The sequence below is a fragment of the Kitasatospora humi genome (assembly GCF_020907985.1).
Classification (GTDB): domain Bacteria; phylum Actinomycetota; class Actinomycetes; order Streptomycetales; family Streptomycetaceae; genus Kitasatospora; species Kitasatospora humi.
On the sequence record NZ_JAJJPA010000043.1, the window covers coordinates 1 to 54,716 of the forward strand.

51 protein-coding genes and 2 pseudogenes are annotated in these 54,716 nt (G+C 74.2%); 28 read left to right on the forward strand and 25 right to left on the reverse strand.

The window, feature by feature from the left end:
* Positions 1–89 precede the first annotated feature (89 nt).
* The 8 genes and pseudogenes from LN042_RS28790 to LN042_RS28825 form a co-directional block, all read left to right on the forward strand.
* Positions 90–1,235 (forward strand): annotated as a pseudogene (locus tag LN042_RS28790) (glycosyltransferase family 4 protein); the annotation flags it as partial.
* 188 nt (positions 1,236–1,423) lie between these two features.
* Complete coding sequence (locus LN042_RS28795; protein WP_230054334.1) at positions 1,424–2,575, forward strand: glycosyltransferase; 1,152 nt, start codon at positions 1,424–1,426, stop codon at positions 2,573–2,575.
* Positions 2,572–3,519, forward strand: coding sequence for an SGNH/GDSL hydrolase family protein (locus tag LN042_RS28800; protein ID WP_230054335.1), 948 nt, complete (start codon positions 2,572–2,574; stop codon positions 3,517–3,519). The genes LN042_RS28795 and LN042_RS28800 overlap by 4 nt, the downstream gene beginning before the upstream one ends.
* Positions 3,520–3,610: 91 nt before the next feature.
* Entirely contained in the window at positions 3,611–4,222 is a 612-nt protein-coding gene (locus tag LN042_RS28805) for a hypothetical protein (RefSeq protein ID WP_230054336.1), read from the forward strand.
* A gap of 178 nt (positions 4,223–4,400) precedes the next feature.
* Positions 4,401–5,393, forward strand: a complete 993-nt coding sequence (locus LN042_RS28810; protein WP_230054337.1) for an NAD-dependent epimerase/dehydratase family protein — start codon at positions 4,401–4,403, stop codon at positions 5,391–5,393.
* Positions 5,394–5,752: 359 nt separating this feature from the next.
* Entirely contained in the window at positions 5,753–6,196 is a 444-nt protein-coding gene (locus LN042_RS28815) for a hypothetical protein (RefSeq protein ID WP_230054338.1), read from the forward strand.
* A 108-nt stretch (positions 6,197–6,304) separates the two neighbouring features.
* Positions 6,305–7,270 (forward strand): zinc-binding dehydrogenase, encoded by a 966-nt coding sequence (locus LN042_RS28820; protein ID WP_230054339.1) that lies wholly within the window; start codon positions 6,305–6,307, stop codon positions 7,268–7,270.
* A gap of 21 nt (positions 7,271–7,291) precedes the next feature.
* The gene (locus LN042_RS28825; RefSeq protein ID WP_230054340.1) at positions 7,292–7,927 is read left to right on the forward strand and encodes a nucleoside/nucleotide kinase family protein; all 636 of its coding nucleotides are present in this window, start codon (positions 7,292–7,294) and stop codon (positions 7,925–7,927) included.
* Here the strand turns inward: LN042_RS28825 and LN042_RS28830 are convergent.
* Positions 7,920–8,708: an inositol monophosphatase family protein gene (locus tag LN042_RS28830; RefSeq protein WP_230054341.1), complete on the reverse strand. Its 789-nt coding sequence runs from the start codon at positions 8,706–8,708 to the stop codon at positions 7,920–7,922. The two genes, LN042_RS28825 and LN042_RS28830, sit on opposite strands and share 8 nt — an antisense overlap.
* A 110-nt stretch (positions 8,709–8,818) precedes the next feature.
* Here LN042_RS28830 and LN042_RS28835 point away from each other — a divergent pair, with 110 nt between their 5' ends.
* A complete protein-coding gene (locus LN042_RS28835; protein ID WP_230054342.1) occupies positions 8,819–9,802 on the forward strand; it encodes an Lrp/AsnC family transcriptional regulator in 984 nt (327 codons plus the stop codon).
* Positions 9,803–9,904: 102 nt separating this feature from the next.
* Here LN042_RS28835 and LN042_RS28840 read toward each other — a convergent pair whose 3' ends face one another.
* On the reverse strand, positions 9,905–10,384 hold the full coding sequence (locus LN042_RS28840) for a DUF2269 family protein (RefSeq protein WP_230054343.1): 480 nt from the start codon (positions 10,382–10,384) through the stop codon (positions 9,905–9,907).
* A 243-nt stretch (positions 10,385–10,627) separates the two neighbouring features.
* On the opposite strand from LN042_RS28840, the gene LN042_RS28845 reads away from it, so the two are divergent.
* Positions 10,628–12,016, forward strand: coding sequence for a choice-of-anchor A family protein (locus LN042_RS28845; RefSeq protein WP_230054344.1), 1,389 nt, complete (start codon positions 10,628–10,630; stop codon positions 12,014–12,016).
* Positions 12,017–12,149: 133 nt separating this feature from the next.
* Here the strand turns inward: LN042_RS28845 and kynU are convergent, their stop codons facing one another.
* Entirely contained in the window at positions 12,150–13,394 is a 1,245-nt protein-coding gene (kynU, locus tag LN042_RS28850; RefSeq protein WP_230054345.1) for a kynureninase, read from the reverse strand.
* A complete protein-coding gene (locus LN042_RS28855; RefSeq protein WP_230054346.1) occupies positions 13,391–14,230 on the reverse strand; it encodes a tryptophan 2,3-dioxygenase in 840 nt (279 codons plus the stop codon). The genes kynU and LN042_RS28855 overlap by 4 nt, the downstream gene beginning before the upstream one ends.
* A 166-nt stretch (positions 14,231–14,396) precedes the next feature.
* Between LN042_RS28855 and LN042_RS28860 the strand changes: the two genes are divergently transcribed.
* Positions 14,397–14,837 (forward strand): Lrp/AsnC family transcriptional regulator, encoded by a 441-nt coding sequence (locus LN042_RS28860; RefSeq protein WP_230054347.1) that lies wholly within the window; start codon positions 14,397–14,399, stop codon positions 14,835–14,837.
* 7 nt (positions 14,838–14,844) lie between these two features.
* On the opposite strand, the gene LN042_RS28865 is transcribed toward LN042_RS28860, so the two are convergent.
* Positions 14,845–15,483 carry a MarC family protein gene (locus LN042_RS28865; RefSeq protein ID WP_230054348.1) on the reverse strand — a complete coding sequence of 213 codons (639 nt, stop codon included), beginning with the start codon at positions 15,481–15,483 and terminating at the stop codon, positions 14,845–14,847.
* A gap of 197 nt (positions 15,484–15,680) precedes the next feature.
* On the opposite strand from LN042_RS28865, the gene LN042_RS28870 reads away from it, so the two are divergent.
* The 3 genes from LN042_RS28870 to LN042_RS28880 all read left to right on the forward strand — a co-directional run bounded on the left by LN042_RS28870 (position 15,681) and on the right by LN042_RS28880 (position 18,044).
* Positions 15,681–16,223, forward strand: a complete 543-nt coding sequence (locus LN042_RS28870; RefSeq protein ID WP_230054349.1) for a DoxX family protein — start codon at positions 15,681–15,683, stop codon at positions 16,221–16,223.
* Between the two features lie 212 nt (positions 16,224–16,435).
* A complete protein-coding gene (locus tag LN042_RS28875; RefSeq protein WP_230054350.1) occupies positions 16,436–17,353 on the forward strand; it encodes an undecaprenyl-diphosphate phosphatase in 918 nt (305 codons plus the stop codon).
* 64 nt (positions 17,354–17,417) lie between these two features.
* The gene (locus LN042_RS28880) at positions 17,418–18,044 is read left to right on the forward strand and encodes a hypothetical protein (RefSeq protein WP_230054351.1); all 627 of its coding nucleotides are present in this window, start codon (positions 17,418–17,420) and stop codon (positions 18,042–18,044) included.
* Between the two features lie 6 nt (positions 18,045–18,050).
* Here LN042_RS28880 and LN042_RS28885 read toward each other — a convergent pair whose 3' ends face one another.
* The 6 genes from LN042_RS28885 to LN042_RS28910 form a co-directional block, all read right to left on the reverse strand.
* Positions 18,051–18,716, reverse strand: a complete 666-nt coding sequence (locus tag LN042_RS28885) for a response regulator (RefSeq protein WP_230054352.1) — start codon at positions 18,714–18,716, stop codon at positions 18,051–18,053.
* Positions 18,713–20,005 carry a sensor histidine kinase gene (locus LN042_RS28890; RefSeq protein ID WP_230054353.1) on the reverse strand — a complete coding sequence of 431 codons (1,293 nt, stop codon included), beginning with the start codon at positions 20,003–20,005 and terminating at the stop codon, positions 18,713–18,715. Before LN042_RS28890 ends, LN042_RS28885 begins: the two co-directional genes overlap by 4 nt.
* A 37-nt stretch (positions 20,006–20,042) precedes the next feature.
* Entirely contained in the window at positions 20,043–20,861 is an 819-nt protein-coding gene (locus tag LN042_RS28895; protein ID WP_230054354.1) for an ABC transporter permease, read from the reverse strand.
* Positions 20,858–21,802 carry an ABC transporter ATP-binding protein gene (locus tag LN042_RS28900; protein WP_230054355.1) on the reverse strand — a complete coding sequence of 315 codons (945 nt, stop codon included), beginning with the start codon at positions 21,800–21,802 and terminating at the stop codon, positions 20,858–20,860. Before LN042_RS28900 ends, LN042_RS28895 begins: the two co-directional genes overlap by 4 nt.
* 241 nt (positions 21,803–22,043) lie before the next feature.
* Entirely contained in the window at positions 22,044–22,841 is a 798-nt protein-coding gene (locus LN042_RS28905) for a VOC family protein (protein ID WP_230054356.1), read from the reverse strand.
* A 102-nt stretch (positions 22,842–22,943) separates the two neighbouring features.
* A complete protein-coding gene (locus LN042_RS28910) occupies positions 22,944–23,486 on the reverse strand; it encodes a MarR family winged helix-turn-helix transcriptional regulator (protein ID WP_230054357.1) in 543 nt (180 codons plus the stop codon).
* A 114-nt stretch (positions 23,487–23,600) separates the two neighbouring features.
* Between LN042_RS28910 and LN042_RS28915 the strand changes: the two genes are divergently transcribed.
* The 4 genes from LN042_RS28915 (at position 23,601) to LN042_RS28930 (ending at position 28,064) form a co-directional block, all read left to right on the forward strand.
* Complete coding sequence (locus tag LN042_RS28915; RefSeq protein ID WP_230054358.1) at positions 23,601–24,881, forward strand: MFS transporter; 1,281 nt, start codon at positions 23,601–23,603, stop codon at positions 24,879–24,881.
* A gap of 68 nt (positions 24,882–24,949) precedes the next feature.
* Complete coding sequence (locus tag LN042_RS28920; RefSeq protein WP_230054359.1) at positions 24,950–26,518, forward strand: dolichyl-phosphate-mannose--protein mannosyltransferase; 1,569 nt, start codon at positions 24,950–24,952, stop codon at positions 26,516–26,518.
* Positions 26,519–26,571: 53 nt separating this feature from the next.
* Entirely contained in the window at positions 26,572–27,291 is a 720-nt protein-coding gene (locus tag LN042_RS28925) for an ABC transporter permease (protein ID WP_230054387.1), read from the forward strand.
* Positions 27,292–27,482: 191 nt separating this feature from the next.
* Positions 27,483–28,064 carry a TMEM165/GDT1 family protein gene (locus tag LN042_RS28930; RefSeq protein WP_230054360.1) on the forward strand — a complete coding sequence of 194 codons (582 nt, stop codon included), beginning with the start codon at positions 27,483–27,485 and terminating at the stop codon, positions 28,062–28,064.
* 95 nt (positions 28,065–28,159) lie between these two features.
* Here LN042_RS28930 and LN042_RS28935 read toward each other — a convergent pair whose 3' ends face one another.
* Positions 28,160–29,209, reverse strand: a complete 1,050-nt coding sequence (locus tag LN042_RS28935; protein WP_230054361.1) for a peptidoglycan-binding protein — start codon at positions 29,207–29,209, stop codon at positions 28,160–28,162.
* Positions 29,210–29,409: 200 nt separating this feature from the next.
* On the opposite strand from LN042_RS28935, the gene LN042_RS28940 reads away from it, so the two are divergent.
* The gene (locus tag LN042_RS28940; RefSeq protein ID WP_230054362.1) at positions 29,410–31,464 is read left to right on the forward strand and encodes an MFS transporter; all 2,055 of its coding nucleotides are present in this window, start codon (positions 29,410–29,412) and stop codon (positions 31,462–31,464) included.
* Between the two features lie 123 nt (positions 31,465–31,587).
* Here LN042_RS28940 and LN042_RS28945 read toward each other — a convergent pair whose 3' ends face one another.
* Positions 31,588–32,202, reverse strand: coding sequence for an HAD family hydrolase (locus tag LN042_RS28945; RefSeq protein ID WP_230054363.1), 615 nt, complete (start codon positions 32,200–32,202; stop codon positions 31,588–31,590).
* 204 nt (positions 32,203–32,406) lie between these two features.
* On the opposite strand from LN042_RS28945, the gene LN042_RS28950 reads away from it, so the two are divergent.
* Positions 32,407–32,706 (forward strand): hypothetical protein, encoded by a 300-nt coding sequence (locus tag LN042_RS28950; RefSeq protein ID WP_230054364.1) that lies wholly within the window; start codon positions 32,407–32,409, stop codon positions 32,704–32,706.
* 84 nt (positions 32,707–32,790) lie between these two features.
* On the opposite strand, the gene LN042_RS28955 is transcribed toward LN042_RS28950, so the two are convergent.
* On the reverse strand, positions 32,791–33,039 hold the full coding sequence (locus LN042_RS28955; RefSeq protein ID WP_230054365.1) for an SCO4226 family nickel-binding protein: 249 nt from the start codon (positions 33,037–33,039) through the stop codon (positions 32,791–32,793).
* A 151-nt stretch (positions 33,040–33,190) separates the two neighbouring features.
* A complete protein-coding gene (locus tag LN042_RS28960) occupies positions 33,191–33,757 on the reverse strand; it encodes a hypothetical protein (protein WP_230054366.1) in 567 nt (188 codons plus the stop codon).
* Between the two features lie 516 nt (positions 33,758–34,273).
* On the opposite strand from LN042_RS28960, the gene LN042_RS28965 reads away from it, so the two are divergent.
* From LN042_RS28965 to LN042_RS28975, 3 genes are all read left to right on the forward strand, one after another.
* Positions 34,274–35,596 (forward strand): glycosyltransferase family 4 protein, encoded by a 1,323-nt coding sequence (locus LN042_RS28965; protein WP_230054367.1) that lies wholly within the window; start codon positions 34,274–34,276, stop codon positions 35,594–35,596.
* A gap of 98 nt (positions 35,597–35,694) precedes the next feature.
* Complete coding sequence (locus tag LN042_RS28970; protein WP_230054368.1) at positions 35,695–36,429, forward strand: class I SAM-dependent methyltransferase; 735 nt, start codon at positions 35,695–35,697, stop codon at positions 36,427–36,429.
* The gene (locus tag LN042_RS28975) at positions 36,426–37,505 is read left to right on the forward strand and encodes a prenyltransferase/squalene oxidase repeat-containing protein (protein WP_230054369.1); all 1,080 of its coding nucleotides are present in this window, start codon (positions 36,426–36,428) and stop codon (positions 37,503–37,505) included. Before LN042_RS28970 ends, LN042_RS28975 begins: the two co-directional genes overlap by 4 nt.
* 73 nt (positions 37,506–37,578) lie before the next feature.
* Here LN042_RS28975 and LN042_RS28980 read toward each other — a convergent pair whose 3' ends face one another.
* From LN042_RS28980 to LN042_RS29005, 6 genes and pseudogenes are all read right to left on the reverse strand, one after another.
* Positions 37,579–38,661, reverse strand: a complete 1,083-nt coding sequence (locus tag LN042_RS28980; RefSeq protein WP_230054370.1) for a hypothetical protein — start codon at positions 38,659–38,661, stop codon at positions 37,579–37,581.
* Positions 38,662–38,734: 73 nt separating this feature from the next.
* Positions 38,735–39,745, reverse strand: a complete 1,011-nt coding sequence (locus LN042_RS28985; RefSeq protein ID WP_230054371.1) for an N-acetylmuramoyl-L-alanine amidase — start codon at positions 39,743–39,745, stop codon at positions 38,735–38,737.
* 6 nt (positions 39,746–39,751) lie between these two features.
* Positions 39,752–41,113, reverse strand: coding sequence for a hypothetical protein (locus LN042_RS28990; RefSeq protein ID WP_230054372.1), 1,362 nt, complete (start codon positions 41,111–41,113; stop codon positions 39,752–39,754).
* Positions 41,114–41,324: 211 nt separating this feature from the next.
* A complete protein-coding gene (locus LN042_RS28995; protein ID WP_230054373.1) occupies positions 41,325–41,966 on the reverse strand; it encodes a class I SAM-dependent methyltransferase in 642 nt (213 codons plus the stop codon).
* A gap of 155 nt (positions 41,967–42,121) precedes the next feature.
* Positions 42,122–42,277 carry a hypothetical protein gene (locus tag LN042_RS29000; protein WP_230054374.1) on the reverse strand — a complete coding sequence of 52 codons (156 nt, stop codon included), beginning with the start codon at positions 42,275–42,277 and terminating at the stop codon, positions 42,122–42,124.
* Positions 42,278–42,641: 364 nt separating this feature from the next.
* A pseudogene (locus LN042_RS29005) lies at positions 42,642–42,803 on the reverse strand (hydrolase); the annotation flags it as partial.
* 86 nt (positions 42,804–42,889) lie between these two features.
* Between LN042_RS29005 and LN042_RS29010 the strand changes: the two are divergent.
* Positions 42,890–43,666: a class I SAM-dependent methyltransferase gene (locus LN042_RS29010; RefSeq protein ID WP_230054375.1), complete on the forward strand. Its 777-nt coding sequence runs from the start codon at positions 42,890–42,892 to the stop codon at positions 43,664–43,666.
* A 146-nt stretch (positions 43,667–43,812) separates the two neighbouring features.
* Here the strand turns inward: LN042_RS29010 and LN042_RS29015 are convergent, their stop codons facing one another.
* On the reverse strand, positions 43,813–44,433 hold the full coding sequence (locus tag LN042_RS29015; RefSeq protein WP_230054376.1) for a TetR/AcrR family transcriptional regulator: 621 nt from the start codon (positions 44,431–44,433) through the stop codon (positions 43,813–43,815).
* A 128-nt stretch (positions 44,434–44,561) separates the two neighbouring features.
* On the opposite strand from LN042_RS29015, the gene LN042_RS29020 reads away from it, so the two are divergent.
* Complete coding sequence (locus LN042_RS29020; protein WP_230054377.1) at positions 44,562–45,575, forward strand: zinc-dependent alcohol dehydrogenase family protein; 1,014 nt, start codon at positions 44,562–44,564, stop codon at positions 45,573–45,575.
* Between the two features lie 649 nt (positions 45,576–46,224).
* Here LN042_RS29020 and LN042_RS29030 read toward each other — a convergent pair.
* The 3 genes from LN042_RS29030 to lanL form a co-directional block, all read right to left on the reverse strand.
* Complete coding sequence (locus LN042_RS29030) at positions 46,225–46,362, reverse strand: VenA family class IV lanthipeptide (RefSeq protein WP_230054378.1); 138 nt, start codon at positions 46,360–46,362, stop codon at positions 46,225–46,227.
* Between the two features lie 158 nt (positions 46,363–46,520).
* Positions 46,521–48,563: a S9 family peptidase gene (locus LN042_RS29035; protein ID WP_230054379.1), complete on the reverse strand. Its 2,043-nt coding sequence runs from the start codon at positions 48,561–48,563 to the stop codon at positions 46,521–46,523.
* Positions 48,560–51,310, reverse strand: coding sequence for a class IV lanthionine synthetase LanL (gene lanL / locus LN042_RS29040; protein ID WP_230054380.1), 2,751 nt, complete (start codon positions 51,308–51,310; stop codon positions 48,560–48,562). The genes LN042_RS29035 and lanL overlap by 4 nt, the downstream gene beginning before the upstream one ends.
* Before the next feature lie 458 nt (positions 51,311–51,768).
* Here lanL and LN042_RS29045 point away from each other — a divergent pair, with 458 nt between their 5' ends.
* The 3 genes from LN042_RS29045 to LN042_RS29055 are packed head-to-tail and all read left to right on the forward strand — an operon-like array spanning position 51,769 to position 54,555.
* On the forward strand, positions 51,769–52,611 hold the full coding sequence (locus tag LN042_RS29045) for a Nif3-like dinuclear metal center hexameric protein (RefSeq protein ID WP_230054381.1): 843 nt from the start codon (positions 51,769–51,771) through the stop codon (positions 52,609–52,611).
* Positions 52,612–52,660: 49 nt separating this feature from the next.
* Positions 52,661–53,404, forward strand: a complete 744-nt coding sequence (locus LN042_RS29050) for a zinc ribbon domain-containing protein (protein ID WP_230054382.1) — start codon at positions 52,661–52,663, stop codon at positions 53,402–53,404.
* Positions 53,405–53,409: 5 nt separating this feature from the next.
* Positions 53,410–54,555 carry a bifunctional RNase H/acid phosphatase gene (locus tag LN042_RS29055; protein WP_230054383.1) on the forward strand — a complete coding sequence of 382 codons (1,146 nt, stop codon included), beginning with the start codon at positions 53,410–53,412 and terminating at the stop codon, positions 54,553–54,555.
* The last annotated feature ends 161 nt before the right edge of the window (positions 54,556–54,716 follow it).

Here is a 54,716-nt window from a genome sequence, read left to right on the forward strand (position 1 = left end):
GTAAGAGAGAGATAAAGCGCTGGCAGCAGTTCGTCTGTTCGACAGATCCCTTTGGCCCGGCGCACGCCCAGCACGGCAACAACCGAGGCATGCGAGTCGCCATCGTCACCGAGTCCTTTCCGCCGGAAGTCAACGGCGTCGCCCACAGCGTGCTGCGCACCGCCGAGCACCTGGTGCGGCGCGGCCACCAGCCCCTGGTCATCACCCCGGCCCCGGCCCGCGGCTCCAGCAGCCCGGAGCACACCTTCGGTCCGGAGGTCGCCGAACTGCCGGTGGTGCGGATCCCCTCCGTCCCGCTGCCCGGCTATCCGCAGGTGCGGCTCGCCCTGCCGAGCCCCCGACTGGGTGCGGCGCTGGCCGCCCACCGACCCGAGCTCGTCCACCTCGCCAGTCCCTTCGTCCTCGGCGCCAGAGGCGCGACGGAGGCCACCCGGCTCGGCCTGCCCAGCGTGGCCGTCTACCAGACCGACCTGGCCGGCTACGCCCAGGCGTACCGGATCGGTGGCGGCCTGGGCGCCGGAGTCGCCTGGCAGCGGATCCGGACCATCCACCGGGCTGCCACCCGCACCCTGGCACCGTCCACCCCCGCCGCCCAGGACCTCACCGCGCACGGCGTCCCGCGCGTCCACCTGTGGCCGCGCGGGGTCGATTCGCTGCGTTTCCACCCGCGCCATCGCGATCAGGCGCTGCACCGCGCGCTCGCCCCCGGCGGCGAGGTGCTGGTCGGCTTCGTCGGCCGGCTCGCCCCGGAGAAGCGGGTCGACCTGCTCGCCGGAGTGGCCGCACTGCCCGGCGTGCGGCTGGTGGTGATCGGCGACGGCCCGAGCGCCGGCGCGCTGCGCGAGCAACTGCCCGGTGCGGTCTTCCTGGGCCGGCGCACCGGCGAGGAACTGGCCCGCTGCTACGCCACCCTCGACCTGTTCGTGCACACCGGCCCGCTGGAGACCTTCTGCCAGACCATCCAGGAGGCGATGGCCAGCGGCGTCGCGGTGGTCGGCCCGGCCGCCGGCGGGCCGCTCGACCTGATCGGGCACCGCCGCACCGGCCTCCTGGTCGCCCCGCGCGACCAGCGCGCCGTCACCGGGGCGGTCGCCGAGCTCGCCGCCGATCCGCAGCGCCGCGCCGCCTACGGCCGGGCCGGCCGGGCCGACGTGACCGCGCGCACCTGGGAGGCGATGGGGGACCTGCTGTTGCGTCACTACGCGGAGGCGGTGGCGGAGCACCGCGGCACGGCGGTGCGCTACGACGCGGGGCTGCCGGCTTCCGTGCGGTCCGGTGCAGCCACGCCGCCCGTCACCGAGCCCGCCGGTGAGCCTGCGATCCGAGTCGCCCCGGTTGCCCCGGTCGTCCCGGTCGTCCCGGTCGTCCCGGTCGTCCCCGCGGGTCCGGTCGCTCCGGTGGCTCCGGTCGAGGAGCAGGCGGTATGAGCTCCGCGCTGCGCATCGTCCGGCTGGCCAACTTCGTCACCCCGGTGTCCGGCGGCCTGCGTACCGCGCTGCGCCACCTCGGCGCGGGCTATCTGGCCGCCGGACACGAACCGGTGCTGGTGGTGCCCGGCCGCGAGCATCGGGACGAACTCACCGAGCAGGGCCGAGTGGTGACCCTCCCCGGCCCGGTGCTGCCGACCAGTGGCGGCTACCGGCTGCTCACCGACCGGACCGCGGTCACCCGGCTGCTGCACCGGCTGGCCCCCGACCGGCTGGAGGTCTCCGACCGCACCACGCTTCGCTGGACCGGCAGTTGGGCCCGGCGCAACGGGGTGCCCGCAGCGATGGTCTCGCACGAGAGCGCCACCGGCCTGCTCCGCACCCGGGGACTGCCCCGGCCCGCCGCCCGGGTGCTCGCCGACCGGCTCAACCACCGCACCGCGCGGGCCTATGACACCGTGATCTGCACCACCGACTGGGCCGCCGAGGAGTTCCGCCGGCTCGGCGTCGAGCAGCTGGTGCAGGCGCCGCTCGGTGTGGACCTGGCCCAGCTGCACCCCTGGCGCCACGACCAGGCCGTCCGCGAGAGGTTCGTGACGGAACATCAAGTCATGCTGGTGCTCTGCTCGCGACTCTCGGCGGAGAAGCGCCCGGGGCGGGCCCTGGACGCACTGGCCGAGCTCCGCCGCACCGGACTGGACGCCGTCCTGGTGGTGGCCGGCACGGGTCCGTTGGCCGAGCGACTGCGCCGGCGCGCGGGACGGGAGCGGCTGCCGGTGCGGTTCCTCGGCCACATCGCCGAACGGGCCGAGTTGAGCGCCCTGTTGGCCTCGGCCGACGTGGCGCTGGCGCCCGGGCCGATCGAGACCTTCGGGCTCGCCGCGCTGGAGGCACTGGCCTGCGGCACCCCGGTGGCGGTCAGCCGTTCCTCGGCACTGCCCGGCATCGTGGCCGACGCGGGCGCGGTGGCCGCCGACACAGGAGCAGGATTCGCCGCAGCGGTCCGGGAGTTGCTGGCCCGCCCCGAGGACCGGCGGCGCGCCGCGGCCCGGGCACGGGCCGAGCGGTACAGCTGGGACGCGGCGGTCGCGGCGTTCCTGGCCGTTCATGAACGGAGCGGAGCGCACAGCGTCAGGAGTACGCCATGACCGCACCCACCCACTCCGCGCCCGCAGTCGCGGCCGCGCCGGTCGAGATCGTTCGCTTCGCCGCCCTCGGCGACTCGGTCACTGAGGGGGTCGGCGCCCCGGTCGGGTCCGGCTGGCGGGGCTGGCCGGCCCTGCTGGCCCCCGCGCTGGCGGCCGACCCGGCACAGGTGCTGCACCACAACCTGGCGGTCAGCGGTGCTCGCACCGCCGACCTGGTCAACCGGCAACTCCCGGCCGCACTGGCGATGCGGCCGCATCTGGTGGCGGTGGTGGCGGGCGGCAACGACACCCTGCGGGCCGACTTCGACATCGCGCGCACGGCGGCCGACCTGGACACCGTGCTGCGCGAACTCGCCGCCGTCGGAGCCGTGTTGCTCACCGCCTGCCTGCCCGATCCGGGCCTCATGCTCCGGCTGCCCGGGCCGTTGGCCCGCCCGCTCGCCCGGCGGATGGCAGCCGTCAACACCGTGGTGCACGAGCTCTCACGCCGATACCGCGCCATCCACCTGCACCTGGCCGAGCTGCCCTGGCTGCGCGACCGGCCGCTGCTCAGCGCCGACCGGTTGCACCCCAGCCCCAGCGGGCATCTGCTGATCGCCCGCGAGTTCCACGCCCGCCTCGCCGCCACCGGCCACCCGGTGGGCCCGCCGCCCGCCGCGGTGCTGGCCCCGCCGGCTCCCGGACGCTGGGCCGACCTGTGGTGGCTGGCCACCCGGGGCACGGCGTGGGTGGCGCGGCGCAGCATCGACCTGCTGCCAGGCCTGCTGGCGCTGGCGGCCACCGAGACCGTGCAGCAACTCAGGGGTCGGGGACCCGAGTTGGACGCCCGCGCAGAAGCGGCGGCCCAAGCAGCGGCCCAAGCGGCGGTACAAGCAGCGGCTCAAGCGGCGGCGCGGGCGGTTGCCGCGGGGGCGGGACCGGGAGACGAGACGCGGGCGGTGTGATCAGGACGTGGGCCAATGGTGGCCGGACGCCGGTGCCCCCTACGCTCTCGGTTGCCTGCCTGGCCGTGAACACTGAATGGGAGTCGCTGCTGTGAGATTGCTGATCGTCTCGGGTTACGCCGTCGTCCTTGCGTTGCTCGTCGTGGGGACCCTGGTGGGGAACGTCTTCGGACTGGGCGACGGCGGCCGGCTGCTGCTGACGCTCGTCGAGTTCGTCGCCGGCTTGCTGGTCCTGAGCACCGTGCTGGCGGTACTGCCGCGCCGGATGCAGCAGCGGGTGGCAGGCGCACAGCCCACCTCGGCGATGATGCGGCGGCGGGTGGACCGGCTGCTGGTCGCCCTCGGAGCCATCCCGGCGCGCTCGGCGCGGGCCGACATCGGCGCCCTGGCCGACGGAACGGTGCTGTGGGCGCGAGCGGTGCGGATCGACGGGCCGCGCCCGGCACTGGGCATTCTGCTGTTCGAGGCCCCGACCGGTGGGCAGCCCGTGTTGAGATGGCGTCAGGGTCGCGCGGTCCAGACGATCCCCGCGCCGTACGAGCTGACCGAGCCGGCGAACATCCCCCTCACGGCGACCGCCCGCTCGCTGAAGGCGACCAGCACCGTGTGGATCGGGCAGGCCGTCAACCTCCAGCTGACGGCGATGGACCTGGAGGTGCTGCGGCACGTGGTGACGGCGGCACAGCGGGACGTCGTCGAGTGACTGGGCGACGGCCCCGCGGTACGCTGCGCACCGACGTTCGTCGAGGGTGAGGTGAGGGTCATGGGTGCCGTGAACGAGCTTCGCCATGCCCTCATCCGGGTCGCCGGCTGAGCCGATCACAGCGGCTCCCAGCCGCCCGCGACCCGGGCCACGACCATCGACTCCGGAGTCGCACACCGTGTACGGCAACACCGATCGACCACTGAACCTGCTCATCCTCGGCGGCACCCGCTTCCTCGGCCGCGCCGTCGTCGAGGCCGCGCTCGCCGACGGCCACCAGGTGACCTTGTTCAACCGCGGCCGCACCAACCCCGGCCTCTTTCCCCGGGTGCGAACCGTCATCGGGGACCGCACCGAGGACCTCGCCGGTCTGGCCGACGGCCGCTGGGACGCCGTCGTGGACGTCGCCGGCTACGAACCCCGGGTGGTGGCACGCTCCGTCGACGCGCTCCACGGCCGGGTGGGGCGGTACGTCTTCGTCTCGTCCCTGTCCGTGCTGGCCGACCAGAGCACCCCGCAGGACGAGGACGGCGAGGTGCTCCGGCTGCGCGCGGACCTGCCGGCCCACCAGGTGTACGGAGCACGCAAAGCCGCCTGCGAGCAGCTCGTGCTGGACGCCTTCGAGCGGCAGGCCACGATCGTCCGCCCGGGCATGATCGTCGGCCCGCACGACCCCACGGACCGCTTCGCCTACTGGCCCCGCCGCTTCGCGCGCGGCGGCCGGATCCTGCTCCCCGGCGACCCCGCGGACGCCGCCCAGTTCATCGATGTCCGCGACCTCGCCGACTGGATCCTCGGCTGCGTTCGGTCCGGGCTCGGCGGCGTCTACAACACCACGGGCCGGTCCATGCCGTTCGGCGCGTTCTTCGAGGCCTGCCACGCCGTCACCCGGGCCGTGGCCGAGCCGGTGTGGATCCCGAGCGACCGGCTGCTCGCGGCAGGGCTCGACCCCTGGATGGGGGTCCCGATGTGGATCGCCGATCCGGCCTGCGCGGCCATCAACCGGGTGGACGTCTCGCGGGCCCTCGCCGCCGGACTGGCCCTGCGTCCGCTCGCACGGACCCTGGCCGACACCCTCGCCTGGGACACCGCCCGGGGCGGCCCGGCCGCCGGCACTGAGGGGCTCGCCGTTCAGGAGGAGCAGCGCCTGCTGAGCGAGCTGGCGGGCTGACGCACGAGGAGCCGGCCGGCCCGGGTCGGCCGGCTCCGTCCACGGACCACGCGGTGCGGGGCCGCTGCGGACCGGGCGGCCAACGGCCGTGCCCCTGCTGCCGGATCGGCCGTTGCCGCCACCTCATGGCCGCGCCGCCCGCGTCCTGGTAGAACGGGCCCGGGCCGAGCCGCGCAGCCTGCTCGCCCGGGACCGCAAGCACCGGTGCACCCGAGAAGGAGCGAACCCGATGACGGCAGCGCCGCGCACCCCCTGGTCGGTCACCCTGGACTACTCGCACGACCTGGCCCTCGCTCTCGCCGTGCGCGATGCCTTCGGCTACCCGGACCCGCTCGGCCTGCCCCCCCGTCGACCCGCCCGTGGCACTGGCACTCCTCCCGGAGGAGCGGGACGATCCGGTGATCGCCGGGCAGTGGCGGGCGTGGTGGGAACGCGTACCGGCGTCACCGACGCACGAGTCCCGCATCGCCCTCGACCTCGACGGCCCGCTCGGCACGGTCATCCACCGCAACTCGACCACGCTCCTGGCCTGGAGCTCGGCCCGGAAACGGGACCTCGCACAGCTGAGCAGGCCGACTGCCGGCCACCGGCGCCCGCTCCTGGCCGACGCCATCCGCGACCACAGTCGGCGAACCGGCTTCCGAGTCGCCGAGTTCCACCTGACGGTCACCGCCATCCCGGCTGGAGTGGCCTGGTTCCAGCCGATCGACGGCGACGTGATCGCGGCGAGCATCGAACTGATCCGCGACCGCAGTGCGCACACCGCCGCCATCGTCGACCACCTCGGGAGGCGGCAGGGTTGACCGCCGCAGCGGTGCTCGGGTCGCCATGCCCGGCGCGCCCTTGACCTCAAGTCTCCTTGAGGCACCAGGATGGGCCGCAGACGGCTGCCGATCAAGGAGTTGAGGCTGATGCGCGCGATCTGGCTGGAGCAGTTCGGTGACCCCTCCGTGCTGGTGCCCGGTGCGGCTCCCGATCCGGTGCCCGAGGCGGGCGAGGTGCTGGTGGCCGTGGAGTTCGCCGGCATCACGTTCGTGGAGACGCAGTTCCGGGCCACCGGGGCCGGGCCGTTCAAGGGCGAGCTGCCGATGGTCCCGGGCAACGGGGTGGCCGGGACGGTGACGGCCGTCGGGGCGGGGACGGACCCGGCGCTGCTCGGGCGACGGGTCGTCAGCAGTACGGGTGGCAGCGGCGGTTATGCCGAACGGGTCGCGGTACCGGCCACCGGGGTGTTCGAGGTGCCGGACGGCCTGGCCCTGGACGAGGCGATGGCGCTGCTGGCGGACGGGCGCACGGCGGTGCTCCAACTGCGAGCGGTGCGGCCGGCGGCGGGGGAGCGGGTGCTGGTGGAGGCCGCGGCCGGCGGGGTGGGCAGTCTGCTGGTGCAGTTGGCCAAGGCGGCGGGTGCCGAGGTGGTGGCGGCGGCCGGCGGGCCGCGCAAGCTGGCACTGGCCCGGGAGTTGGGCGCGGATGAAGTGGTCGACTACCGGGAGGCCGACTGGACGGGCCAAGTGGCCCCGGTGGACGCGGTGTTCGACGGCGTGGGCGGTGCGATCGGCCGGGCCGCCTTCGAACTGCTGGGCGCGGGCGGGCGGATGGTGAGTTACGGGCTGGCCAGTGGGGAGTGGGCGGCGATCCCGGCGCGGACCGCGGCGGCCCGGGGCGTGGCCCTGGTCACCGGTGAGCGCACCCCGGCTGCCCTGCGTGACGCCACCGAGTACGCGCTCGCCGAGGCGGCGGCCGGCCGGCTGCGCCCGGTGATCGGCCAGCGCTTCCCGTTGGCCGAGGCGGCCGCCGCGCACGCCGCGATCGAGTCCCGCGCCACCGTGGGAAAGACGCTGCTGGAGGTCGGCGCACCGCCGCGAGCCGAACGGTGAACGGCTAGCATGGGCCCCATCATGCGGCTGCACCCGATCTCCTGGACCCGGCTCACCGAGCAACTCGCCGACCGGGTCGAGCAGCTGACTCCGGCCGACGGCGGGCAGTGGCCGAGGGTCGCGGTGGACGGCGCGGGCGCGGCCGAACCGGCCCGGCTGGCCGGGGCGTTGGCCGAGGAGCTGCGGCTGCGCGGTCGGGCGGTGCAGCGGATCCGGGCGGCCGGGTTCCTGCGCCCCGCCTCGATCCGACTGGAGTACGGGCACCAGGACGCGGACGCCTACCTCGACCTGTGGCTGGACACCAACGCGCTGTTCCGTGAGGTGTTCACGCCGCTCGATCCGGGCGGCACCGGCAAGGTGCTGCCCGACCTGTGGGATCCGCGCACCGATCGCGCCACCCGCAGCCCCTACCGGCAGTTGGTCCCCGGCACCGTGGTGCTGCTGGACGGGCCGCTGCTGCTCGGCCGGTGGTTCCCGTTCGACCTGACGGTGCACCTGCTGATGTCCCCCCAGGCGCTGGCCCGCCGCACTCCTGAGGCCGAGCAGTGGACGTTGCCCGCCTTCGCCCGCTACCAGGATGAGGTCAGGCCGGCCGAGACCGCGGACGTCCTGGTCCGGGTTGACGACCCCAACCACCCTGCGACTGATCTCAGTTGAGCAGATCCAGCAGTGCCGGATGCAGCACGCGGCCGGCCGCGAGGAAGCCGGTCGAACAGGCGCGCCAGGGCGCCCCGTGCTCGTCGGTGACCAGGGCGCCGGCCTCGGCGGCGATCAGCGCGCCCGGCAGCAGGTTGGGCGCGTCCAGGCCGAACTCCCAGAAGGCGTCCAGGTGTCCGGAGCCCACCTGGGCCACCTGGAGCGCGGTCGGCCCCAGGTTGCGCACGGCGATCACGCCACCGCCCAGCACCGCGCTCAGCGAGGCGCCGGCCCGGTGCAGCGCCCGCGGGTCCGAACCGACCGCCGGCGGCTGGCTGGTGGCGACCACGGCGGCGGTCAGCTGCCGCGCGGACGGGGTGATCGGCCGGCCGTCCAGCCAGGCGCCGACCCCGCGCAACGCCGTGTAGCTGAAGCCCAGTCGGGGTGCGTGAACCACGGCCAGCACCGCCTCGCCGTCCCGCAGCAGGGTGGCGGTGACCGCCCACTGCGGCTGACCCAGCAGGTACTGCACCGCGCCATCGGTGGCATCGCACACCCACCACTCGCCACTCTCCGGCACCTCGCCCGTCAACTCGGCGTCCAGCCAGCCGGCTTCCGGGCGCAGTGCGGTCAGCCGCGCGCGCAGCAGGCCGGCCGCGGGCTCGTCGACCGCGGTGAAGGCGGCGAACGCCGCTGCGCGGTCGGCGGCCGGCGTCGGCTCGGCGCGGTGGCGCTCGACCAGCCAGTCACCGGTCTCGCGCACCGCCGCCAGCACGCCGTCCAACAACCCGTTCTGCTCCATCGTCCCGCTCCCGTCCCGCTCCCTGAGTTCTCCCGTGCGGCACAAGGAGTACCGTGATCGCGCTCGACCACGTCGTAGAGCACCCTGGAAGTGACGGAGATCGGACAGAGATGGCAGCAGAAACAGCGGATCCGGACACCTTGGACCTCCTGGACCGCCGACTGGTCTGTGCCCTGCAGCTCGACGGCCGGGCCGAGCCGGGCCGGATCGCCACCGCACTCGGCGTCTCGGTGCGCACCGTGACCAGGCGGCTGGTCCGGCTGCGGGAGACCGGCGTGGTCAAGGTGGTGCTGCAGCCGCGGGCCGTGGACGACGCGGTCGGGGCGCTGCTGCTGCGGGTCCGGGTGCTGCAGGGCCGGGTGGCCGCGGTGGCCGACGCGCTCGCGGCCCGCTCGGACGTGCCGTTCGTCGACGTGATGCTGGGCGGGCAGGAGGTCGGCGCGGTGCTGGTCAGCGACCAGGCCGGCCGTGACGGTCTGCTCTACCGCCGGCTTCCGGTCACCGGCGCGGTCATCGAGACCACGGTGTACGCGGTGCTGCACCTGTTCGCGGACGCCGCGCAGTGGCACGGCGGTCTGCTCACCCCCGAGGAGACGGCCGCCCTCACCCCGCCGCCGGTGCCGCCGGCCCCGGTCGCGCCCAAGGGGGACCCGCTGGACCGCGCACTGCTGGCCGCCCTGGCCGACGACGCCCGAGGCTCGGCCGCCGCCCTGGCCACCGCCGTCGGCGCGCCCGAGTCCACGGTGCGCCGGCGACTGCACCGGCTGGCCGCCGGCGGGCAGTTGCGCACCCATGTGACCGTCGACCCGCGGCTGCTCGGCATGGCCGTGGACGCCAACCTCTACCTCTCACTGCCGCCCGAGCGACTCGCGGCGGCCGGCAGGGCACTGGCCGCCCACCCGCAGGTGCACGGGGTGGCGGCGACCAGCGGCCCGCACAACCTGATGGCCGCCGTCTTCTGCCCGGACCACGCCGCGCTCTACCGCTTCACCACCGAGGTGCTCGGCCCGCTCGGCGTGGACCGGATGGAGACGGTGATCGTCGCGCGGGCCGTCAAACGCGCGGGTGCTCGGGTGGTGCTGCCCAGGCGCTGAGGCGCTCAGGCGCTGGGCGCGACAGGTGCGTCAGGCGCGCGGACGCGCGGGCGGTGGTGCTCCTCGGGCGCGCGGTGGTGTCACCCGGGCGCCCGGGGCGCGTCAGGCGTGCGTGGTGGAGCCCGGCCGGACCACCATCAGCACCGTGACCACCGCCCAGAGCAGCGAGAACAGCCCGGTGCTCATGGCCAGCATCTTGAGCCCGCCCAGCGCCTTGCCGGCGTCGGCCCGCGGATCCCCGGCCAGCGTGTCGATCACCGCCTGCTGCGGCGGCAGCACCAGCACCAGCAGCACCAGCGCCGCCACGATGGTGAGCACCAGGGAGGCGATCAGCCAGGGGCTGCTCATGACGCCCATCACCTGTGCGGTGCCGATGCCCAGCACCGGCACCAGCACGCCGCCCGCCGCGTAGACCTTGGTGATCCGGTTCAGGGTGCGCACCGCCGAGGCCTCCCCGGCCGCCTCGGGACCGTCGGCCAGTGCGGCGCGGGCCTTGCGCGGGAACATGGTGGCCGCGACCGTCACCGGTCCGATGGCGATCACGGCGGCCAGAACGTGCAGGCTCAACAGGAACTTGCCCATGGAAAGGGTCGCTTTCGTGCGGTGGGTGCGGCCGTCCGGGGGAAACGGCTCCGCCCGGCACGCTAACACCCGCCTCCGCCGTCCACGGGCCCGGCCCTGGCGTCACTCGTCCGGGTGACATTTGATCGTTTTTGCGGGCAAGTCCGGCATGGCTTCCAAGGCCGCGCCGCGCCCCGCGCGTTGGATGGTCCGGTGTGCCCTTTTCCTCTGCAGCCGGGGGCCGTCATGCGTGGAGGCGCGAGTATGAGGCATGCGAGCAGGTCCGCACTGCCGGCGGTGATCGCCGTCGCCGTGCTGGCCTTCCCGGCGCCCCGAGCGATGGGCGCGCCGTTCCCGCCGCCGCCCGTGCCGGCCGTGCCGTGCGCCGGACCGGACTGCCCGTCGACCTGGCCGCCGCTGGACAGCGGAGCCACCGGCCGGGACGCCGGCATCAACGTCTTCGTCGGCGGCGACTACGACGTGACCGGACGGGCAGCCGAGGTGGCGGGCCCGGTCGTCGCGCTGGGCAACCTCACGGTGGACAGGAACGGTGGCGGCGCCTTCAGCGTCTCCCCGGCCGGCGCAGGCAGCCGGCTGCCGCCACCGGGCGGCGGCGACCTCGTCTCGGTCGGCGGCGACGTGGTCTCCCGGCCGACCGACGACATCCTCATCGGCCCCGGCCCGGACTCCCCGGCCACCGGCATCGCCGGGGGCGACCTGCGCTACGGCGGCACCACGAGCGGCACCGTCGTCGTCGAGCCCACGGGCCAGGCGGTCCACGACACCGGGGTGCGCGAGCAGTACGCCCCGCTGCGCACCACCATCGAGTCCGTCTCCGACTGCGCGGCCCGGCAGCAGACCACCGGCGTGGTCACCGTCACCGACAGCGAGGTGACCTTCACCGGTGACGGGACCAGCGCGCGCCAGGTCTTCGACGTCGGCCGGAACCTGGCGAGTCCGACCGGCGACCGGATCGGCCTGGCGTTCACCGGCATCCCGGTCGGCGCGACGGTGATCGTCAACCTGCTGTCGGACGACGCGCTGATCAACACCTACAGCCGCACCGGCGACCAGAGCGCCCCGCTCACCCGCCTCCGGTCCAAACTGCTGTGGAACTTCCCGACCGCCAGCGTCGCCACCATCGGCGGCGCCCGGTTCCAGGGTTCGGTGCTGGCCGGCAACCCCAACGGCACCACCACGCTCTCCGCCGCCGGCGTCACCGGCTGGCTCCACCTCGCCGGGAGCCTCGACCAGACCAGCGGCGACGGCGGCTACGAGTGGTCCACCCAGCCGTTCGAGGGCGACCTGCCGGAGTGCGACGCGAACTCGGCGCTCGCGCCCGCGGCCGCGGCCACGTTCCCGCCGCCCCGCATCCGGACAGCGAGCGCCATGCCGACGCCCACGCCGCCCCCGAGCCCGCCGCCCACCGACACCCCGCCGGCCGGCGCCGCGGACACCGCGGCCGTCGCCCAGGAGCCCCCGGAACGCGGGGGCGCCGCCCCGACCACCAGCGCGCAGGGCGGCGGGCTCCCCGACACCGGCGCCGGCGGCGCCGGTCCACTGCTCGGCACCGCCGGCACCCTGCTGATCGGTGGCGCGTTGGCGCTGCTGCTCGGCCAGCGCCTGACCCGGCGCCGCGCCCGCCATCGCTGACGCGGAGCACCCGACCTGGGAGCCCCCGACGCGGGAGCACCTGGTGGCCCGCCACCGTCGACGCCGGTGCACCTGCCGCGCGCGCACCCGGTGGCCCGCCGACCGACGGCCCACCAGGTGCGAAGGACGGCCCTCAGGTCACCGCGCCCCGCCGGTGGAACCGCTCCGCACGCCACTCACCGCTCGCCAGCACCTCGCGCAGCGCCTCGGCCGCGTCCCAGGCGTCGGTGTACGAGGTGTAGAGCGGGGTGAAGCCGAAGCGCATCAGGTCGGGTGCCCGGAAGTCCCCGATCACCCCGCGCTCGATCAGCGCCTGCACCACCGGGAACCCGTCCGGGTGCCGGATCGCCACCTGGCTGCCGCGCCGCTCGGGCTCCCCCGGGGTGACGATCTCCAGGTCCGCGAGCCGCGCCATGAACAGCTCGGTCAGCGCCAGGCTCTTGGTCCGCACCTGCTCCAGGTCCACCTGGTCCCAGATCTCCAGGGTGGCCCGCAGCCCGGCCAGGGCCAGCAGCGGTGGGAAGCTGGTCATGAACCGGGTGATGCCCTCGGCCGGCTGGTACTCGGGCCGGAACGCGAACGGCTCGGAATGTCCGAACCAGCCGGTCAGCGGTTGCCGCACGGCGTCGTGGTGGCGGGTCGCCGCGTAGAGGAATCCGGGTGCGCACGGCCCGGCGTTGAGGTACTTGTAGGTGCAGCCGACCGCGAAGTCCACCCCGCAGGCGGTCAGGTCGATCGGCAGCGCCCCGGCCGAGTGGCACAGGTCCCAGATCATCAACGCCCCGGCGCGGTGCACCCGTTCGGTGATCCCGGCCATGTCGAGCAGCACGCCGGTGCGGTAGTCGACGTGCGAGAGCACCACCGCGGCCACGTCGTCGTCGAGCTGGGCGTCCAGGTCGTCCAGCGAGTCGAGCAGCACGCTGCGGGTGCCCTCGAAGAGTCCGGTGACGCCTTCGGCGATGTACAGGTCGGTCGGGAAGGTGTCCCGCTCGCCGAGCACCTTGTGCCGTCCGGGGCGCATCCGCAGCGCCGCGGTGAGGATCTTGAAGAGGTTGACCGAGACGCCGTCGCAGACCAGCACCTCTCCGTCGCCGGCCCCGATCAGCCGCGCGATCCCGGCGCCGAGGGTGTGCGGCAGCTCGGTCCAGCCGGCAGCGTTCCAACTGGTGATCAGGCCCCGGCCCCACTCCTGCTCGACGGTGCGGCGGACCGTCTCGGGGGTGCGCACCGGCAGCACGCCGAGCGAGTTGCCGTCCAGGTAGATGCCCTCGGCGGGCAGGGTGAACTCCTTGCGCAGCGGGCCCAACGGGTCGACGGCGTCCAGCGCCGCGCACTGCTCACGGGTGGTGGGGACTGCCAGGCTCTTCGGGTCGCTCACAGCTCTCCTCGCACGGTCCACAACTCCGGAAAGACGTCCTGCTCGGTGGCGGCCTTCAGCCAGGCCAGTCCGCTGGAGCCCGCGGTGCCCGACTTGTCCCCCATGGTGCGCTTGACCGAAGAGTAGTGGCGCTGCCGCCAGCGGGTGACCCGCTCGGCGGTGTCCAGCAGCGCCTCGGCCAGTTCGACCAGGTCGGCGTGGGCCGGGTCGGTGTAGACGGTGCGCCAGGCGGCCTGCACGTCCTCGGCCGGCCGGTAGCGCTCGGTGCCGGGGACCGGCGGCTCGGCCAGCAGGCCGCGGCGGGCCAGCAGCGCCAGCACCTCGTCGTAGAGGCTCGGCCCGTGCAGGGCGGCGGCGAGCTGCTCGTGGACCTCGGGCGCGCCGTTGTACATCGCCAGCAGCCGCTCGGACTTGTTGCCGAGCAGGAACTCCAGCAGGAGGTAGGCCGAGGACTGGAACCCGGAGGCCTCGCCGAGCAGCGGCCGGAAGGCGCTGAACTCCACGGGGGAGAGCGTGGCCAGCAGGTCCCAGGAGCTGTTCAGCACGTCCTGGGTGAGCGCGCCCCGGCGCAGCGCGGCGCGAGCGGCCGGCAGGTCGCCCGCGCGCAGCGCCTGCTGGGTCAGCGTCCACTCGTGGCGCACCAGGTCGAAGAGCAGCTCCATCACCTGGGTGGTGATGATGAACGACAGCTCGGCGTCGACGGTACTTCGCGGCTGCTGCAGGGTGTGCAGCACGTCCAGGCGGGCGTAGGCCTCGTAGGGCGTGGCGCCGCCGTGCGCCGCGGCCGGGTCGGCGTCGTAGGCCAGCTTCGGCTTCTGGACGGTGGACTGGGCCATGATTTCGCTCCCTCTCGTGGCAGGCGCGGACTATTGTGCGGCGGCTCCCGGCAGTCTTGAATGGGCGCTGGCTACCAGATCGCGCTCATCGCTTTGCGATCACAAGCTGTTTTCCCCGATGACTTGCCGATCACTCCGGTACCGGCTCACCGTCCTGGAGGGACCGATGGCGCTGGACGCGCTGGACCGCCGACTGCTCGCCGAATTGCAGGCCGACGCCCGGCTCTCCTACAACGAATTGTCCCGCCGGGTCAGCCTGTCGGCGCCGGCTGTCGCCGAACGGGTGCGGCGGCTGGAGGCCGACGGGGTGATCGCCGGCTACCACGCGCAGGTCGACCTCTCCCGGGCCGGACTGCCGGTGACGGCGCTGGTCCAGGTGCAGTGCTACGGCCCGCGCTGTCTGCTGCGCGACCCGGAGGTGGCCCAGTGGCCCGAGGTGCTGCAACTGCACCGGGTCACCGGCGGGGCCTGCTGCGTCCTGCTGGTGGCCGTCCCCGGGATGGCCGAGTTCGAGGCGCTGACCGACCGGTTCGCGCCCTACGGTCAGCCGACCAGCTCCATGATCCTCTCCACCCCGGTGCCCTGGCGGCCGGTCACCCCGCCCTGAGCCCGGCTCAGGACCTCCCGCCGGCGAGGTGGACGCCGAGCTCCTCCAGGCCGTTGAGGAAGAGCTCCACGCCGACCGCGGCCAGCAGCAGACCGAGCAGCCGGGAGAGCACCTCCAGCGAGGTCTGGTGGGCGCGGCGCAGCAGCGGGGCCAGCACCAGCACGCTGACCGCGTTGATCGCGACCACCATCAGGTAGGCGGCGGCCACCGTGAACCGCCAGTCCCAGGTGTCCTTGGCCAGCGACTCCACCAGCACCGCGGTGATCGCCAGGGGACTGGCGATGTACGGCAGGGACAGCTCCCGCACGCCTTCGGCCAGCGGGCTGCTCAGCTGGTCCTCGTAGTCGGAGGGTTCGACGCCGAAGTGCACCCCGAGCACCAGGCCGACGGCGTAGAGGAAGAAGATCGCCCCACCGGCCAGTTGCAGCGACTCGTCGCTGACGTGGAAGAACTCGGTCACCGGGTCGGCCAGGAAGGCCATCACCACCCCGACGCCCGCCGCCAGCGCGGTGCTCACCGTCAGCAGTCTGACGAGCTCCCGGTGGCTGCGGGAGCGGCTCAGCCGGGCGTAGGTCAGCAGCACCTTGGGCGGACCGACCACGGCGAAGAAGGTGATGAAGGCGCTGCTGAGGTTGAAGGCGACCATTCCCCCAGGATGAGCGAGCCGCTCCGGGCGGGGCGGTCGGCGCACCGGCGCGCGGCGAGGTGTGGGCAGCGTCTCAGCGGGCCCGCGAGGGTCCCCCGGATGGCCGCGCCGGGGTCGAGGAGTGGGCGGCCATCCGTTGGGATGGAGGCGTCAGCCGGGGGGAGGCAGGCCCCCGGGGCGGCAGAGATGAGGACACCATGGGCGCTGGCTACCGCAAGGATCTCGGACTGCTCGTGCTGCGGGCGGCCGTCGGCGGGGTGCTGTTCTCGCACGGCACCCAGAAGCTCTTCGGCTGGTTCGGCGGCGGCGGGCTGGAGGGCACCGCGAAGGCGATGGAGTCGATGGGGTTCAAACCGGGCGGGCAGAGCGCGCTGGCGGCGGGCCTGGGCGAGGCCGGCGGCGGCGCGCTGCTGGTCGCGGGGCTGGCCACCCCGGTGGCCGGGCCGGTGGTGGCGGGCACCATGGCCGGGGCGATCTCGGTGCACTTCCCGCACGGCTTCTTCGTCACCAAGGGCGGCTACGAGTACCCGGCGCTGCTCGGCGTCTGCGGTCTGGCGCTCAGCATCGCCGGCCCGGGCCGCTACTCGCTGGACGAGCTGACCGGCAACGCGTTCAACCGTCCGGTGCTCGGCGTGCTGTCGTTCGCGGCCGCGGCGGCCGGCGCCTATGCGGTGGTCGCCAAGCGGGACCGTGCGATCAAGGAGGCCGCCGCCAAGGCGATGGTCTCGGAGCCGGAGTAAGTAGTCGACGCGCCCGTCCGGCCGCCGGCGGCCGGACGGAGGAGTCCGCAAACCAACCCGCAGTCGAACAGCTGGTGAACATCGGGTCCAACCCCGCCTGACGTCTACAGACGCGTAGTACGTTCTCGCGGGGAGGGGCCCGAAAGCCGTTTCGAACGGCCCGGTACGGCGTCGCCTCCGACGAGACCCGTACCGCGACTGAGGGTGTGCCGATGTCCCTAACCTACCCGGAATCCATCGGCGTGGGCCTGCTGCAAGGTGTGACCGAGCTCTTCCCGGTCTCCAGCCTCGGGCACAGCATCCTGATCCCGGCCCTGATCGGCGGCAGGACCAAGAGCGATCTCGACATGACCGCCGCCCAGTCCCCCTACCTGACCGTCCTGGTCGGACTGCACCTGGCGACCGCGCTCGCCCTGGTGGTCTTCTTCCGCAGGGACTGGGTGCGGGTGGTCCGCGGGCTGTTCACCTCCATACGCGAGCGCCGGATCCAGACCGTCGAGCAGAGGCTCGCCTGGCTGCTGGTGGTCGGCACCATCCCGGTCGGCATCGCCGGCCTGGTCGCCGAGAAGGCGCTGCGCAACGCCCTCGGCAAGCCGGTACCGGCGGCGATCTTCCTGGCGCTCAACGGCTTCGTGCTGCTGGGCGCGGACCGACTGCGGCGCGGCGGCAGCGGCCGGCGCCGGGCCGGCGCGACCGTCCGGCACGAGGCCGGGGTCGACCCCGACCTCGCCTCGGACCGCCGGCTCGTCAAGATGGGCTTCGGCCAGGGCGCCTGGATCGGCGCCGCGCAGATCCTCGCGCTGCTGCCGGGCATCAGCCGCTCCGGCGTCACCATGAGCACCGGCATCCTGCGCGGGCTGAACCACGAGGACGCGGCCCGGTTCTCCTTCCTGCTGGCCACCCCGGTGATCCTGGCCGCCTCCGCGCTGAAGCTGCCCGAGATCGCCAAGCCGGAGAACGCCGGCATCCGCGGCCCGCTGATCGCCGGCTCGATCGCGGCCTTCGTGGCGGGCTACATCTCGGTGAAGTTCCTGACCAAGTACTTCGAGAACCGCAGCCTGACCCCGTTCGCGATCTACTGCCTGCTGGCCGGTGTGGGCAGCGCGGTCTACCTGAGCATCACCGGGTGACGGGCCGTCACCCGGTTGCCCGGCCCGCCTGGCGCACGCCGCCGGTCCGGTCGACGGTGGGTGGGTGTTCCCGACCCAGGAGGCCGCACCGATGGACCGCCGCACCCCGCCCCCTGCCACCGTGCCCCGCCGCCTCCGCGCCCTCGCCGCCCCGCTCGCCCTGGCGACCGGGGCGGCGTTGTTCTCGGGCTCGGCCCTGACCGGCTGCTCGTCCAGCACCAAGAGCACGACCTCCTCGGCGTCCTCATCCGCCGCCTCCGCGGCCCGGTCGGCGCTGTCGTCGATCGCCGCCTCGGCCGGCACGCAGGCCGCCTCCGCGGCCTCCTCGGCGCTCTCCGCCGCCGCCTCCGCGGGTTCCTCCGTGATCGCCTCCGCGCAGTCCCAGGCCGCCTCCGCGTTCGCCAGCGCCACCGGCGGGGTGAACGCCACCCAGAACGTCTCCCTGGGCGCGGCGGTCACCACCTCGGACGGCAAGCTCCAGGTGCCGGTCACCGTGACCAACAACGGCTCCGGCAGCGCCAGTTACATCATCCAGGTGGCCTTCAAGAACGCGAGCGGCGCGCTGCAGGACACCACGGTGCTCACCGTCGGCCCGGTGGCCGCCGGTCAGACCGGCACCGGCACCGCGGTCAGCCACCTGGCCCTCAGCGGCGCCATCACGCCCAGCGTGGAGACGGCACTGCGCTACTGAGCCCGGTCAGGTGGGCCGCACCAGCCGGTTCTCGTAGGCGAAGACCACGGCCTGCACCCGGTCGCGCAGGCCGAGCTTCAGCAGGATCCGGCTGACGTGGGTCTTCACGGTGGCCTCGGCGAGCTGCAGTTCGGCGGCCACCTCGGCGTTGGACAGGCCCCGGGCGACCTGGACCAGCACGATGCGCTCCCGAGCGGTCAGCGACTCGATCGCGCCGGCCGCGCGGTCCGGGGAGCCGCCGTCGGGCAGCCGGTCGGCGAAGTGGTCGAGGAGCCGCCGGGTGATCCGCGGCGCCACCACGGCGTCGCCCGCCGCCACGCTGCGGATCGCGCTGAGCAGTTCGGCCGGCTGGGCGTTCTTCAGGAGGAAGCCGGAGGCGCCGGCCCGCAGCCCGGCGAAGGCGTACTCGTCGAGGTCGAAGGTGGTCAGGATGAGCACCTTGGTGTCGGGGGACTCCTCGACGATCCGCCGGGTCGCCTCGATGCCGTCCATGCCGGGCATCCGGACGTCCATCAGCACCACGTCCGGGCGCTGTTCGGCGGCCAGCCGGACGGCGGTGGCGCCGTCCTCGGCCTCGCCGGCCACCGACAGGTCCGGCTGCGAGTCGAGGACCAGGGTGAAGGCCACCCGCAGCAGCGGCTGGTCGTCCACCAGCAGGACGCGGATGGTCATGACGGCTTCTCCTCGGCGAGGTCGGGCAGGTCGAGATCGAGGGTGGCCGCCACTCGCCAGCCGCCCTGCGGCAGCGGTCCGGCGCTGAGTTCCGCGCCGTAGGCGGCGGCCCGGTCGCGCATCCCGGTCAGGCCGTGGCCGGCGCCGGGCCGGCCCTCGGCGGGCCGGGGCAGGGCGCGGCCGTCGTCGCGCACCTCGACGGCCACCGAGCGGGGCCCGCAGACCACGGTGACGGTGGCACGGGCGCCGGGCGCGGTGTGCTTGATGGTGTTGGTCAGCGACTCCTGGACCAGCCGGTAGACGGTGAGCTGGGCGCCGGGGGAGACATGGGCGTGGTCGCCGGTCAGCGCCAGCTCGACGGGCAGCCCGGCGGCGCGCACCTGGGCGGCCAGCGCGGGCAGTCGGCCCAGGTCCGGCTGCGGGTGGCGCAGGGCGTCCGGCTCGTCGGCGCGCAGCACACCGAGGAACCGGCGCATGTCGGTGAGCGCCTGGCGCCCGGTCTCGGCGCTCTGCCGCATGGCGGCGGTGGCCTTCTCGGGCGCGTGCTCGTTGGCGTACGCGGCGCCGTCGGCCAGCGCCACCATCACCGAGAGGTTGTGGGTGACGATGTCGTGCATCTCGCGGGCGATCCGGCTGCGCTCCTCGGCGACCGCCAGTGCGGACTGCTGGTCGCGCTGGCGCTCCAGCTCGCGGGCCCGCTGCTGCAGGGCGGCCAGTTTGGCCTGCCGGGCCCGCACATTGCGGCCCAGCACCACGGCGGCGGTGATGATGCCGGAGAGGAAGAAGACCGCCTTGAGGGCCGCCAGCACGGGGGAGACCACCGGGTGGGCGGGGGACCACCAGCGCCAGACGGACAGCAGCACGCCCGACTCGGCCGTGCCGAAGGCGGCCAGGGTCCAGCGGAACGAGCGGTGCGCGGCCACCGTGTAGAGCGCGACCAGCACCGCGGTGTCGGCCGGCATCACCCCGTTGTGGGCCCACCAGCTGATCAGCCACTGGACGAAGGCGACGGTGGCGATCACCCCGAAAACCACCACCGGTGAGCGGCGGCGCAGCGCGAGCGGCAGCACCAGGGCCGCCTCCAGCGGCAGTTCCCAGGGCCCGGCCATCATCCGGGCGTGCACGGCGGCGGTGAGCAGCAGCAGCAGCACCGCGCCGCAGCCGTCGACCAGCACCGGATGGCGCTCGCCCAGCCGCCGGGCCCGCAACGCCGCCAGCCCCCGGGCGGCGCCTGGGAAGCGCCGCCCGGGGGCGGTCAGGGACAGCTCGGGCAGTCCGGCCACAGTCATTGCGCCATTGTGCAACGGACCGGGCGACCGGTGACGGTCACGCGTCCCGTCGCTTGAGCACCGCGGCGGCGGCGACCAGGGCGACGACGACGTAGCCGCAGAGCAGACCGAACCCGGGCCACGGCGCCATCTCGTGCGGCGCCTGGGTCACATGGGTGAGCGCCTGGCCCGCGTTGCTGGGCAGGTACGGCACGATGTGGTCCTGCCAGGAGCTGGGCAGCGCCTCGCTGAGCAGCGGCAGCACCATCAGCACGCCGAAGACCGAGGCGATGCCGCCGGCGGTGTTGCGGATCAGGGTGCCGAGGGCGACCGCGAGCAGGCCGACGGCGGTCAGGTAGAGGCCCATCCCGAACACCACCCGGGTCACCCCGGGCGCGGAGAGCGTGGTGTCCAGGTGCTTGCCGGCCAGGATCGACTGGCCGACGAAGAAGGCGACCAGCACCGACGCGGTGGCCACCACCCAGGTGACCGCGCCGAAGACCAGCGCCTTGGCCCAGAGCACCGGCAGGCGCTTGGGCACCGCGGAGAGCGAGGCCCGGATCATGCCGGTGGAGTACTCGCCGGTGACCACCAGCACGCCGAGCACGCCGATCGCCATCTGCGCCATGAAGAAGCCGCGCAGGCTGTGCTCGGCGGGCGTGAAGGCGGCCCGCTCCTCGGCCGGCAGGTGGTCCCAACGGCTCATGGTGGCCCAGCAGAACAGCGCGCCGAACCCGATGGTGAGCGCGGCCGCCACCACCAGGGTGATCCAACTGGAGCGCAGCGAGCGGAACTTGATCCACTCGGCGGTGACCACCCGGGGCAGCGTGACCTTGCCGTCGCCGGCCCGCTTCGAAACGTACGTCGCAGTGCTCATGCGGCGGACTCCTTGACCAGCTCGGCGGGCCGGACCACGGCCTCGTACTCGACGGCGTCCCGGGTGAGCTCCATGAACGCCTCCTCCAGCGATGCCTGACGCGGCGTCAACTCGTAGAGCACCACGCGGTGCTCGGCGGCCAGGCGGCCGACCGCCTCGCTGTCGGTGCCCTCCACGGTGAGCACGCCCGGCTCGTCTTCGACGGCGACCATGGCGCCGGGCAACTCACGCAGCAGCACGGCCAGTTCGTCGGCCTGCGGGGTGCGCACCCGGACGCCGCCGCGGGAGGCGCCGGCGGTGAAGTCGGCCACCGAGGTGTCGGCGATCAGCCGGCCGCGGCCGATCACGATCAGGTGCTCGGCGGTCAGCGCCATCTCGCTCATCAGGTGCGACGAGACCAGCACCGTACGGCCTTCGGCCGCGAGTGACTTGAGCAGGTTGCGGATCCACAGGATGCCCTCGGGGTCGAGCCCGTTGACCGGTTCGTCGAGGATCAGCGTGGCCGGGTCGCCGAGCAGCGCGGAGGCGATGCCCAGGCGCTGGCCCATGCCGAGCGAGAAGCCGCCGGCCCGTCGCCGGGCCACCTCGCGCAGCCCGACCAGGTCGATCACCTCGTCCACCCGGGAGGTCGGGATGCCGTGGGTGGCGGCCAGCGCCAGCAGGTGGTTGCGGGCCGAGCGGCCGGTGTGGATGGCCCGGGCCTCCAGCATCGCGCCGACCTCGCGCAGCGGGGCCGGGTGGTCGGCGTAGCGGCGGCCGTTGACGGTCGCGTGCCCCGAGGTCGGGGTGTCCAGGCCGAGCAGCATCCGCATGGTGGTGGACTTGCCGGCTCCGTTGGGGCCGAGGAAGCCGGTCACGATGCCGGGTCGGACGCTGAAGCTCAGGTCCTGGACGGCGGTTTTGGGGCCGTAGCTCTTGGTGAGGCCGACGGCTTCGATCATCTGTGGTCCTCGGGCGAGGGGGTGGACGGCGACAGTGTCCACGCTAGGCGGCGCTGACCGGGTGCGACGTGCCGCGCGAGGAGGAACCGCAGGTGGCGCGGGTGGTCCGCAAGACCCACCGGACGTACATCTTGAGACTGACCTTGCTTCGGACACGGAGGGTTCGCCGGACGCGGTCGACCCCCGGAGCGGCCGCAGCGTCCGGCTGCGCTCCGGGGGTCGGCTGCGGGTCGCCGCCCGGTCAGGAGCCCTCGGGCATCTCCGGCTTGATCACCCAGAACGGCGCGCCCTGCGGGTCGGTGAGCGCGGCCATAGTGCCGACCGGGGTGTCCATCGCCGGGACCAGCACCGAGCCGCCGGCCCGGACCGCCGCGTCGACCGTGCTGCCCGCGTCGTCCACCGCGAAGTAGACGGCCCAGTGCGGCGGGGTGCCCTCCGGGTGGTTGGCCAGGCTCTGCGCGCCGCCGACCGTCTTGCCGCCGACATTGAGCGCGAAGTACTCGGGCATCCCCTCGGGGCCCTCCATCGGCGCGATCTCGATGCCCAGGGCGGCCTGGTAGAACGCCTTGGCACCGGCGATGTCGTTGGTGTCCAGCTCGTTCCAGATCACCGCGCCGGGCTCGTTGACGATCTCGGCGCCGAAGAAGTCCAGCGGCTGCCAGACACCGAAGACGGCGCCGGCCGGATCGGCGGCGACGAACATCCGCCCGACCGTGCCGACGGTCATCGGGCCGAAGAGCACCTTGCCGCCGTTGGTGCCGACCCGGGCCGCGGCGGCATCGGCGTCGTCGGTGGAGAGGTAGGTGGTCCAGGCGGTGGGCGGTGGCGGGTTGCCGTTCATCGGCGCCGCCGCCATGATGCCGGCCACGGCCTTGCCGTTCAGCGTCATCGCGGCGTAGCCGCCGAACTCTTCGGGACCCTTCTCGCCCTGCCACTCGAGCAGGTCCTTGTAGAAGTCGATGGCCGCCTGCTGGTCGGGAGCGGCCAGGTCGACCCAGCACGGCGTGCCGGGGGTGTACGGGGTGGTGACCACGGGCATGGGTGTCGCCTCCAGGGCGGAAGTGGTCCGGACGGACGTTTCGGTGCCCCCCGGAGCCACCCTGCCGCTGTCCCACCGCCCCCGCCACTCAGGGCGCGGGCCTCACGGCGCGCCGGTCTCGATCCGGGTGAGCATCCGCCCCAGCAGGCCGGAGAGCACCGTGCGCTCCTGCGGGCTGACGTCCTGGAGCAGCTCCTCCTCGAAGACGGCGGCCATCCGCATCGACTCCAGCCACTTGTCGCGGCCGTTCTCGGTCAGCTCGATGATCACCCGCACCCGGTTGGCCTCGTCGCGCTCCCGGGTGACCAGGTCCTCGGCCACCATCCGGTCGATCCGGTGGGTCATCGCCGCCGGGGTGAGGCCCAGCCGCTTGGCCAGCTCGCCCGGGCCGAGCCGGTACGGGCTGCCGGCCACCACCAGGGCCTTGAGCACCTCCCACTCGGCACTGGTGATTCCGAGCACAGTCAGCTGCCGGTCGTAGGTGACCGACATGCGTCGGGCGACTCGGGTGAGGGACGACATGATGGTCTCCACCTGCGGGTCGACGGTGGGGAACTCCCGCTGGTAGACGGCCACTTGCTCGGCGACGCCGAGCTCGTCGCGGCAGTCCGGTTCGGCCGCCGTGGCGGCCTTGCGTGCGCTCATGGGCCTCAGTCTCCCATGCTTGGTAGCCGGTTAAGACTTTGACAGTGGAGTCTTTCCACCCATAGAGTTTAGCTCTGAAATCTTGAGGGTTGAAGACGGTGAGGGGTGGTCTCCATGAAGCGGCAGAAGTTCGGTGCGGGCGGCGCCCTGCGCCGGGTCCAGCTCGGCAACGCGCTGAGCGCCTTCGGCAGCGGGTTCACGCTGCCGTACATGTTCATCTACGTGGACCAGGTGCGCGGGCAGGGCTCGCTCGCCGCCACCCTGGTGTTCACCCTCTTCGCGCTGGCCGCGCTCGCCGTGCTGCCGTTCGCCGGCCGCTCCATCGACCGCTACGGTCCGCGCCCGGTGCTGCTCGCCGGGTGCGCGATGGCCGTCGTCGGCGCGTTCGCCTTCGGGCAGGCGCAGAGCACGGCCGGCCTGCTGCTCTCCGTCTTCCTGTTCGGCGGCGGCGTCACCACCTGCCAGCCGGCGCTGGCCACGATGATCGTGCGCAGCTCCACGGCCGCGACCCGCTCGCACGCCTTCGCGCTCCAGTTCACCCTGGTCAACCTGGGGATGGGCATCGGCGCGCTGGTCGGCGGACAGATCGTCGACGTCGCCGAGCCGGCCAGCCTGACCCGGCTGTTCACCATCGAGGCGCTGACCTACGTCGGCCTGGCCCTGGTCACCGGCACCGCCAGGATCGCCGGCCGCGGGCCCGTCCTGGTCACCGACGACCGGCGGCCCAGCGGGCTGCGGGCGCTGGCCGGCGACAAGGCGATGCTGAAGCTGCTGGCGCTCGCCGCGCTCATCTTCTTCACCTGCTACGGCCAGTACGAGTCGGGTGTGGCGGCCTTCGCCACCACCACCGTGCACACCGCGCCCTCCACCCTGGGGCTGGCGATCGGTGCCAACGCCGTGACCATCGTGGTGCTGCAGATGATGATGGTCCGGATCACCGCCAAGCGCCGCCGCACCACCGCGATGGCCGCCACCGGCGTGGTCTGGCTCGGCGCCTGGGGCATGGCGCTGCTGGCCGGCCTGCTCCGCGGCGAGACCGCGGTCGCCACCGCGGCGATCGTCTCCATCTACGTGCTGTTCGGCGTCGGCGAGTCGATGCTGGCCCCGACCCTGGGGCCGATCGTCGCCGACCTGGCCCCGACCCGGCTGATCGGCACCTACAACTCGGCGTTCGCGCTGGTCAAGCAGACCGCGACGGCGGTCGGCCCGGCCGTCGGCGTGATGCTGGTCGGCTCCGGCACCTGGCCGCTCTACCTGGCCGCGATGGCCGGCAGCACCCTGCTGATCGTCGTCATGGCGCTGCGGCTGCGCGGCCACCTGACGCCGGTGCAGGACAACGCCGAGCGGCCCGTTCCGGTGTCCGTGCCGGTCCGTGAGCTGCAGACGGCGGCATGAGAGGGTGACGGGAAAGACCGCGGCCGCCTAGAGTCGTCGGTGATCAACGAGTCGACGACGGTGGAGCCATGGCGAATACGGCAGTCATCGAGCGGCCGGCCGGTGCGCACCCGCAACCAGCCGGCCGCGCGCCCGTACTGCTGGGGCTGGGCCGGCGACTGCCCTGGCTGGTGCGTCACGCCGACTGGCTCGGACCGGTCGCGGTGGCGCTCTTCGCCGGCGTGCTGCGGTTCTGGAACCTCGCCTACCCCAACGCCTTCGTCTTCGACGAGACCTACTACCCCAAGGACGCCTGGTCGCTGCTCCATCAGGGGTATGAGGGCGCCTGGGCGGAGAACGCCAACAACGCGATCCTCTCCACCCCGCAGCAGATCCCGCTGAACACCGAGTGGGCCTTCGTGGCGCACCCGCCGCTCGGCAAGTGGGTGATCGCGATCGGTGAGGCGGTCTTCGGCCTCCACCCGTTCGGCTGGCGGGTGATGGTCGCGCTGGTCGGCACCCTCTCGGTGCTGATGCTGGCCCGGATCGGCCGCCGGCTCTTCGGCTCCACGCTGATCGGCTGCACCGCCGCGCTGCTGATGTCGGTGGACGGCCTGCAACTGGTGATGAGCCGCACCGGCCTGCTCGACGGCATCCTGATGTTCTTCGTGCTGGCCGCCTTCGGCTGCCTGCTGATCGACCGCGACCGGACCAGGGCCAAGCTGTCGGCCGACGGCGTGAACGGCGACCGGATCCGGCTCGGGCTGCGCCCCTGGCGGCTGGCCGCCGGCGTGCTGCTCGGCTGCGCCTGCTCGGTCAAGTGGAACGGCATCCAGATCCTGGCCGCCTTCGGGCTGCTCACCGTGCTCTGGGACCAGGCCGGGCGCCGCCGGGCCGGGGCCCGGCACCCCTGGCGCAGCATGCTGCGGCACGACGCCGTGCCGGCCTTCTGCTCCATGGTGGTCGTCGCCGCGGTGGTCTACGTCGGCTCCTGGAGCGGTTGGTTCCTCAGCTCCGGCGGCTACGACCGGCACTGGGCCGACACCCACCCCGGCGGGGTCCTGCCCGGCCCGCTGCGCAGCTGGTGGCAGTACCAGACCGAGATGTGGCGGTTCAACACCACGCTGACCACCCCGCACACCTACCAGTCCAACCCGTGGAGCTGGCTGGTCCAGGGCCGCCCGGTCAGCATGTACTGGCAGCCGGTGCCGTTCGGCCAGCGGGGCTGCACCGACACCGGCGGTTGCACCACCCAGATCCTGGCGCTGGGCACCCCGTTGCTGTGGTGGACGGCCTGCTTCGCGCTGGCCTACCTGCTCTGGGCCTGGTTCTTCAAGCGCGACTGGCGCTCCGGCGCGGTGCTCTGCGCCGTCGCCGCGATCTACCTGCCCTGGTTCCAGTTCCAGCAGCGCACCATCTTCTCCTTCTACATGGTCGTGCTGGTGCCGTTCCTCTGCCTGGCCGTGGCCCAGATGCTGGGCGCGATGGTCGGCCCGGCGACCGCGACCGTGCGGCGGCGGGCCTGGGGTGCGGCGGCCGCCGGCGGCCTGGTGCTGGCGATCATGGGCTGCTTCCTCTACTACTACCCGCTGTACACGGCCCAGGTGATCCCGATGTCGGACTGGCAGGACCACATGTGGTTCACCAGCTGGATCTGAGCGCGGCCGGCTCCAGCCAGCTGCTGCCGGTCACCCCGCTGCTCGGGGTGCTGATGGCGGTGCTGCTCGCGGCGGCGGTCGCGGTGGCGGGGTGGGGCGAGCTCGGTCACGGGCGCTCGGTGCTCAAGGCCGGGGTGCGGGCGGTGGTGCAGCTGGCGGCGGTCTCGCTGGTGATCACCGGGGTGGTGCACTCGCTCTGGCTGACCGCGCTCTTCGTGCTGCTGATGTTCGCGGTGGCGGTGCGCACGGCGGGGCGGCGGATGACCGAGGCACCCGGTTGGTCCTGGGCCTGGGCGGCCGCGCCGATCGGGGCGGGGGTGCTGCCCGTGCTGGCCCTGCTGCTCGGCAGTCGGCTGCTGCCCTGGCAGGGCCTGTCGATCGTGCCGGTGGCCGGGATCCTGATCGGCGGCGGATTGACCGCCACCTCGCTGGCCGGACGCCGGGCGCTGGACGAGCTGACCCAGCGCCACGGCGAGGTGGAGGCGGCGCTGGCGCTCGGCTTCGAGGAGCGGGACGCCCGGCTGGAGATCTGCCGCACCGCGGCGGCCACCTCGCTGGTGCCGGCGCTGGACCAGACCCGCACCGTCGGCCTGGTCACGCTGCCCGGTGCGTTCGTCGGCATGCTGCTCGGCGGTGCCTCACCGGTGGCGGCGGGCGCGGTGCAGCTGTTCGTGCTGATCGCGCTGCTGGCGGTGGAGTCGGTGGCGATCGTGGTGGTGCTGGAGCTGGTCGGGCGGGGGCTGGTGCGCCGTCCGCTAAACTGGCGGGGTTGAAGGGGAGTAGCCCTCCACCGGACCGTCGACATACTGGCCGCCTCGACCGGGGCCCGGCGCCCGGGGCACCACCGGTGTCGGCGAGACCTTCGGCCGCAGTGCTGTTGTCGTGATCAGCGCTGCCGGGCCGGGGTCTCTTCCGTTTCGGGGCCGCGCGGCCGGGCAGCCCGACCGTGGAGGAACGCTCCCCGATGAACCTGACCGTGTTCGCCGTGACCTTCGGCATCATCTTCCTGGCCGAGCTGCCCGACAAGACCGCGCTGGCCGCACTGATGCTGGGGACCCGCTACCGCGCGTCGTACGTCTTCGCCGGCCTGGCCGCCGCGATGGCCGTGCAGGTCGGCCTGGCGCTGGTGGCGGGCAGCCTGCTGGCACTGCTGCCGCACCGCTGGGTCGAGGGCGTGGCCGGGGCGCTCTTCCTGGTGGGCGCCGTGATGCTGCTGATGCACAAGGACGAGGACGAGGAGCACGGGGGCCGCAAGCCCGTCGCCAACAGCTTCTGGAAGGTGGCCGGAGCGAGCTTCCTGGTGGTCGCGGTCGCCGAGTTCGGCGACCTGACCCAGATCATGACCGCCAACCTGGCCGCCAAGTACGCCGAGCCGCTCGCCGTGGGCCTGGGCGCCTGGCTGGCGCTCTGCTCGGTGGGCGGCCTGGCCGTCCTCGGCGGGCGGAAGCTGCTGGAGCACGTGCCGATGAAGGCGATCATCCGGGTGGCCGCCGCCGCGATGCTGGTGCTGTCCGCGATCAGCATCGCGGAGGCGGTCACCGGCTGAGGGCGACCGGGAGCGGCGTCGTGCGGAAGCCGTGACCGGCTGGGGGCGACCGGGGCGGCGTCGTGCCGGCCGTGGCCGGCTCGGGGCGACCGGAGTCAGCAGGTGTCGCCGGCGTCGAGGGCGTCCTGGGTCTGCTGGTCCAGGGCGCCCTGCTGGTTGGCGTCGATGTTGTTCGCGTCCTGGAACTGCGCCACTTCGCCCTCGGTGTGGATGTCGTACTTCCCGCTGTGGGTCCCGCCGCAGCCCGCCGCGCGGAGCTGCCGCTGCAGGGCCACCACCGCCGGGCCGGAGTCACCCGGGGCGGGCAGCGCGGCGGTGCGGCTCGGCGCGGCGCTGGTGGGCGCGGCACTGGTGGGCGGCGCCTGGGTGGGCGGGGGCGGCGGCGGTGCGGCCGCGCTGGTGCTGGGGGTCGGCGGCGGGGTGGTGCGGGGCGCCGCCTTGGTCCTGGGCGCGGTGGGTCTGGCCGAGCTCGCCGGGGCCGCGGCGGTGCTGGGCGGGGCGGTGACGGGGGCGCTGCTGGGGGCGGCCCCGGTGGTGGGTCCGCTGCTCGGCGAGGCGGCGCCGGTGGGCATCACCGGTAGCGCCTGGTCGGTCGACGAACTGCCGGGGGAGAGGACGTACGCCAGCCCGACACCGAGGGCGACCACGCCGACGCCGGCCGCCGCGATCAGGCCGGTGCGGCGGCGTGGTCGCCCGGCCTGCCGGGCGGCGGTGCGGCCGCGGGCGGCGTCCTGGCCGTCGGCGATCGGGAACAGGCCGAGCTCCCGGGGCGGCAGCTCGGGCGGCAGGGCCCAGGGCGCGGGCCGGGTCGAGGGCGGTGGGGCCTGGGGTGCCGGCTGGGGCGGCGGCGGCACGGTGTGCGGCACGGTGCCCTGGTGGCCGACCGGGGGCAGCACGGCGGTGGCGTACGGGTCGGCCGGCGCCGGCGGGTACGGTGCCGCGGGCAGCACGGCCGTGGCGTACGGGTCGGCCGGTGCGGTTGCGTACGGGTCGCCCGGCGCCGGCGCGTACGGGTCGGGCTGGTCCTCGACCGGCACCGACGGGACGTACGGCCGGACCAACGGGGGACCCTCGGTGTGCGGGAGGACCGCCGTCTCGGTCAGGTCCGGATCCTCGCCGGGACCTGGCTGGGCGAATCCCGGCATGGGCCGGTCCTCCTGGAGATTGCGACGGGCTTGTGAATGGGCCCGATTATGCAGGACGCCACTGCGGGCGAACAGTGCCACCCGGCTAACTAATGGCCCAACCCCGAGCCGCAAAAGCGGATAAATCTGACACGATGAGAAGTCGGAAGCTGCCACGTCGTCAGACACCGGCACCAGGATCACCAGGCGGAGGTTCTGTCATGGCGGAACCGGCCACCGAGGCCCGCGCACCGGCCCCGCAACAGGCACCGGTCCACAACCTCTGGGTCCCGATCGGCGCCTTGCTGCTGGCGCTGCTGCTGGCCGCCCTCGACCAGACCATCGTGTCGACCGCACTGCCCACCATCGTCAGCGACCTCGGCGGACTGGAGCACCTCTCCTGGGTGGTGACGGCCTATCTGCTGGCCTCCACCGCCGCCACCCCGCTCTGGGGCAAGTTGGGCGACATGTACGGCCGGAAGCGGTTCTTCCAGGCCTCCATCGTGATCTTCCTGATCGGCTCGGCGCTCTGCGGGCTCTCCCAGAACATGGGCGAGCTGATCGCCTTCCGGGCGCTGCAGGGGCTGGGCGGCGGCGGCCTGATCGTGCTCACCCAGGCGATCGTGGGCGACCTGGTGCCACCGCGCGAGCGGGGCAAGTACCAGGGCCTGTTCGGCGCGGTCTTCGGCGCCACCAGCGTGCTGGGCCCGCTGCTCGGCGGCTTCTTCGTGGACCAGCTCTCCTGGCGCTGGGTCTTCTACATCAACCTGCCGATCGGCGCGGTCGCCCTGGTGGCGATCGCGCTGGTACTGCACAGCGCCGAAGTCACCCGCAAGCACGCCATCGACTACCCCGGGATCGTGCTGATCGCCGCGGTGGCCACCTGCTTCGTGCTGATGACCTCGCTCGGCGGAGTCAGCTACGGCTGGGGCAGCTGGCAGATCATCGGCCTCGGCGTGCTCGGCGTGGTGCTGCTGATCGCCTTCGTCATGGTCGAGCGGCAGGCCGAGGAAGCCGTGCTGCCGCCCCGGCTGTTCACCTCCCGCACCTTCAACCTGGTCGCCGTGATCTCCTTCGTGGTCGGCTTCGCGATGTTCGGCGCCCTCACCTACCTGCCGACCTTCCTCCAGGTGGTGCAGGGCGTCTCGCCGACCATGTCGGGCGTGCACATGCTGCCGATGGTGCTCGGCATGCTGGTCACCTCGATCGGCTCCGGTCAGATCGTCGCCCGCACCGGCCACTACCGGCTCTTCCCGATCGTCGGCACCGCCGTGATGGTGGTCGGCCTGGTGCTGCTCTCCCGGCTCACCGAGTCCACCTCCACCACCGTGATGAGCCTCTACTTCCTGGTCTTCGGGCTGGGGTTGGGGCTGGTGCTCCAAGTGCTGGTGCTGATCGTGCAGAACTCGGTCGGCTACCAGGACCTGGGCGCGGCCACCGCCGCCGCCACCTTCTTCCGCTCCATCGGCGCCTCCTTCGGCGTCTCGATCTTCGGCACCATCTTCACCACCGGCCTCAACCGCAAGCTCAAGGACGCGCTGCGCGGCGTCACGCTGCCACCGGGCTTCTCCGCCAAGGAGATCACCGCGGACCCCCGGGTGATCCACACCCTGCCGCCCGCCACCGCCCACAATGTGCTGCACGCCTACGCCAGTTCGATCGCCGAAGTGTTCCTCTACGCCGCCCCGGTGGCGGCCGTGGCGTTCGTGCTGTCGCTGTTCATCAGGGAGCAGCCGCTGCGCGAGTCGGTGACCGCGCCGGACCTCGGCGAGTCGATCGGGATGAACCCGGTGGAACGCAGCTCGGTGGACGAAATCGCCCGGGCCCTGTCGGTGTTGGGCACCCGGCAGGCCCGCCGCGACCTCTACCGGCGGATCACCGCCGAGGCCGGTCTCGACCTGCACCCCGCCTCCAGCTGGCTGCTGCTGCAACTCCAGCGCCAAGGTTCAGTGGAACCGGCCGAGTTGGCGGAACAGGGGATCGTGCCGCCGGCCGTGATCGAGGTCGCCGCCCGCGAAGTGGAAGGCCGGGGCCTGGCGGTGCGCAACGGGCTGCCGATGCGCCTGACCGAGGCGGGCGTGCTGGTCGCCGAGCGGCTGGTCACTGCCCGGCGGTCCCAACTGGCCAAGCTGCTCGGCGACTGGAACGAGGAGCAGTTCGCCGAGCTGGCCGCGCTGCTCACCACGCTCAGTCGCAACCTCTGCGGTGACCCGCACGAACGCCCGGACCCGGTTCCCGCCCCGCACGTGCCGCACAACGAGGGGCGGTCGTTCTGACCCGACGGTTCAGCAGGCTGCACCAGTCCGGCAGGCCGGTCGGTCCGGTGGGTCGGCCGGGGCCGGCAGGCCGGTCGGTCCACGGGCGGGTCGCTCCAGCAGCCGGGCCCGGTCCAGGCGGGCTCAGTTCAGCAGCGGCGAGAGGGCGTTGCGCAGATCGGCCGGCTCGCGGTACTCCACCCCCGTCATGCCGAGCGCGCGGGCGGCCGCCACGTTGCCCGCGGTGTCGTCGACGAACAGGCAGCGCTCGACCGCCGCTCCCGCCTGCTCGGCGGCGATCCGGTAGATCCGCTCCTCCGGCTTGACCGCGCCCACCACGGCGCTGTTCACCACCGCGTCGGCCAGCCCGGTCAGCCCGATCGCCGCCAGGTCGGCGTCCAGCCAGAGCGTGGCGTTGGTGACCACGACCACCGGGACGTGCTCGCGCACCGCGCGCAGCAGCGCAACCACCGCCGGGTCGGCCCGGAACGGCGCAGTGGTGAACGCCGCCGCCAACTCCGCTGCCGCAGCCGACTCCTGCGCCAGCCGTTCGACGATCCGGGCCCGCCACTCCGCCTTGGCCAACTGCCCGAGCAGCAGCGGGCCGCGCAACTCGGCGTGGAAGGCGACGCCCATGGTGCGGCCGGCCGGCAGACCGGCGGCGCGCTCCAGACGGTTCAGCTCGCTGTGGTCGAACAGCCGGATCACGCCGTCGAGATCGGTCAGCACGGCATCGAACGGTCTGCTGCTGGTGGTCATCCGGCCTGTATACCGGGAGCTTCGATCTCCTGTCGAGGAGCGGCCGGCAACTGTCGAAGGCGTCCGATCACGGGGGGGGACGAATGAGCATCGAGGCGGCCAAGGCACTCCACGAAAGGGCGGTGTTCGGCGGGGAACTACCGCGAACTCGGCCACGGTTCGGGGCGCAGCGCGGCGCTGTTCCGGATCGGCTGCTACCACCAGGTGGGCCAGGGCGACGCATCGGCGGAGCGGGTCGGCGATCGGCGCACCCCGTCGTACGCGCTGCGGCACCTGGCGTACTCCGCGCACGAGGCGGGCGAGTTGGACTTCCGGCCCGGGCCCGCCGCCAACCTGTCGGCGCCGGCCCAGCCGGCGCTCGACCGGGGCCGGCCCGAGCAGGCCGCGGCCCTGGTCGAGGAGGCCACCGGCATCGCCGAGTCCTGCGCGGCCGACGGGGTGCTGCGCTGGGTCGAGCCCAGGTCCGGGCTCGGCCGTGATGCCGGGCGTCCGGTTGGGTCGTGATGCCGGGTGTCCGGGCCCGGTCGTGACGCCGGGTGTCGTGGTTGGGTTGTGGCGCCCGGCCTCCGGGCGGTGGGGCCGGGCAGCTCAGACGCTGTACGGCACCGAATGGATCTCGTCCGCCTTGTGGCCGGCGCGCTCGTGCACCCGCTGCACGGCGTCGGCCGACGGCGCCTCCGAGAGGCACCAGACGGTGCCGGACGCCGGGTCGGCCCAGGCCTGCTTGAAGTGCACGCCCTCCTCGCGCTCCAGCCGTTGGTCGGCCTGGTGGGCCTGCTCCAGCTCTTCGGGGGTGATCCCGGTCATGCCGTGGTGGACATCCATGAAGGTGGCCATGGCGATGGCGCCTCCGTCCGTGTCGCCGAACCGTGATACCTCCAGCCTGGCGCAGCGCGGCGGATCCGCAACGGGGCAGGGTTCGCCGGGGCTCGGCCCACCCGGTGCCGGGCGACCCGGACCCGGCGGTCCGGCTCGCCCGTGCGGTGGGTCACTTGCGCTTGCGCCGCTGGATCAGGCTGATGACGTAGCCGATGCCGATGCTGACCACCAGGCTGATGCCACCCACCGCGAGCGGGCTGAGGCCCTTGGCGGCGCTGTGCTCGGCGGCCGGCGGGGCGGCGGGCGCGCTGGGCGCGGCCGGGCCGGCGGCGGTCAGGCGGCTGACCAGGTCGGCGCCCGCGAACGCATGCGGGTCGCGCCCGGCTGCCTTGGCGGTGAGGACCAGCGTGGCGGTGGCGGCCGCGTCGGTGCCCGACTTGGCCTGCAGCCAGCCGGCGGCGTTGGCGGACGGCCAGTCCACCGCGGCGGTCGGCGGGGTCTGTCCGGTGGACTTCAGCGCGAGCAGCGCCGGCGACTGCCGGTACACACCGTCGTAGGCCGGGTCGCTCTTGCCGTACAGCGCGCCGGGGACCGCCGCCGGGGTGGGCGCCGCCGGCGGCGCCGCCGGGGCGGGTGCGGACGGTGAGCCCGAGTCGGCCGGCGCCGGACCGGCGGCGAGACCGGTGAGCAGGCCGGCGGCGAGCAGGGCGGCGCCGATACGGGCGGGTGCGAGCATGGCGGAGCGCTTGCCTTTCGGTGGACGGCAGACAGGCCGCCGCGGTCCCCGCTGACGCTCTGACCGGGCCGGGCGCGGCCAGAGACGACTCTAACCGCACCGGTGAGCCCGACCGCATCGCGTCGGCCCCGTCCCGGCGGTGGCGGGAGTGCGGACCGAGCCGTACTGGCCGCCCGGTGACGCGCCGCGGCGGGCCGGGGGCCTGGCGCTCGCCGTCCGGCAAGTGGAGCGGGCCGACCCCGTGCACCACCACCCGTGGGCGGTGCGAGGGCCGGAGGGGGAGCGCAAGGCTGGTTCGGCCCTCCGGGGGCGCCCGGCGCACGCCGTCGGCGGCTCCGACGGGAGTGGAGCCCTCCGGCGGCCGACGGGGGCGGATCACCGAGGGGCGCAGCACGGTCCGGGCGTGGCGTGAATCACCGACCCGGGCTCCGAAGCACAAGCTACGGGCCGGTAATCTTCAGGGTCTCTGGAGTTCACACGCTCGGCCCGGTGGGCGTGGGCAAGAAGGGGCCGACCATGACGGGGCAGCCACCCACCGCCGACCAGCCGCTGCGGATCGCGCTCCTCTCCTACCGGGGCGACCCGTTCTGCGGCGGCCAGGGTGTCTACGTCCGCCACCTCTCCCGGGAGCTGGCCCGCCTCGGCCACCACGTCGACGTGATCGGCGCCCAGCCCTACCCCGTGCTCGACGAGACCACCGGGCCGGGCCGGGTGCGCCTGGTGAAGCTGCCCAGTCTGGACCTGTACCGGGCCGACGACCCGTTCCGCACCCCGAAGGCCGCCGAACTGCGCGGCCCGGTGGACGCGCTGGAGGTCGCCACCATGTGGACCGGCGGCTTCCCCGAGCCGCTCACCTTCTCGCTGCGGGCCCGGCAGTACCTGGCCAGGCACCGGGGCCGCTACGACGTGGTGCACGACAACCAGACCCTCGGCTACGGCCTGCTCGGCCTGGCCCGGCACGGCTTCCCGCTGGTCACCACGGTGCACCACCCGGTCACCGAGGACCGCCGGCTGGAGCTGGCGGCGGCCGGGTCCCGGGGCCGCCGGCTGTCGCTGCGCCGCTGGTACGCCTTCACCCGGATGCAGCGCCGGGTCGCGGCCCGCCTCGACCACGTGATCACCGTGTCCGACAGCTCCAAAGCCGACATCGCCGGCCAGTTGGGCACCGCGCCGGGCAACATCCAGGTGGTGCCGATCGGCGCCGACACCCGGCTCTGGTCGCCGTCCGACGAGGTGCCGGTGGTGCCCGGGCGGATCGTCACCACCTCCAGCGCGGACGTGCCGCTCAAGGGGCTGGTGTACCTGGTGGAGGCGCTCGCCAAGGTGCGCACCGAGCGTGCCGCGCACCTGGTGGTGGTCTGCAAGAAGCAGGCGGAGGGCCCGGTCGCGGACGCGGTGCGGCGCTTCGGCCTGGAGCCGCACATCGAGTTCCGCACCGGCCTGAGCGACCAGGAGCTGGTCGACCTCTACCGGTCCGCCGAGGTGGCCTGCGTGCCCTCGCTCTACGAGGGCTTCTCGCTGCCGGCCGCCGAGGCGATGGCCACCGGCACCCCGCTGGTGGCCAGTACCGGCGGGGCGATCCCCGAGGTGGCCGGGCCGGACGGCGAGACCTGCCTGGCCGTGCCGCCGGGTGACGCGGACGCGCTGGCCGGCGCGCTCGGCAGGCTGCTGGACGATCCCGCGCTGCGGGCCCGGCTCGGGGCGGCCGGCCGGGACCGGGTGCTGGCAGGCTTCACCTGGGAGCGGGCCGCCGAGCGCACCGCCGACTGCTACCGGGCGGCGATCGCCACCGGAGTCGGGCAGCGGGCCCGCTCGGGTCCGGGCTGGCGCTATGTCTGACCGTCGCCGGCGCTCTGTCTGACCGCCCGGGTCCGTGAACCTCCGTCACCTGATCACCGTCACCCCCGCTTGACGTCGTAACGAATGGGAGTCCCGCAGTGCTGACCGTCGACTTCTCCCGCTTCCCACTCGCCCCGGGCGACCGGGTGCTCGATCTGGGCTGCGGCGGTGGCCGGCACGCGTTCGAGTGCTACCGCCGCGGCGCCGACGTGGTGGCCCTGGACCAGAACGCCGACGAGATCGCCGAGGTCCGCAAGTGGTTCGACGCCATGGCCGCGGCCGGTGAGGCGCCCGCAGGAGCGAGCGCGGTGGCCATGGAGGGCAACGCGCTGGCGCTGCCCTTCGAGGACGAGTCCTTCGACAAGATCATCATCTCCGAGGTGATGGAGCACATCCCGGACGACAAGGGCGTCCTCAACGAGATGTTCCGGGTGCTCAAGCCCGGCGGGCTGCTCGCCGTCACGGTGCCGCGCTGGCTGCCGGAGAAGATCTGCTGGACGCTCTCCGACGAGTACCACGAGGTCGAGGGCGGCCACATCCGGATCTACCGCGGCGACGAGCTGCTGGACAAGCTGCGCGACGCCGGCCTCGAGCCGTACGGCACCCACCACGCCCACGCGCTGCACTCGCCGTACTGGTGGATCAAGTGCGCGGTCGGCGTCAACAACGACAAGGCGCTGCCGGTGCGCGCCTACCACCAGCTGCTGGTCTGGGACATCGTCGGCACCCCGGTGATCAGCAAGCTCACCAAGGCCGCCGAGGCCGCGCTCAACCCGGTGATCGGCAAGAGCTTCGTCGCGTACGCCGCCAAGCCCAACCGGACCGCCGCATGACCGTCCCCGAGGGCGTGGCGGCCCCCGAGACCCTGCTGCTGCCCGGCGTGCTGGACGCCGCCGAGGCCGCCGCCACCGTGCGTTCGATCCTGGCCGAGCAGCGCCCCGACGGCGGCATCCCGTGGTTCACCGGCGGCCACCTGGACCCGTGGGACCACACCGAGGCGGCCATGGCCCTGGACGCGGCCGGCGAGCACGCCGCCGCCGACCGCGCCTACCGCTGGCTGGCCGAGCAGCAGAACCCGGACGGCTCCTGGTACGCCGGCTACTACGGTGACGGCGCCGCGGGCGTCAGCAACCGCGCGGTCGAGAGCAACTTCTGCGCCTATGTGGCGGTGGGCAGTTGGCACCACTACCTGACCACCGGCGACGACGCCTTCCTGGACCGGATGTGGCCGGTGGTGCACCGGGCACTGGACTTCACGGTGGGCCTGCAGCTGCCTGGCGGTCCGATAGCCTGGCGGCTGGACGAAGGCGGCGCACCCGCCCAGGAGGCGCTGCTGACCGGCTCGTCCAGCATCCTGCACGCCCTGCGGTGCGGTCTGGCCATCGCCGAGCACCGCCAGGAACCCCAGCCCGACTGGGAGTTGGCGGCCGGACTGCTGCAGCACGCGGTGGCCGAGCACCCCGAGCGGTTCCTCGACAAGGGCCGCTACTCGATGGACTGGTACTACCCGGTGCTCGGCGGCGCGCTCAGCGGCGCCGCGGCCGAGCACCGGCTGGCGGCCGACTGGGACCGCTTCGTGGTCGACGGGCTCGGGGTGCGCTGCGTCAGCGACCGGCCCTGGGTGACCGGCGGCGAGAGCGCCGAACTCGCCCTCTCGCTCTGGGCGGTGGGCCGGCACGAGCAGGCTGCGACCATCCTGCGCTGGATCCGTCGGCTGCGGAACGAGGACGGCTCCTACTGGACCGGCTACGTCTTCGAGGACGACGCCATCTGGCCCGAGGAGCGCACCACCTGGACGGCCGGCTCGATGCTGCTCGCGGTGGCCGTGCTCGGCGGCGACCCCGCCACCAGCGCCGTCTTCGCCGCCGACAAACTGCCGAACGGGCTCGCCGTGCAGGGCTGCTGCTGAGACGTCGGGCGGACGCCGAACGGCCCGGTGGGAGAACTCCCGCCGGGCCGTTCGCAGTTGGGACCGGGTGCGGTCAGCCGCGCTGGATGCCGCTGACGTCAGCCAGTACGCCCTGGGTGCCGTCCTGCAGCTGCGCCACCAGGGCGGTGCCGCGCTGCTCCACCGCCAGGTACCAGGTGCCGGGCAGCAGTTGGCCGACCGGCGGGCCGGCCGAGCCGTCCTTGGGGGCGAGCGGGCGCGGTGCCGGAACGGCGAACCAGAACGGGGCGAACTCGGCCGCCGGCGCCGCCTGAGCGGCGGCCTGAGCGGGCGCCGAGGCCGCCGGGGCCGGGTCGGCGGCCAGGGTCGGCGGCAGCACGGCGGTCTGCTCGGAGGCCGACTCGGGGGCGGCCTGCGCGGCCACCGGGGCGGCGGCTGCGGCGGGAGCGGGCGCCGGGAAGGCGTCCTGCGGCTGCGCCTGGGCGCCCAGGCCCGGGGCGGGCTGGCCGAACTGCTGCTGCTGACCGAACGGATCCTGCGCACCCGGCTGGCCGGCGCCCGGGACCGGGTAGCCGTAGCCGCCCGGCTGCTGACCGGGGAACTGCTGGCCCGGCGCCTGCTGCTGGCCCGGGTAGCCGTAGCCGCCCGCCTGCGGGAAGCCCTGACCGGGGAAGCCCTGCTGGAAGCCGGGGGCGGCCGGCTTGTCGCTCACCAGCGGCGCCTGGAGCGCCGGCACCAGCGGCCCGGCGACGGCCGCGCCGGTCAGCACCGCGGTGGCGATCAGACCCAGGTAGGCGCCCCAGGAGTGGGAGACGTCCACCTTGGCGATGGCGTCACCGCTGCCCATCGACCACAGCGCCGTCCACAGCGAGGCCACCGCGAGTCCGCTGCCCCACTGGTCCAGCCGCAGGCCCAGGATCTGCCGGGTCTTCGCCGCCTCACCCTGGAACCGCTGCAGCAGGATCAGCACCGCCGCGGCGATGCCCAGCAGGTAGATCGACGGCAGCACCGGGAACAGGGTGGTGGACCAGGCGTTGCTCGGCGTCCCGTCGATGGTCTTGCAGGTGCCCTCGTAGCACGCCTGGGCCGTCATGAACGGCAGGAACGACGAGATGAGCAGGAGCACGGCCGCACCGGCGACGGCGGCATCTCCCCTGGTGAGAGCGCGCAGATTCACTGATTCGGTCCCCTCGCTGGTGTGTCGTTTCGGCGTAACGGGCTGTGATTCTACTGATCCCGGTACCAACCGGTCAGCCGGTGGGGCCCGGCGTGGCCCCGGCGTGGCTCAGAAAGGCGGCGAACGCGTCGGCGGTGCCCTGCGCCGCCCGCTGCCGCCACTGAGGGTCCGTCATCCGCTGCGCGTCGCCCGCGTTGCGCATGTTGCCGCACTCGATGAAGACCTTGGGCACCTTGGACAGGTTCAGTCCGCCCAGGTCGTCACGGGTGTCCAGGCCGTGGTCGGCGACGTAGTCGGCGAACTGCTCGCCGGTGGCGTGCTGGAAGTCGTCGCGGACCAGCAGGCCGAGCCGGTGCGAGGGCTCCGTGATCGCGGTGGTGTCGGCCTGCCCGGCGACCACCTTGGCGGGCATGATCACGTGGAAGCCGCTGCCGGAGGCCGGCCCGCCGTCCCCGTGCACCGAGATGGCGGCATCGGCGTGCGCGTCGTTGCCGATGGCCGCGCGCTCGGTGACGCACGGGCCGTACGGGCGGTCGCCGTCCTGGGTGAGGATCACCGTGGCGCCGAGGCTCCGCAGCAGGTCGCGCAGCCGGTGCGAGACGTCCAGGGTGAAGTCGGCCTCGGTGTAGCCCGCGTCGGTCGAAGTGCCGGTGGTGTCGCACTCCTTGTGCCCGTTGCCGACGTCGACCTGCTGGTTGATCTCGGCGGTGTGGTTGACGTTGTTCGGGTTGTGGCCCGGGTCGACCACGATGGTGCGGCCGGCCAGCGGCCCCTCTGCGGTGCTGCCGGTGGGGCTGCCGGTGGGGCTGGGGCCGGCACTGCCGGTCGGGCCGGCGCCGCCGGGTGCCGCGCTGCTCGCTGCGCCACTCGGACCGGCGCTGCCGGGTGTGGCGCTGCCGGAGGGGGCGCTCGGACCGGCACTGCCGGAACCGGCCGGTGCCGCCCGGACACCGGCGGCCGCACTGCTGCCGCCGCAGCCGGTGAGCGCGAGCGCCGCGGTCAGGCCGAGCGCGGCGAGCAGCGCGCCGCGGGCCGGGCGGGTCCCGGCGCGGCGGCCGGTGGGCTGGGTGGTACGGAGGTTCACGGGCTGTCAGATCCTGTCCCAGGTCCGGCCGGCCAGGCCGTACGTGCCGGCCAGCGCGTTCCACTTGGCGACGAAGTCCTTCTTTTCCTGAGTGGCCTGCGGGTTGAGCTGGTCGGCCTTCTGCTTGTCCGCGGTGTCGGGGGCCTGCCCGCTGCCGCCGCAGCCGCTCGCGCTGACCGACTGCGCCCAGGCCGCGTACGCCCGGTCGATGTCCGCGGACGTCTGCCAGGCCGACTTCAGGCTCTGCACGGCGTCGGCACCACCGGGTATGTCGGCCACGTTGAGCGCGCCCAGTTGGGCGACCAGCTTGTCGCGCTGGTCGGCGCCGCTGCTGAAGGCCTGTGCGGCGGCGTCGACGTCGGCCTTGGCCGGGCAGCTCTCCACCTGGGCGACGGCGCTGCCGATCGGGGCCTTGGCGGCCTCCCCCTGGGTCAGCAGGGCGTCCAGCGCCTGGGCCTCGCTCTGCGCATTGGGGCCGCCCGCGCTCGCACTGGCGCTCGTCGAGTCGGACGCGCCGGCGCCGGGGCTGTCACCGGCCGCGGGCGGGCCGGAGGCGGGCGCGCCGCTCGCGCTCGGTGCCGCCGCACCGGTGGTGGGCGGGGCGGCCGCCTTGACGGTCGGGCTGCCGGAGCCGGTGTGCTGCGTCGCCAGGACGACGCCGCCGCCCACCGCGAGCAGCAGCACCAGGCCGGCGCCGACCAGCAGCGGGGTGCGGCGGCGGGCCGGTCGGTCCTCGTCGTCCGGATCCTCCTCGTACCGGCCGGGCAGGTCCAGGCCGCCGCCGGGCGGCGCCTGGGGCGGCGGCGGGTAGCCGGAGTGGCCGGCGGGGACGGGGTGGCCGGCGGCGACGGGCGGCAGCAGAGCGGTGGGCGCCTCCGACGGGGTGCCCGGGGGGTAGCCGTGGCCGCCGGGCGCGCCGGGGGGCGGGGGCACCAGGGGGGCGGTCGGCGGGTGCGCCTGGGCGCGCGGCGGCGGATAGCCGTAGCCCGGCTGCATGGGGGGTGCCTGCCCGTAGCCCGGCTGCTGCGGCGTCGCCTGGCCGTGGCCGGGCTGCGGGGTGGCCTGACCGTAGCCGGTGGGCGGCACGGTCGGGGGTGCCGGGGGCGGGGCCGGCACGCTCGGCGGCTGGTCGGCCTGCAGGTACGGACGCGCGGACAGCATCGGCCCCTGGTCGCCCACCGCGCCGGCCTGCGGCGGCGCCGCCATCGGGGAGGCGGGCGCACCACCGGGCGGGGTGGGCCCGGGCGGGGTGGACCCGGCCGGACGCGGCGCGCCGGCAGCCGTCGGACGGCGCACCCAGCCGCCCGCGCCGCCGTTCGCGCCCGGGTCCCAGACCGCAGGTGTCATCTCGCCCTGATGGTCCGTCATGCTCAGTGGCCCCCGCCTTCAGGTCCGGCCGTGTGCCCGTGGTCGCTCGTGGTCAGTGGGGCGCGCCCGTCAGCCGCGTCCGGACCGTCGGGCCGGCGCGGACCCGCGAGTGCCCTTCGTCACCGTACCGGCCGTTCGCCGTCCCGAGGGGATCGGCGCCGGAAAAACGGGCCGATCCGCCGGACGGACCACGCACGGTCAGGGGATCGTCTCAGACGGTGCGGCGCAGCACCCGCAGCGAACCGGCGACCGAGACCTCCTCGAAGCCCTCGGCCAGCGCCCGCAGGTACACCCGGTACGGTGCCTGGCCGCCGTCGGCGGGGTCGGGGAAGACGTCGTGCACCACCAGCAGGCCGTCCTCGGCCAGGTGCGGCACCCAGCCCTCGTAGTCGCCGGTGGCGTGCTCGTCGGTGTGCCCGCCGTCGATGAAGACCAGCCCGAGGCGGCCGCCCCAGACCGCCGCCACCTGCGGGGAGCGGCCCACCAGGGCGATCACGTGCTGCTCCAGGCCGGCCCGGTGCAGGGTGCGGCGGAACCGGGGCAGGGTGTCCATCAGGCCGACCTCCGGGTCGACCAGCGTTCCGTCGTGGTACTCCCAGCCCGGCTGCTGCTCCTCGGAGCCGCGGTGGTGGTCCACGGTCAGTGCGACGGTGCCGGTGCGGCGGGCGGCGTCGGCCAGCAGGATCGCCGACCGGCCGCAGTAGGTGCCGATCTCCAGCACCGGCAGCCCGGTGCGCTCGGCGGCCTCGACGGCGGCCGCGTACAGCGCCAGGCCCTCGTCCAGCGGCATGAAGCCGTCGGCGGCGGTGAAGGCCGCCAGCACCTCGGGAGCCGGGGCGGGGGTCTCGGTCATGGTGCTGCTCCTGCGCGGGGTCGGGCGAATGGGGGGACCATCCTCGCACCGCATTACCCGCCGGTAGCCGCCTGGGTGCCCCGGGTACGACGACGGGCCCGACCCCGCAGTCGGCGGAATCGGGCCCGTCGGTGGCGCATCGCGGCCCTCGGCCGTCAGTTCGCGGCCGCCTCCAGGCGGTGGCGGCCGCGCCCGCCGGCCTCACTGCTGTCGTCCGGGGCGAGCAGACCGCGGTGGCGGCCGTGGGCGGCGTCCTCCGAGTTGGCCTCGTCGGCGCCGTGGTCGCTGGTGTCGTTGAGGGTTTCGGACATCTGTCGTCTTCTCCGTGCGTGGGTGCAAGGTCTGTGGTGCCGCGCGGCACCGCCGGCCATGACCGGGCCCGGTACGCCGTGACCAGGCCTGGCACAGGGAAAAGCCGCCTCGGCAGGGCGCGGCGACCCGCGGCACACCGAAGCGGACTCGCCCCGTTGGTGGATCACCCTAATGGCCGACCCTGACAAAGCCTATCGACCCGTCCGCCTGGCGGACGATCAGGCGGGCCGTGTCGCCGAACGGTGACGCGCAACGTCGGCGCCGTCACTCCCGGCAGTCCGGTGCCGTCCGTCCTGCGGCCCACCCTGACGCCCACTCGGCGGCACCGGCCTCGCGCCCGCTCGAGCAGCTCCGGCCTCAGTGGTGGACCGTCCGGCCCGCGTTGCCGAGGAAGTAGTGGTAGGACTCCTCGAGGGTGGTCGGGAAGCCCAGTTCGGTCAGGTAGCCCGAGAGGATCCGGTGTGCGGTCGGCTCGCTGTCCACGAGCACGCCGTCATTGTCGAAGATCACCAACTGATAGGCCATCGGGGCAGCCTATCGACTCCCGGATGTATGTCTATGAACGGTCACAGATCTGCCCAAAGAGCCGACTTGTCGGTAGGTTTGGCCGCGTGACCAACGAATTCAAGGACGGAAGTGCCGGGGATGCCGACTACGGCGTCATCGGCACCGGCTACAGCAACTACCGGCAGCCCGATCCGCGGATCGCGGAACTCATCCAGCAGGCCCTGGGCGAGGTCCGCACCGTCGTCAACGTCGGTGCGGGGGCCGGGTCCTACGAGGCCGGCCCGTTCGAGTTCACCGCGGTGGAACCGTCCCAGGTGATGCGGGACCAGCGGCCCGGCCACCTGGCGCCCGCCATTGACGCCAAGGCCGAGCAACTGCCCTTCGAGGACGGCTCGTTCGACGCCGCGCTGGCCACCTTCACGGTGCACCAGTGGAGCGACGTCAAGGCCGGGCTGCGCGAACTGCGGCGCGTCGCCCGCGGTCCGGTGGTCATCCTCACCTGCGACCCCGCGCTGGTGCGGGACTTCTGGCTGTACCAGTACGCGCCGGACGTCCTCGAGCACGAGGCCCGGCGCTACCCCGCGATCAGCACCATCTCCGACGCCCTCGGCGGTGCCGTCGCGGTGGAGCGGGTGCCGATCCCGGCCGACTGCACCGACGGCTTCAACGAGGCCTACTTCGCCCGCCCCGAGCGGCTGTTGGACCCGGGCGCCCGGCAGGCCTGCTCGGCGTGGAGCTTCGTCGAGCCGGAGCTGCAGGAGCAGTACCTCAAGAAGTTCCGCCGCGAACTGAGCTCCGGCGCCTGGGACGAGCGCCACGGCGCGCTGCGGCACCAGGAGAGCTACAACGGCTCGCTGGTGCTGATCCGGGCGATTCCCTGATCCGCTGCCCGGAGTTCAACCGGTTGCGGCGGCGGGGCTCGGCGCCGCCGCCGGCCGCCGGTCGGCCGGCGGAGTCCGCGCGCCGAGGTCCGCGCTCCGCCGGAACGGGGTGGTGAGGACGCGCTCCGGGGCGACCGGGGTGGCAATCACGTCGCACCGCCCCCGATCCGCCCCCGGGCGGCCCCCGCGGCCCCCGCGGCGCCCGCCTGCGCCAGGATGCCCAGCGCCAACTCCCGCCCCGCGCCCGCCGGATCGCTGTCCGGCCGGGTCGCGGCCGCCACCATGATGCCGTCGACGACCAGCAGCAGCTGCCCGGCCGCGTGGCCCGGCCGCGGGTGGCCGAGTCGGGCCAGCTCGGCCTCGAAGAGCGCCGTCACGTTGGCGCGGTACTCCCTGGTGACGGCATGCCCCGGGTGCTCCGGGTCGGCGAGGGCCAGGTCCGCCGCCAGATAGCGGCAGCCCCGGAAGTCGGCCCGGTCGACGATCAATGCCAGCCGGTCGAAGACTGCCAGCAGCCGGGCCCGCGGCTCGTCGCCGGCCGCCGCCATGGTCTCCCGGTAGGCGGCCTCGTCCTCGGCGGCGCTGCGCCGGAGCACCTCGGCGATCAGCCCGTCCTTGCCGCCGAAGTGCTCGTAGAGCGAGCGCCGCGCCACATTGGCCGTCTTCAGCAGGCTGTCCACGCCGACGGCGACGCCCTCGCGGTACGTCAGTTCCTGGGCGGCGTCGAGGAGGCGCTGCCGGGGGCCGGGCTTGCTCCGGGTGGTCATGGTGCCAGCTTGCCAGCCCTTGTGGAGTAGATCAACCGGTCTATATAGTCGCCGCAGAAGTAGATCGGATGGTCTATCTACCTTTTGGGGGTGCACTCATGTCGGCAGGGGTGGAAGGTGTTCGCCACATGCGCAGCTATCACGTCGACAGCGGAGCCGGGATCGACGGGCTGACCGTTCGGCAGTGCGAGAAGCCGGAGCCGGGGCCCGGGCAGGTGGTGGTGGCGGTGCGGGCGGCGGCCCTGAGCTACCGCGAACTGCTGGTGCTGGCGGGCGATTACGTGCTGCCGGTCAAGCCCGATGTGGTGCCGGTGGCGGAGGGCGCCGGGCAGGTGGTGGCGGTCGGAGCCGGGGTCGGCACGGTGCGGGTGGGGGACCGGGTGGCGGCCAACGTCTTCCCGAGCTGGCAGGACGGTCCGTTCGGCGTCGAGCACCTGGCGCAGTTGGGCGGCTCGTTGGACGGGATGCTCACCGAGTTCGCACTGCTGGACGAGCATGCGGTGGTGCCCGTCCCCGACCACCTGTCGTACGTGGAGGCGGCCACGCTGCCCTGCGCGGCGCTCACCGCCTGGAACGCGCTGACCGGGGACGGCGGGGCCGGCGTGCGGCCGGGGGAGACGGTGGTGACGCTCGGCTCGGGCGGCGTCTCGCTGTTCGCGCTGCAACTCGCCAAGGCGCTCGGGGCGCGGGTGATCGCGACCACCAGCAGCCCGGAAAAGGCGCGACGCCTGCGGGAGTTGGGCGCGGATGCGGTGATCGACTACCGGAAGGAGCCCGACTGGGCTTCGCGGGTGCGGGAGTTGACCGGCGGTCGGGGTGCCGATCGAATCGTCGACGTGGTCGGGAACCTGGCGCAGTCGCTCGCCGCGGTGAAGATTGCCGGGCAGGTCGCCTGCGTGGGCTTCGTGTCCGCGGACGTGCCCCCGCTGGACCCTCGGCTGCTCTTCGGCTCGGGCGCCGCGGTGCGGCCGCTGGCGGTCGGCAGTCGGGCGCAGTTCGCCGCGATGAACCGGGTGTTGGCGGAGCACGCGATCCATCCGGTGGTCGACCGGGTGGTGGCCTTCGATGACGCTCCGGCGGCGTTCCGGCACTACGCCTCGGGAGCGGCGTTCGGCAAGGTGGTGATCGCCGTGGGGGACTGAGGCGGCAGCAGCAGGGGAGCCGCCAGGAGGAGCAGCCCCGCGGCCGCGATGGCGGTGCGCGGGCCGGTGAGGGTGGCGAGCAGGCCCGCAGGGCGGTGAGGGCCGCGATGGTGGCGCTGCTGCCGACCGTCCAGGCAATGAGGGTGCGGGACACCAGGTGCTGCTCGGTGTGGTCGAGCCGGATGGTGGCGAACACCGGGTTGCTGATCCCGATGCAGGTGACCAGGCCGAACTGGAGGACGATCGCCGGCAGCATGCCACCCGTGCCGGGGCCGACGAACCGGGAGCAGCGGTTCGGTCGCCGTGATCAGGGCGCTGAACGGCACGGAGTTGAGGAAGAGCGGGCGCGGCACCGGATGGCCGAGGATGTGGCGCCAGCCGTCCAGCAGCCGCCCGCCGCCGCCGGCGCGCGGGCGGCCGGTCGGTGCCGGCCGCGGTTCGCGGTGCCGGATGGCGGCGGGGACGGTCAGCAGGGCGGCGAACCGCACCGCGTCCATCGCCACCGTCACCATACGGGTGCGATGCGAAGGCGGGCGCGGTGTGGTGTGGTGCGCTGCGGGCGTCGCGAAGCCTACGGCCTGACAGCGGCCGGGTGGCCCGGGGCGCGAACGCCCTGGGCCACCCGGGGTGACTGCTGATTCCGATCGCGTCAGGCGATGGTGAAGATCAGGCAGGTCAGGAGCAGACAGGTGAACTGGCAGCCGTTGCCGCCGTTCAGCTCGACGGACTCGGTCTCCGGCAGGTCCTGCAGGGCCGCCAGGTCGGTCTCGAAGTCGGTCATCTCCATGATGGGTTCCTCCCCTTGAAGGTCGCGCCCGCACGGGTGCGCGGCGCGGTCGGTGTGGGTGGTGCTCCGCCCGGCCACGGTGGCCGAACGGTCCCCCGGATCGCGTCGCCATCGCGAAGCGGGGAAGTCTTGTGGTGGGCCGCTGCTATGACGGATCGTCAGCCCGTGCGTCCGGTTCTCAGGAAGCCGGACAGCAGCTCGTGCAGCACGGCCGAGCCCTCCTCGGTGAGCACCTCGTGCCCGGCCCCGGCGGCCTCGACGTAGCGGAAGTCACTGCCCTCCGCGCGGCCCAGGCGCAGCAGTTCGTGGCGCAGTGCCCGCGACTGGCTCACCGGTACGGCCTCGTCGCGGTCGCCGTGCACGATGAGCAGCGGCGCGGTGAGGCGGTCGGCGAGGGCCAGCACGTCGCGCGGGCCCAGCCGGTCGTCGATCGGCTCGCCGCCGCCCAGCCGCCTGGTCAGCGCCCGCACCGGCGGCGTGGCCTCGGCCAGCAGCCGGGCCCCGGACAGGAACGGCGCGACCACGGCGCACCGCGACACCCGGTCCGCCGGGGCGTGCGCGGTGGCCAGAAGTGCCAGGAAGGCGCCGTAGCTGACCCCGAACAGGGCGGGCGGCTCCAGTCCGGCCGCGGCCCGCTGCCCGGCCAGGCCCTCCAACAGGCCGAGGACGTCGGCCAGGTCGGGCCCGCCCCAGGCGCCCCGGATCGCCATCGCGTGCTCGGTGCCGTAGCCGGTGCTGCCGCGCTGGTTGGGCGCGAGCACGGCCAGGCCGTCGGCGGCCATCCGCTGCAACGCCGGGTCGAACTCCAGGCGCCAGGCGTCGGCCGGACCGCCGTGCAGCGCGACCACCAGCTGCGGGCTGCTCAGCCAGGCCTCGCCGCCGTAGACCATCGCCTCGATCGGGCCGGCCGGTCCGGCGAGCTCCAGCACCTGGGCGCCGTGCCAGCGCCCGCCGCCGGCGGGCGAAGCGCTGCCGTCCAGCCGCCAGCCGAGCCCCGGCGTCGGTGGGGCACCGGTGACCTGGGCCGGGACCAGCCCGGTGCCGGGCGCGGCGGCGGCCGGGTTGGGCGGCAGGCGCGGCCCGGAGAGCGGGGCCAGGGCGAGCGGCAGCGGCGCCGCGGCGGCCGACCCGGCCGCCGGGAGACTGCGCAGCTGGTCGACCCGCAGGGTGGCCAGCGCCGTCGGGTGGTCCGGCGCGGAGTACGGCATCCGCAGGACGGCCGCAGACCAGTGGCCGACCGCACCCAGTCGGCCGGGCGGCACGGCGAGCGGCTCCAGCCGCCCGCCGCTCGGCCGCCACACCGCCAGGGCCGACGAGACCCCGTGGTCGACCTGGATCGCCACCCGGGTCTGCTCGGGCGCCCGGGCACCGGGTTCGAGCACCACGGGCCGCAGGAACAGCCCGGGCACGTGCAGGCACTCGGGGAACCGCACGGGGGCGGCGCCGCCCAGCACCCCCCAGCCGAGCCGGTCCTCGCCGGGCGCGTCGCTGCGCAGCAGGAGGAACGAGGTGTCCGGGTCGAAGAGCAGCAGCCGGTCGTTGCTCCGCTCGGAGATCTCCAGCAGCGGCGTCACGGTGCCCAGCCGCAGATCGAGCACCACCGACTTGACGACGCCCGCGCGCACCCGGTCCAGGGCCAGCAGCCGCCCGGCGCGGTCCAGCCAGACGCCGCCGCCGTGCAGGCCGGCGAACTCGGCGACCTGGCGGGGCGGTCGCCCGTCGGCGAAGACCAGCCAGGCGTGGGTGGTCGGGGCGGTGTCGGTGCCGAGCGCCACGGCCACCGGTGCGGCGGCGGCCGTGGCGTCGCACGGCTGCGGGTCGCAGGCCGCCGGGCCGAGGGCCGGGAGCGCCAGCAGGCGCAGCCCGGGCATCCGCAGCGTGGCCACCGGCTGCTCCACGGCGGCCCCACCGACCGTGCCCGGAGCGAGCAGCACCAGGTCGTGGCGCTCGCCGTCGTGCCGGCAGGCCAGCAGCCGGCCGTCGGGCAGTGGGACCAGCTGGGTGCGCAGGCTCTCGCAGCGGTCGCCGGGCAGCGGCAGCGGGACGGGCTCGGCCGGCGTGCCCGGGGCGAGCCGCCAACTCTCGGCGTACCAGCCGCCGTCGGGGCCGGCGGCCAGGCAGGCGGCGTGCGAGCCGTCCGCGGCGAAGGCGAAGCTGAGCCGGCGCAGTGCGGGCGAGGTGGCACGTATCGCGGTGTTCATGCGGTCGGCTCCTGACGGGCGGTGGGGTGCTGGCCGGAGACCGGAGCGGCGGCGCCGACCGGGTCGACCCAGAGCCGCGGCCCGCCGTGCAGCAGGCGCAGCAGGAAGGCGAGCGGGCCGGCCGTCCCGGTGCCGTAGCCGGCCGCGCAGCCGGTGCCGGTCTCGTCGGGCAGCTCCAGCAGGCCGTCGCGCAGCACCGCGCGGGCGCTGAGCAGCTCGGCGAACTCCCGGGCGCCGTCCGCGAAGCGGGTCTCGCCGGTGGCCCCGGCCAGGTCGAGCAGGTACTCGCCGTCCCCCGCCAGGCCGTGGCAGGCGCTGGTGCCGCAGTGCCAGCGGTTGTCCAGCACCGCCTGGCCGGCCGCCCGGGCCAAATCACCGGCGCCGCCGTCGCCGGTCGCCTGCCAGTAGCGGAGCAGGAAGCTGCCCACCCCCGAGGAGCCGTTGCACCAGTGCGCCAGCCGGACGGACGCCGGGTCGGCGGCGCTCTGCGGCCACCAGGCGGCCCCCTCGCCGTCGTAGCGGGTGCCGGCGGCGGTGCGGGCGGTGGCCGCCAGGGTGCGGGCGGCCCGTTCGGCGCCGGCCAGCGCGGCGGCGTCGCCGGTGGCCCGGTGCACCGCGAGCAGGAAGGCGCCGACACCGGCCACGCCGTGCCCGTAGCCGAGGTGGGTGATGCCGGCCAGGCTGGAGTCGAAGGTCTGCGGCACCGGCCAGACCGTGCCGTACGGCTCCTCGACGGCGGCCGCGAGCAGCCCCCGGGCGCCGTCCAGCGCGGCCCGGTGGTCACCGAGCCGCAGCCGCAGGAAGCCGGCCCCGGCGGCGCCGTGGCAGACGTCCGGATTGGGCCACCGGTGCGGGACCGGCTCGGCCAGGCGCCGGGCCCGCTCTGCTGCGGCCTCGTCGTGCAGCGCCTCGGCGGCGTCCAGCAGGGCCCAGGCGACGCCGGAGCGGCCGAAGTGCAGGCCGGGCAGCACCACGGGCTCGGCGGCGCAGCGCCGTTCGATCCAGCGGGCGGCCTGGCGGACCGTCGGGGCCGCGGACGGGTACACGGCGAGGCCGCGGGCGAGCACGGCGAGCACGCCGGCCGCGCCGTGCTGCACGTTGCACGGGTCGGTGCGCTGCCCGTTCGGCACGGTCGGCCAGAGCCGGTCCGGGCGGTGCGGGGTGGCGGTCTCGGCCAGTCGCCGCAGCCCGTCCCCGAGCAGCCGGTCGAGTGGCTGCGGCGCGGGGGCGGGCGGCGGTCCGGCCGGGGCGCCGAGCAGTCGGCGGACCTCGGTGAGGGTGGCCCGCTGCTCGGGCCGCTCGGCGCGCAACTCGCGGACCAGCGGGGCCAGTCGGCGCGCGGTGGTGCCGGTGCGGGCGGCCAGGTCCAGCCAGCGGTCGAGGCGCTGCGGGACCGGACGGCCGCTGCCGCCCTGCTCGGGGAGGAGCGGGTCGTGCCCGGTGGCCAGCAGGAAGAACAGCCCGCCGAGCGCGAACAGGTCGGCCGCCTTCTCGGCCACCGCCGCCGACTCGCGCTGCTCCGGGGCGCGGTAGCCGGGGGTGCCCGCAGTGCCGGCCAACCTGCCTTCGGGGCAGGCGAGTTCGAGGTCAACCAGGCACAGCTGCCGGTCGGGGCGCACCAGCACGTTGCCCGGTGACAGGTCGCGCAGCACCACGCCGGCCGCGTGCACCCGCTCCAGCAGGTCGACCAGGGCCAGCGCCATCGGCTGCGCCTGGTCCCACGGCACGTCCGGCGCGCCGTCCCTGGTCAGCCGGGCCGCCACCCAACTGCCCAGCGACTGGCCCGGGATGTGCTGCTGCACCAGCAGCAGCGAGTCCTGCTGCTCGATCAGCTCCAGCGGCTCGGCGGTCAGCCCGAGGCCGGCCAGTTCGGCCAGCATCCGGGCTTCGTGGCGCAGCGCGCTGCGGGCCTCGGTGCCGGCGCGGTCCACCTCGATGTGGGCGCGGGCCTGTTTGACCACCACGGACGTGCCGTCGGTGGTGTCGGTGCCCAGGAACACCCCGCCCTTCGCGGAGTGCCGGATCGCCGCGGTGAGCGCGAACCGGCCGCCGACCAGCACTCCGCCACCGCCGCGCCGTCCGTTCCGCCGTGCGCCGTCCGTCACCGCCGCCTCCGCTCCCAGGGTCGGGTCGACCACCCAGGGCGGGCAGCGGTAGCCGGCTGTACGAACATCTTCGAACCGTTCGCCGTCAGGTCCGTGCAACATCGATCGATAGGCGCCGTCATTGCCGAGTTCGGCCCGCCGGGAGAATGCGCCGTACCGGTAGTGCACCAGGCTGCCGGGTGCGAAAGGACGGTCCGACAACACCACGGGCCCCGGCATTCCCTCGGTGGCCCGGTGCAATTCCTCGGCGAGCCGCAGGAACTGATCGTCGTCCGCCGGATAGACGGTGATGAACTTCCCGGCAGAACCGCGTTCGCTGTTCCGGGAATTGATCTGGTGGAGCTTTTCCCGGTCGGCCGCGAACTTGAAGGTGCACGGGTCCTCGGCGATGACTCCGGCCACCGCCGAGAGCACCTCGGTGGCCACCGTGCCGGCCGCGCTGACATGGATCTTCCACCCCTGGGCGGGTGGCGCCGGCACGCCCGTGGGCGGCCGGACCGTGCACCAGAAGCCGTCGCAGGCGGCCCCCCAGCCGCCCGCGACCTCGGCGCCGCCCGGTGCCGGAGCACCGGTCACGGCCGCCCGCGCCACCTCCACCAGCGTGTCGTCCGGGAGCGTCCCGGTCCGCCACGCGTCGCCCATCGAGTCCGCCCCCCCGACCGAGCGCAATGGTGTGCCCGTCCCCATGCTGCTTTCACACCCCTGTTCCTGCTCGACGGTCCGGAATCGATGTCCGCAAGGCCGGCCCGAAACCGCTCGGAGGCCTTGGGAAGTGCGGGAAGTCCCGTGCCGCCGCCATCCGCGCCAAAAGCGGCTTCGCGACTTCTTCTCAGCCCCCCGGCCGAGTAACTTCCCTGCGCACCAAAGAAGTTACTTTCAGTGCGCGGGGTGCTCAACGCCAACCGGGTCACTTCACTCGTAAGGGTGATCTGGATTCGTTTTCCCCGTCATGCGAGCCGCCGATGATGCCTCATTCGCCCCCGCACTCCCGGGCGGGCGCGGCGCGGTGGCGGATCGGAAGGCCTCGCGGCGCCCTTGCGCTCGGGTTGACGAGCACCCGTCCGGCCCGCTCCGGCCCAGGCAGGCGGTAGTCTCAACGGGTGCCGAAACTGTCCGAGGTCATCACCGCACTGGAAGAGCTGTACCCGCCCCAGTGGGCGGAGTCCTGGGATGCCGTCGGACTGGTCTGCGGCGATCCGGACGCAGAGGTGCGCCGGGTGCTCTTCGCGGTCGACCCGGTGGCGGCGGTGGCCGAGGAGGCCGTCGCCTGGGGCGCCGACCTGGTGGTCACCCACCACCCCCTCTACCTGCGCGGCACCACCAGCGTGGCGGCGACCTCCTTCAAGGGCCGGGTGGTGCACTCGCTGATCCGGGCCGGCATCGCCCTGCACGTCGCCCACACCAACGCCGACCACGCCGACCCCGGGGTCTCCGACGCGCTGGCCGAGGCGATCGGCGTGCGGGTGCTCGGCCCGCTGGTGCCGGACCCGACCGACCCGGCCGGGCGGCGCGGCACCGGGCGGATCTGCGAGCTGCCCGAGCCGCTGCCGCTGCGCGCCTTCGCCGACCGGGTGGCCGCCGCACTGCCCGCCACCGCCACCGGGATCAGGGTGGCCGGCGACCCCGACCTGACGGTCCGTCGGGTCGCCGTCAGCGGCGGCTCCGGTGACAGCTTCTTCGCCGAGGTCCGGGCCGCCGGCGTGGACGCCTACGTCACCGCCGACCTGCGCCACCACCCGGCCTCCGAGGCCGCCGAGGCAGCCCCGATCGCCCTGGTCGACGCCGCCCACTGGGCCACCGAGTGGCCCTGGCTGAAGCAGGCCGCCCGCGACCTCGGCGCCGCCGCCGCGAAGCACGGCTGGACGCTGGAGACCCGGGTCTCCACGCTGGTCACCGACCCGTGGACGGCGCACGCGCCGATGCCGCACCCCGCGTCCTCGTAGGCGCACCGCACATCCGACCGCTCGAACCCTTTCCCTCAGGAGCCCCCGCGTGAACGCCGCGCCCGCCGACCAGATCCGCCTTCTCGACCTGCAGGCCATCGACTCCAAGCTGGACCAGCTGGCCCACCGGCGCCGCACCCTGCCCGAGCACGCCGAGATCGACAAGGCCACCGCCGACCACACCGCGCTCAAGTCCCTGGTGGTCGCCGCCGAGGCCCAGCACGGCGACACCACCCGCGAGCTGGCCAAGGCCGAGCAGGACGTGGAGCAGGTCCGCACCCGGGCCGCCCGCAACCAGCAGCGGATGGACTCCGGCGCGGTCGGCTCCGCCAAGGACCTGGAGAACCTGCAGCACGAGAACGCCTCGCTGGCCAAGCGCCAGGGCGACCTGGAGGACGTGGTGCTGGAGGTGATGGAGCGCCTGGAGACCGCCCAGACCCGGGTCGCCGAGCTGTCCGGCCGGCTGGAGCACGCCGCGGTGGTGCTCAAGGAGGCCACCGAGCGCCGGGACGCGGCCCTCGCCGAGATCGACGCCGAGGTCGCCAAGGTCGCCCGCGACCGCGAGGCCGTGTCGGCCGTCATCCCGGCCGACCTGCTGAAGCTCTACACCCGGCTGCGCGAGCAGCAGGGCGGGGTCGGCGCGGCCCGCCTCTACCAGCGCCGCTGCGAGGGCTGCCGGGTGGAGTTCGCCATCACCGACCTGAACGCGATCAAGGCCGAGCCCGCCGACGCCGTGGTCCGCTGCGAGAACTGCGGCCGGATCCTGGTCCGCACCGCCGACTCGGGCATCTGATCACCATGGGCGGGCGCGGGTTCATCGTCGAGGCGGACGGCGGCTCCCGGGGCAACCCGGGCCCGGCCGGCTACGGTGCGGTGGTCAGGGACGGCGAGACCGGCCGGATCCTGGTCGAGACCGCCGAGTACCTCGGCACCGCGACCAACAACGTGGCCGAGTACCGGGGGTTGATCGCCGGCCTGCGCGCCGCCCATGAGCTCGACCCCGGTGCGCGGGTGACGGTCCGGATGGACTCCAAGCTGGTGGTCGAGCAGATGTCCGGGCGCTGGAAGATCAAGCACCCGGACATGCGGCCGCTGGCCGCCGAGGCCCGCGAGGTCTTCCCGCACGACCGGGTGGGCTACGAGTGGATCCCGCGCGAGCGCAACAAGGACGCCGACCGGCTGGCCAACGAGGCGATGGACGCGGGCCGGGCCGGCAAGCACTGGGAGCCCAAGACGCGCCCGGCCGCCCCCGTGGTCACGACCGAACCGGAGCCGCTGCCGGAGCCCGTCGCACCCAAGGCCGGCTGGGGCGCCGCCCTGGGCACCGCCACCACGCTGGTGCTGCTGCGCCACGGCGAGACGGCGCTCACCCCGCAGAAGCGGTTCTCCGGCTCCACCGGCAGCGACCCGGAGCTCTCCGCCAAGGGCCGCTGGCAGGCCGAGCGGGCCGCCGAGGCGCTGGCCGCGCGCGGCACCGTGCAGGCCGTGGTCAGCTCGCCGATGCTGCGCACCCGGCAGACCGCGGAGGCGGTGGCGGTCCGGCTCGGCCTGGAGGTCCGGGTCGAGGAGGGGCTGCGGGAGCTGGACTTCGGCGCCTGGGAGGGGCTCACCTTCGCCGAGGTGCGGGAGCGCCACCCGGACGACCTGGACGCCTGGCTGGCCTCCACCAAGGTCAAGCCCACCGGCAGCAGCGAGAGCTTCGCCTCGCTGGCCCAGCGGGTCTCGGTGGCCCGCGACAAGATCCTGGCCCGCTACGCCGGCAAGACCGTGCTGGTGGTCTCGCACGTCAGTCCGATCAAGACGCTGGTCCGGCTGGCCCTGGGCGCGCCGCCGGACGCGCTCTACCGGATGGAGCTGTCGGCCGCCTCGCTCTGCGCGGTGCAGTACTACGGCGACGGGAACGCCTCACTGCGCCTGCTGAACGACACCGGGCACCTGCGCTGACCGGGCACTCGGCGGTGCACTGAGCAAGCGCATGCTCAGGCACCTGCTCGGCGCGGGGCCCTCGGTGCGGCTGCTCGGTGCGGCTCGCTCGGCGCGGGGCTCTTGGCACGGCTGCTCGGCGCGGCTCGCTCGGCGCGGGGCTCTCGGTGCGGCTGCTCGGT

What these genes read in the sequence shown, in the direction of transcription:
- LN042_RS28885 (WP_230054352.1), bottom strand. Translation starts at nt 18,716, where the DNA reads ATGACCATCCGCGTCCTGCTGGTGGACGACCAGCCGCTGCTGCGGGTG.
- LN042_RS29035 (WP_230054379.1), bottom strand. Translation starts at nt 48,563, where the DNA reads ATGAACACCGCGATACGTGCCACCTCGCCCGCACTGCGCCGGCTCAGC.
- LN042_RS28845 (WP_230054344.1), top strand. Translation starts at nt 10,628, where the DNA reads ATGAGGCATGCGAGCAGGTCCGCACTGCCGGCGGTGATCGCCGTCGCC.
- LN042_RS28900 (WP_230054355.1), bottom strand. Translation starts at nt 21,802, where the DNA reads ATGATCGAAGCCGTCGGCCTCACCAAGAGCTACGGCCCCAAAACCGCC.
- LN042_RS28955 (WP_230054365.1), bottom strand. Translation starts at nt 33,039, where the DNA reads ATGGCCACCTTCATGGATGTCCACCACGGCATGACCGGGATCACCCCC.
- LN042_RS28890 (WP_230054353.1), bottom strand. Translation starts at nt 20,005, where the DNA reads ATGACTGTGGCCGGACTGCCCGAGCTGTCCCTGACCGCCCCCGGGCGG.
- LN042_RS28835 (WP_230054342.1), top strand. Translation starts at nt 8,819, where the DNA reads ATGGCAGCAGAAACAGCGGATCCGGACACCTTGGACCTCCTGGACCGC.
- LN042_RS28910 (WP_230054357.1), bottom strand. Translation starts at nt 23,486, where the DNA reads ATGAGCGCACGCAAGGCCGCCACGGCGGCCGAACCGGACTGCCGCGAC.
- LN042_RS28990 (WP_230054372.1), bottom strand. Translation starts at nt 41,113, where the DNA reads ATGACGGACCATCAGGGCGAGATGACACCTGCGGTCTGGGACCCGGGC.
- LN042_RS29015 (WP_230054376.1), bottom strand. Translation starts at nt 44,433, where the DNA reads ATGACCACCCGGAGCAAGCCCGGCCCCCGGCAGCGCCTCCTCGACGCC.
- LN042_RS29000 (WP_230054374.1), bottom strand. Translation starts at nt 42,277, where the DNA reads ATGTCCGAAACCCTCAACGACACCAGCGACCACGGCGCCGACGAGGCC.
- LN042_RS28920 (WP_230054359.1), top strand. Translation starts at nt 24,950, where the DNA reads ATGGCGAATACGGCAGTCATCGAGCGGCCGGCCGGTGCGCACCCGCAA.
- LN042_RS28905 (WP_230054356.1), bottom strand. Translation starts at nt 22,841, where the DNA reads ATGCCCGTGGTCACCACCCCGTACACCCCCGGCACGCCGTGCTGGGTC.
- LN042_RS29030 (WP_230054378.1), bottom strand. Translation starts at nt 46,362, where the DNA reads ATGGAGATGACCGACTTCGAGACCGACCTGGCGGCCCTGCAGGACCTG.
- LN042_RS28825 (WP_230054340.1), top strand. Translation starts at nt 7,292, where the DNA reads ATGCGGCTGCACCCGATCTCCTGGACCCGGCTCACCGAGCAACTCGCC.
- LN042_RS29020 (WP_230054377.1), top strand. Translation starts at nt 44,562, where the DNA reads ATGCGCAGCTATCACGTCGACAGCGGAGCCGGGATCGACGGGCTGACC.
- LN042_RS29055 (WP_230054383.1), top strand. Translation starts at nt 53,410, where the DNA reads ATGGGCGGGCGCGGGTTCATCGTCGAGGCGGACGGCGGCTCCCGGGGC.
- LN042_RS28860 (WP_230054347.1), top strand. Translation starts at nt 14,397, where the DNA reads ATGGCGCTGGACGCGCTGGACCGCCGACTGCTCGCCGAATTGCAGGCC.
- LN042_RS28930 (WP_230054360.1), top strand. Translation starts at nt 27,483, where the DNA reads ATGAACCTGACCGTGTTCGCCGTGACCTTCGGCATCATCTTCCTGGCC.
- LN042_RS28830 (WP_230054341.1), bottom strand. Translation starts at nt 8,708, where the DNA reads ATGGAGCAGAACGGGTTGTTGGACGGCGTGCTGGCGGCGGTGCGCGAG.
- LN042_RS28800 (WP_230054335.1), top strand. Translation starts at nt 2,572, where the DNA reads ATGACCGCACCCACCCACTCCGCGCCCGCAGTCGCGGCCGCGCCGGTC.
- LN042_RS28965 (WP_230054367.1), top strand. Translation starts at nt 34,274, where the DNA reads ATGACGGGGCAGCCACCCACCGCCGACCAGCCGCTGCGGATCGCGCTC.
- LN042_RS28935 (WP_230054361.1), bottom strand. Translation starts at nt 29,209, where the DNA reads ATGCCGGGATTCGCCCAGCCAGGTCCCGGCGAGGATCCGGACCTGACC.
- LN042_RS28925 (WP_230054387.1), top strand. Translation starts at nt 26,572, where the DNA reads ATGGCGGTGCTGCTCGCGGCGGCGGTCGCGGTGGCGGGGTGGGGCGAG.
- LN042_RS28940 (WP_230054362.1), top strand. Translation starts at nt 29,410, where the DNA reads ATGGCGGAACCGGCCACCGAGGCCCGCGCACCGGCCCCGCAACAGGCA.
- LN042_RS28995 (WP_230054373.1), bottom strand. Translation starts at nt 41,966, where the DNA reads ATGACCGAGACCCCCGCCCCGGCTCCCGAGGTGCTGGCGGCCTTCACC.
- LN042_RS28895 (WP_230054354.1), bottom strand. Translation starts at nt 20,861, where the DNA reads ATGAGCACTGCGACGTACGTTTCGAAGCGGGCCGGCGACGGCAAGGTC.
- LN042_RS28960 (WP_230054366.1), bottom strand. Translation starts at nt 33,757, where the DNA reads ATGCTCGCACCCGCCCGTATCGGCGCCGCCCTGCTCGCCGCCGGCCTG.
- LN042_RS28820 (WP_230054339.1), top strand. Translation starts at nt 6,305, where the DNA reads ATGCGCGCGATCTGGCTGGAGCAGTTCGGTGACCCCTCCGTGCTGGTG.
- LN042_RS28915 (WP_230054358.1), top strand. Translation starts at nt 23,601, where the DNA reads ATGAAGCGGCAGAAGTTCGGTGCGGGCGGCGCCCTGCGCCGGGTCCAG.
- LN042_RS28795 (WP_230054334.1), top strand. Translation starts at nt 1,424, where the DNA reads ATGAGCTCCGCGCTGCGCATCGTCCGGCTGGCCAACTTCGTCACCCCG.
- LN042_RS28840 (WP_230054343.1), bottom strand. Translation starts at nt 10,384, where the DNA reads ATGGGCAAGTTCCTGTTGAGCCTGCACGTTCTGGCCGCCGTGATCGCC.
- LN042_RS28975 (WP_230054369.1), top strand. Translation starts at nt 36,426, where the DNA reads ATGACCGTCCCCGAGGGCGTGGCGGCCCCCGAGACCCTGCTGCTGCCC.
- LN042_RS28945 (WP_230054363.1), bottom strand. Translation starts at nt 32,202, where the DNA reads ATGACCACCAGCAGCAGACCGTTCGATGCCGTGCTGACCGATCTCGAC.
- lanL (WP_230054380.1), bottom strand. Translation starts at nt 51,310, where the DNA reads ATGGGCGACGCGTGGCGGACCGGGACGCTCCCGGACGACACGCTGGTG.
- LN042_RS28870 (WP_230054349.1), top strand. Translation starts at nt 15,681, where the DNA reads ATGGGCGCTGGCTACCGCAAGGATCTCGGACTGCTCGTGCTGCGGGCG.
- LN042_RS28875 (WP_230054350.1), top strand. Translation starts at nt 16,436, where the DNA reads ATGTCCCTAACCTACCCGGAATCCATCGGCGTGGGCCTGCTGCAAGGT.
- LN042_RS28855 (WP_230054346.1), bottom strand. Translation starts at nt 14,230, where the DNA reads ATGGCCCAGTCCACCGTCCAGAAGCCGAAGCTGGCCTACGACGCCGAC.
- LN042_RS28865 (WP_230054348.1), bottom strand. Translation starts at nt 15,483, where the DNA reads ATGGTCGCCTTCAACCTCAGCAGCGCCTTCATCACCTTCTTCGCCGTG.